This window comes from Amedibacillus sp. YH-ame6 (assembly GCF_053848845.1).
In genome coordinates, this window is record NZ_JBSPEZ010000018.1 from 1 (window position 1) to 57,671 (window position 57,671).

Here is a 57,671-nt window from a genome sequence, read left to right on the forward strand (position 1 = left end):
ACTGATTCCCTCATCACCGATTACTGATAATGCCTTTATCTATGATGATCTGCCATTTTAGTGAGAGATTTTATTTTCGCTTATGTTTCATCTTTTTTGAGACATTTTCAAAAACGGTTGACAGATACTGCGTTTTGGCTCAGTAACAAAAATAATGGATATGTACATATGATTGACTTTCTTAAAATCAAATTAAAAGGTTTAAATGATATAGAAAAAAGCCGTTTATCTTAAATAGATAAACGACTTTTGTAATTTCATGGTGGGGACGGTGGGACTTGAACCCACACGGGATTGCTCCCAACGGATTTTAAGTCCGTTGCGTCTGCCGATTTCGCCACGACCCCAAAAATGGAGGTTCCGATCGGATTTGAACCGATGATCACAGAGTTGCAGTCTATTGCCTTACCACTTGGCTACGGAACCATGATCGCTGCATGTTTTTCAGAAAGATAAAATGGTGGGGACGGTGGGACTTGAACCCACACGGGATTGCTCCCAACGGATTTTAAGTCCGTTGCGTCTGCCGATTTCGCCACGACCCCGCAATTTCGCTACTGAAAACATGTTGCTATAATATTATATAATAATTAAATGAAAATGCAAGTAAAAAATGAACTTTTTACCAAGCTCTTTCAATCCTATGGAAATCATTGATTTGAACTACTTTAGCTTATGAAACTTGTTGTCTAATGGAAGGGCAAAAGAACCTACATATACTTGATTTGTGAAAGTATAGGAGATCTCTACTTTTTTTCCTTTGAACATATCATAGTAATCATAATAATCAGTAAGCCCTAAATCACTTTCGATATAGTCTCCATACTTAAGAATTGTGGAAAGTTTTAAATGCTTCACAACATTTTCAAAATAGTTCGTTATATTATTAAGCTTTTTAAAATCAATACCTTTATAAGGGAGGTTCAAATCTTCTGCGATGCGATTTAAGTGTACATAGACATAACGATTGGCATGTAGGTTATAAAAAGATTCAACACTTTGTTGGACACAAGCAAAATCTGTTTTTAAATCGATTTTCTTTAAGGGAATTGCTTCTTGTAGTTTGCATGTAGTTGGGATTGCCACATCTCGTGAAATAAATTGGACCTTCATATGTTTTTCATCACTTACTTCAACGTACATAATATATGGAAGTTGTTTGCTCGCAATAATTAATGTATTGTTTACTTTTGCTTTTATAGGTAACATTGTATTAACTAGTAGTGCGATACAAATGCCAAGTTTTTTAAGTTTCATAATCTTTCCTACTTTCTATAAGAGCACTCTAGGCGCTCGTTCGTACTTTTAGTATAGCGTCCTAAGGCTACATCTATGCGTATGTATTCTTTTATATAAGGAAGATTCATATATAGTAAGGAAGCTTCTTGTGTGATATGATAACTACATCGAATAAGAACATACTATACATAGAGGTGAATATCATGCAAAACAAGGTATATGAATTTGATGCACAGATTTTAAAGGTAGATGGAATTGATGGAGCTTATATTGAATTTCCTTACGATGTGAAAGAAGAGTTCGGCAAGGGAAGAGTAAAGGTACACGCAACCTTTGATAACGAGCCTTATGATGGAAGTTTGGTGCGTATGAAAACAGAATGTCATATTATAGGAATACGTAAGGATATTCGTGCGAAGATTAACAAACAACCAGGTGATCAAGTACATGTGTGTATTCAAGAACGTGAATGAGCACCATGTCACTTATAATAATCCCAAAAAATAAATCATGTGTCTTTAAAAGACAATAGAGAATATGATATGATAACCCTATAAAGGAGAACATTGCCTATGGAAAAAATAATTAAAGTAGATGGAATGATGTGTGAAGGTTGTGAAAGAAGAGTCAATAATGCCTTATCTTCTTTGGAAGGCGTATCATCTTGTAAGGCAAATGCCAAAGAGAATCAAGTGGCAATCGAATTTGATGAAAGCCTTGTGACAATTGAGGATATCAAGGAATCCATTGAAGAAATTGGATACGATGTCGTAGCGTAAGAGTTCTAATGTGAACTCTTTTTCTTTGCTACGTAGGAATTCTAGTGAAAATATGGTAAAATCTAGCTGTTATATAAGGAGTACGAAAATGAAACTAGCCCATGTATTTGTGGAACACCCAATCATGCATTTAGATCACACGTTTACCTATCGTTGTGATGGTTTTGATGTGCAACGTGGGGTGCGTGTGATGGTACCTTTTAAAACCACCTTCATCATGGGATTTGTGAGTGATGTAAAAGAGGTAGATGAAAAAGAATTGGACTCCTATCCTTATGAATTAAAATATATAGAAAGTGTAGTTGATCAAGAACCATTGATCAATGAAGAACTTTTTCAATTGGGAGATTGGATGGCGAAACAATATGTTGCTCCTCGTATCAGTTGTTTCCAATGTATGTTACCAGCAAAACTAAAACCACGCTCTACTTCTGGCTCTATTAAAATGGAGGCATGGGTACGTTATATAAAAGATTGTGATAAGCTTACAAAGAAACAAGCAGATGTATTGACGCATATTCGAGAAGATAAAGAAATGTTACGTTCTACCTATTATCAAATGTATAAGACACCAGGTAAGAAACTAATTGAGCTGGGTTGTGTGGAAGTATTTGAAAAAGAAGCGCAAGCTAGTTTAGGCTCTGTAGAAATAAACACAGAACGTGTTTGTTTAAGTGAAGAGCAGCGTATTTGTATAGAAGCGATTGAACAAGAAAAACATCATCAAGTATTTTTGTTACATGGGACTACGGGGAGTGGAAAAACAGAAGTTTTCTTGCGCCTAGCACAACATGTAATGGAACAAGGAAAACAGGTATTAATTTTAGTTCCTGAAATATCGTTAACACCTCAAATGGTAGGCCGTGTAAAAAGTCGTTTTGGTGGAGATGTTGCGATTTATCACTCTGGTTTAAATGCACAAGAGAAATATGAACAATATCAATTGGTGAAACAACATCGTGTGCGTATTGTAGTAGGTACCCGTAGTGCTATCTTTATGCCATTTGATCAGCTAGGTCTTATTATTATGGATGAAGAACATGATACAAGTTATAAACAAGATTCTACCCCACGTTATCATTGTCGAGACATTGTTCTTCATCGTGGTGTTGATCATGATGCACTTGTTGTACTTGCTAGTGCCACTCCATCTTTAGAATCGTTCGCAAGAGCACATAAAAATATTTATCGTTTGTTGTCAATGCCTTCTCGCATCAATGGTAGTTTTCCTAAAGTAAAGATTGTGGAAATGCGTAAAGCCGTTGGAAATGGGGAAGATTATCTATTGTCCAATGCGCTTTTGGATGCGATTTATGAACGTTTACAAAAGAGGGAACAAATCATACTATTACTTAATAGAAGAGGGTATACACCCATTTTACGTTGTATAAGCTGTGGGTATGTACAAATGTGTCCACACTGTGATACTGCAATGTCTTATCATAAGGATGAGGGTGTTTTAAAATGCCATATTTGTGCCCATACGATGAAACTGCCAAATCAGTGTCCTACTTGTGGGGCTTCTTCTTGGAGATATTTAGGAAGTGGAACACAGAAGTTAGAAGAACTAGTACAAATTAAATTTCCACAAGCGAAAATTATTCGTATGGATACAGACACAACAGGGAAAAAGAACGCACATGAAAATTATCTTCGAGATTTTGGAGAGAAAAAAGCAGACATTTTATTAGGAACACAAATGATTGCCAAGGGTTTAGACTTTGAAAATGTGACCTTGGTTGGTATTTTGAATGGTGATGCGATGTTGAATCGTAGTGATTATCGCAGTGCGGAATTAACGTATGATTTATTGGAACAAGCGAGTGGAAGAAGTGGGCGTGGAGATAAAGATGGTGAAGTTATTATCCAAGCATACGATGGTTCTCACTATGCTATTCAATGCGCTGCACAACATGACTATCTTCGTTTCTTTCAAAATGAAATGAACTATCGACATCTTGCCAATTATCCACCCTATACCTATTTAACTTCCTTTATGTTCTCTCATAAAGAGGAAGAATTGGCTAGAAAAGCAAGTCAAAAAGCACTAGAACTCTTGCAGAAGAAACAAGATATAAAAGTTCTAGGACCATCCATCTTGCATAAGATGCGCGATGAAACAAGAATCCGTATCCTCATAAAAGGTAAGAGCGAAACCCTTCTAGCGATATACGCAAAAGATGTGTACGATGGACACCTTTCAAGTAAACAAAAAGCAAGACTAGATATTGATTTAGCACCACTGATGTTAGAATAAAAGGAGATTTCCATGAAAATAAAAGAATGTATACCTTACTTAATCGCGTTTATCGCTTTGTTTGTAGGTGTATTTTATGATTATCAAATTACAGATGCATTGCATGAAAGTGTTCCTTTTGTAGGTCTTGTGTTTGAACGTATCGTTTTAATTCCAATTGAAGGAGTAGTCATGTTTACCATGTGTTTACTCTATCGAAAATATCATAAGCTTTGGATATTGATCTTGGCTTATGCAGGGGCATGGTATGTGATACAAGATAGCTTGCATTATTGGATGAATGTAAAAACTCCTTTGATGGTGGGTATTATTTTAGTTGCTTCACTTCTCTTAGTTGTACTATGTGTTTATATATTACGTAAGGTAAGTGATGATTGGGTAAATCGACATATCAACTTTTTTGTCTTTTATACAGCGGTATTGTTGAGTGCGGTGATTCTTACTTCCTGTATCAAACATTTTTGGGGAAGAATTCGTTATCGAGATATCGAAGAGCTCTCACAGTTTTGTGTATGGTATAAGCCTTGTGGACTCATTGGTAATCGATCTTTTCCAAGTGGACATATCACCGCAATGACCACAATCCTATGTGTACTACAGTGGAAACAACATCATTTTGAAAAAGTATCCATTCTACGCTATGTGTTTGTGGGCGCTATGATTCTTATTATGGGAGTGTCACGCATGATTATGGGAGCTCATTTCTTAAGTGATTTAGCTGCAGGTTTCCTAATTACATATACGTGTTATTTGGTGATACGTAACCTATTTATAAGGAGGGGAAAACTATGAATGCAAGATTACTCGCTTTTCGTATGTTAAAGGAAATATGTTTAGAAAAGAAATATAGCAATCTTTTATTACGTAAAGAACTTGGACAAGTGGATGTAAAAGATAGAGGGTTTGTTACACAAATTGTCTATGGAACATTACAAAATTATCGTTTATGTCGTTATCAATGGACACCTTTTGTGAAGAAGATGCCAACAGAAGAGACAGCCGTTTTATTGGATATGAGTGTGTACCAATTGTTTTATATGGATAAGGTGCCTGCCTATGCCATTATCAATGAAGCTGTGAATATTACAAAGAAAGATTTGCGTGAAGGGTATGCAAACTTAGTAAATGCAATCTTACATAATGTAGAGCGTGCGAAAGAAAGAGAAGTAAGTGGAAGTAAAGAAGAAGTATTGGCAATTAAAACGTCCCATCCGGATTGGATTGTAAAGATGTGGATTGCACAATATGGCTATGATGTAGCAGAAGCTATTTGTTATGCGAATCTAGAAACAAAACCAAATGCAGTACGTGTGAATACCTATAAGACAGTGAAAGCAGATATCTTAAAGGAGAGCGATGAATTTGTAGAAGGGAAATTGAGTGAGGATGCTTTGTGGTACACAGGGAATCAATTGATTCATTCTTCCTATTATGAACAAGGACTTCTTTCGATTCAAGATGAAGCAAGTCAAATGGTCGCAAGAATTCTAGATCCTCAACCCAAAGAGAGTATTTTAGATGTTTGTAGTGCACCTGGTACAAAGTCTTGTCATATAGCAGAACTTATGAAAAATGAAGGGCGAATTGTATGCGGAGATATTCATCCACATCGTGTGGAATTGATTGGGCAAGGAGCATCTCGTTTGGGGTTGACGATCATAGAGCCAAGGACGATGGATGCTTGTACACTAAGTGAACTAGAAGGAGAGAAGTTTGATCGTGTTCTATGCGATGTTCCTTGTAGTGGGTATGGTGTTTTAGCAAGAAAAAGCGATATCAAATATCATATGGTAAGCGAAGATATGGATACTCTTATTCCGCTTCAAAAACAAATTTTGGAAACGAGTAGTTTTCATGTGAAGGATGGTGGAATTTTAGTATACTCAACGTGTACCTTAAATAAGAAAGAAAATGAAAAACAAATAGAAAACTTTTTAAAGAATCATGGGGAATTTGAATTGTTAGAACAAAAGACCATTTATCCTTTTGAATATGAAAGTGATGGGTTCTTTATCGCAAAGATGAAAAAAGTATAAGGTAGTAATGCTGGGAGGCAGTATATGATTCATGATGGATTGAAAGAAAAATATAATGTTTTGATTGCTTATGAACGGAAGTTTCGTTTGAAACATTATAATGACGGGAACTATCAACAACAATATTTTTATTTAAACGAACAAGGTGCTAGTATTTGTTCGTCTAGTACCTTTTGTCGTATGGAAAAAATGAACTTCTCGTAGAAGAAAACCTCTACGCATTTGCGGCAACAAAATTTGGGAAGAAAGTTGCATATTTACCAAGAATAGATCAATTGTTACAGGATACCATACAACGTATATATACATGTATGGAACGTTTGGAAGAAACAACTGCAGCCAATGTGATTCAAAGTGTATTGCCAAAATTAGAATCATGTAAAGATGTGTTATATTACGAAGAATATGTATGGCAATTTGAAATGATGAGAGATTATTTTTCTTCTTCAAAAACGATGGACGAATTGCAGTTTCAACGGATTTGTCATACCTTCCAGATATATCCATCAAACTATCAAGATATTTTAATGCGCTTTGCGTATCTTTATAGTAATATTCAAGAGATGAGTAAGAAGGAAATGATCTTACAATTATATGACTTTAAAAAGTCAAAGTTCCTTTGTAATCAAATTTGTTGTGTACAAATCGAATGTTTGCAAAAGGACCACTATCAAGCCTTATTACGGTGTCAATCATTAGAGGAACCTTTGTTAAAGACTAAGAATTATGGACAATTATTGACGCTTTATATTCATATGTTTTATTTGTTGGCATATATGGATAAGAAGGCTTCTATTCATTATATAGAAACTGCTTTAGGACTTGCGGTGGAACATGATTATTATAAGAATCGTTTATTTATGTTGTATATCAATGTAGGTTCTACCTATCTGTTGTTGAAGGAATATGAGAAAAGTATTGAGAATTTAAAGAAGTGTTGTGAACTTACGGATAATATGAAGATGAGAAACTATTTGTGCATATGTCATTGTTATCGTATGTTACATATGGAAATACCACAAGAATATAAAACTTGTCCGGCAGAGTTTGGGGATGCTATAGACCAAAGTGTATATGCATACTTTCAATCTGTAGATGATCGTAAAGGGGAACAAAACAAACGATTCATTCTTCACAAGGTAGTGAAGAAACTACAAAAGAGCGATGATTTATATTTTCGTATATTAAAAGATGAACTTCATTTATTGGCAATTAAAACCAATCGTTTTAAGGACTATGTAAACTTTGTAGATGAGTATGGTTTATAAAAGGGTTTAAATTGTAAAAAAAATTAGAAAAACGTCGTTTAAGTTTATGTTTTTTTAAGATTTTTTCCGAACATTAAGTTATGATTGCGTAATTGAATTGATTATGGTAATTTTATACTGTTGGAGGAAGATATGATGAAAAACCTGTTATTCTTACCTATTTTATGTTTGGCATTCACACTAGCTACAGCTACTGTGACTCCTAATGGGCCAATCGTAACACCTTATGGTGGTGGAGGACTTGTAGATTTCTAATTTAGAAACTGCCAGTTGATAGAAAAATCAAAAAAACATACAGAGGGAAGTCTTTCAGGGACTTCTTTTTGTTATATATCTGAATCTTTTCTTAATTTGTGTATAACTGTTTGTTTGGGTGGGGGTTCTGTGATAAAATAATGTACGGTGATACAATGAAAAGTTTATATGATTTTAATTACGATGAAATGGGCGAGATGGCTCTAGAACATGGTTGGAAAAAGTTTCGCGGACATCAAATATTTCAATGGCTTTACCGTAAAAGAGTAAGTGCGATTGACGATATGAGTGATTTGTCTTTAGAGACTAGAAATGTTTTAAAAGAAAACTACGAGTTAACTTCTCTAGAACTGCGAGATAAGCAAGTTTCCAGTGATGGGACAACAAAGTATTTGTTTGCCTTATCCGATGGATCTTTGATTGAGAGTGTTTTGATGCAGTTTGATTATGGGAAGAGTATATGTGTAACATCACAGGTTGGATGTAATATGGCTTGTGCTTTTTGTGCAAGTGGTTTAACAAAGAAAAAACGAGATTTAACAAGTGGAGAAATGGTCTCACAAGTTTTGTATGTGCAACGTGATTTAGATGCGCAACAAGAACGTTTAAGTCACATCGTTGTGATGGGGACAGGAGAGCCATTTGATAACTATGAACATTTGATGAATTTCTTAAGTACTGTAAATCATGATCGTGGGCTTGGTATTGGAGCGCGTCATATTACCATTTCTACTTGTGGAGTAGTACCTAAGATATATGATTTTGCGAAAGAACATACACAGTATAATTTGGCAATTTCACTTCATGCCCCAAATGATAAATTAAGAGATTCTTTAATGCCAGTGAATAAGGCATATCCTTTAGAAGAACTCATGCAGGCAATACGCTTTTATGCAAGTGAGAATAATCGAAGATTAACGTTTGAATATATTTTATTAAGAGGCGTAAATGATCATAAAGAGCACGTGAATCAGTTGGCGAAACTTTTACACGGATTAAATGCGTATGTAAATTTGATACCATATAATGCAGTGGATGAAAATGGATTCCAGGGTGTTTGTTATGAGGATGCGATGGTGTTCTATGACGCACTTATGAAACGTGGTATTCGTTGTACAATACGTAAGGAACATGGTGCAGATATTGATGCGGCATGTGGTCAGCTTAGAGTAAAACATATTAGAAAAGAAAATGTGTGAGGTGATGAACTTGAATTGTTATGGAAAAAGCCATGTAGGGCTTAAAAGAAGCGAAAATCAGGATAGCTTTTTATTGATCGAGAAAGAACATCAAACTCTAGCGATTGTTTGTGATGGAATTGGTGGAGGAAATGCTGGAGATGTTGCAAGTCGTATGGCAACCGCGCATTTGAAAGATCGATTTGAAAAAACAGAAGTCGTAGAAAGTGATATCGAAGTAAAACATTGGCTAGAAAAAGTGATACAAGAAGCGAATGATTTGATTTTCACGCAGTCTACAAAAAAAATTGAACAAAAAGGAATGGGAACGACCCTTGTAGGTGTTTTAGTATGCGAACAAGCGACCTATATCTTTAATGTTGGAGATTCTCGTACGTATGGATTATATGAAGATGATTTCCTTTGTTTAACAGAAGATCATACATATGTTGCGGGATTGTTAAAACGTGGAGAAGTGAGTGAAGAGGAAGCCATGAAGCATCCAAATCGTAACGTCTTGACCAATGCTTTGGGTATTTGGGACAATGTGCAAATTGATATCAATAAGATTCAAAACGATTACCAATCATTGTTGGTATGTAGTGATGGATTGCATGGATATGTAAGTGAAGATACGATACGTTTTATTTTGGATTCAAAAAATCATAGTACACAAGAAAAAGTAGAAGTATTGGTGCAAGATGCACTAGATGCAGGAGGCTATGATAATATTACGGTTATCATTTTAGAAAAGGATGGGGTACAGCATGGATAAAATGATTGCGGAACGCTATATGCTGGTATCTTCTCTTGGTGAGGGAGGAATGGCAGATGTATATTTAGCGATCGATACCATACTAAATAGAGAAGTGGCTGTAAAGATATTACGTGGTGAATTAAGTAAGGATCCAGTGACTCTTTTACGCTTTCAAAGAGAAGCAAATGCAGTTAGTAAGTTGAATCATCCCAATGTTGTAGATGTATATGATGTTGGAGAATATGAAGGACGTCACTATATCATTATGGAATATATACGTGGGCGTACATTGAAACAATTAATTTCTCAGCGTGGGGCATTGCATAAAGAGGAAGCTATCAACATTATGATGCAACTGACGAGTGCAGTAGAACATGCGCATGAAAATAATATTATTCATCGTGATATCAAACCACAAAACGTGTTGGTAAAAGATGATGGAACAGTTAAGATAACAGATTTTGGAATTGCGTTAGCGCATGATACAGTACAATTGACACAAAGTGATGCAGTTTTAGGAAGTGCTCATTATTTGGCACCAGAGACTACACGTGGTGAAGTACCAACCAATCAAGTAGATATTTATGCGTTAGGTGTAGTTTTGTATGAGTTGTTGACGGGTAATGTACCATTTCATGGAGAAAACCCTGTACAAATTGCGATGAAACATTTACGCGAGGAAATTCCAAGTGTAAAAGAGTTTAATCCAACACTTCCTCAATCAGTAGAAAATATTATTATTAAGGCAACTGTGAAAAACCGTAAACTACGTTATCATAGTGCACTTGATATGTTGCATGATTTACAAAATTGTTTAAAACCAGAATATGCAAATATTGAACGTTTGAAATTTCCAAAAGAGGAAGACCCAACGGTTGTGATGAATCAATCCAAAGATATACCACAGACAAAAGCACGAAAAGAAAAAGTGATCCCAATCAAGGAACAACAATTAGATGAGAAAAAGAATAAGAAACTTAATAAACTGTTAGTAGGGGGAATTGTTGCGATTTGTGCGATTGTAGTGGGAGCGTTTATATTTTTATCGATGAACCATGAAAAGAAAATAACAATGCCAACGATATCCTCTTCACAAACCCAAGAGGAAGCTCAGCAAACTCTAATCAATGCAGGGTTTAAAAAAGAAAACATAAAAATAGAAAAGAAGTTATCGGATAATATTCAAGAGGGTCATGCAATATCTGTATCTCCAGCGATTGGAGAAAAAACAGGAGAATCTTCAGAAATAACATTGACGATTTCAAGAGGTACCTATTTTGTGTTGGAAGATTATAAAAATCAAGCACTTAGTGATATACAAAGTAAACTAGAAGAAGAAATGCCAAAGCTAAAATTAGAAATCACAAAGAAACAAATGGCAGGTGTTCTATCAGGTAGAATATTATCACAGAGTGGAATCGATGTTGGAGAAAAACTAGATCCAGAAAAATCTTACACTTTAAAAGTTACCGTATCCGATTATATGCAATTTAAAATTGAAAATATCATTGGACAAAGTGTAGAGAAAGCAACAAGCTTGATCAAAGAAAAAACCGGAGTAGAGCCAGTGTTAATACAATTGGACATCCACGATTTACCAGAAGAAGAACAAGGTACGACAAAGACAGGAGTTGTTGTGGAAGTGAATCCAGCCGAAGGTACATGGTACACACAGGATGGAGAAAGCACAATCACAATCAAGTACTACTAATATGGAGAAAGCAAGAATCATTAAGATAGTATCCAATCGTTATGAAGTTTTAAATGAAAGAAAAGAGCGTATTCTATGTGTCGCTATGGGAAAGCTACGCCAAAAGAAGTCTCCTGTTGTTGGTGATTTTGTTGAGATTGAACAATTTGATGATCAGTGTGGAATTCAAAAGATTCTTCCACGTAAAAATGAATTGATTCGTCCTAGTATTGCGAATGTAGACCAAGCTATTATTGTAATGTCTGCGAAAGATCCAGATTTTTCTACGACCTTAATTGATCGTCTTATCTTCTTGATTACATATGCGGATATCAAACCCGTATTGTGTATTACAAAGTTGGACTTAATTGAACAAGATGATCCTATTTATGAAGAAATCGCTGAGTATAAACGTAGTGGATATGAAGTTTACTTAAGTGGCAAAGGGTATGCAAGCGATGCATTAGTAAATGCTTTAAAAGATAAAATAAGTGTATTAACTGGACAGAGTGGAGCAGGGAAAAGTTCCTTATTAAATCGCATTGATCCTAACTTTCATCTTCGTACGCAAGAAATCAGCAAGGCACTTGGTCGAGGAAAACATACGACAAGACATTGTGAGTTGCATGCGATTGCCGGAGGATGGGTAGGTGATACTCCAGGATTTTCATCCATGGATTTTGAACATATGGAAATCGAAGCACTTGCACAAAGCATTCCAGACTTTAGGGAATATCAAGGACAATGTCGCTTCAATAACTGTATCCATGAATCAGAACCAAATTGTAAAATACGCGAGAAAGTGGATGAGGGATCCATATCAAAAACGCGCTATGAACATTATTTAGAAATTGTTACCATGATTAAACAACGTAAAATAAAATATTAAGGAGGAAAACAGAATGAAAGAAGTAGTAATTGCGCCATCGATCCTTTCTTTAGATTATGCTAGAGTGAGTGAACAATTAAAGGAATTAAATGAAAGTAATGCAAAGTGGATGCACTTTGATGTCATGGATGGACATTTCGTGCCAAATCTAACGTTTGGACCTGATTTATTAAAAGGGTTCAAGAAGGCAGTGGATATGGTCATGGATGTACATATTATGGTAAGCGATCCTAAATTCTTTGCGGATGTATTCGCAAAGGCTGGAGCGGATATCATTACCTTTCACGTAGAGGCACTTAATGATATAGATGAATGTATTGCCTTATGTCGTCATATTCGTTCAATGGGTGTAAAAGCAGGGGTATCTGTAAAACCAAAGACAGGGGTAGAAGCGTTACTTCCTCACTTACATGAAATGGATTTGGTTTTGATTATGTCTGTAGAACCAGGGTTTGGTGGACAATCCTTTATGGAAGATACACTTGATAAAGTACGTGTATTACGTGAACACATAGAAGCTCAACATTTGGATACACGAATTGAAATCGATGGTGGAATCAACGAAGAAACTGGACGCAAAGCTATTCTAGCGGGTTGTGATGCATTGGTTGCGGGAAGCTATGTCTTCAAACAAAACATTGCGCAAGCAGTAGACTCCTTGTTATGCGTAAAATAATATTAGTTGCGGGCATGAGTGATACACTTATCTATGATGAAACTTACGATTATATCGGTGTAGATCATGGTGCCTTTGTATGCATGGAATTAGGGATTCCATTAGTGGCAGCTATCGGAGATTTTGATAGTATCAGTGAAGAAGTATACCAACAATTAGTAATGTATACAAACGTTGAAAAACTACCTGCACAAAAAAATGAAACCGATAGTGAAGAAGCGATTCATTACGCAATGAACCTCGGATATGAAGAAATTATCTTATATGGTGGATTGGGTGGTCGTATGGATCATGAACTTGCGAACTTGCATTTGATGATACATCGACGTTTACCAATCACTCTTATGGATAGAAACAACATTCTAAAAGTATTGTTGCCTGGTGAATATACAATACAAAAGGAACATAAGTATTTATCCTTTTTAGCACTAGAGGAAAGCTGTATAAGCGAAACAGGGGTAGCGTATCCTCTTTATGAGCAGAAGTTAGTACCTTCTGATATCTACTCTATTTCCAATGAGTTTGAAGGACAAGAAGCCCATATCATTTTACATTATGGACGTATGTTGATGATGCAAAGTGATGATAATACATGCACAGGATGTTAAGTTCTGTGTATTTTTTTGCGAATTTATGAAAATAATTTCGTCTTTCTTATATAGAAATCGTTAAACAGTATGAAGGGAGGAACTTGTGTGAAAAAAACAGCAACACTTGCTGAAGATGAAATAGAGCAGATGATTCAAGAGAATTATCCAAAGATATATGCATATGTCTACCGTAGAATCTTACACACTTCTTTGGCAAAAGATATTACACAGGAGACTTTCTATCATTTTTTCGCAAATGTAGAAAAATATGAAGAACGAGGAAAACTACTACCTTATTTATATCGTATTGCGGCACATCTAATCTTTGATTATACAAAATCAAGAAAGATTACAGAAGAACTGAAAGAAGAACTCCTAGTGGATCATCAAAATGATGTAAAATATGTAATTCAAAGCAATGAAGAAAAGCATATCTTACGCAAATGGATGAAAGAACTTCCCCAGCACTTACAAGAGGTGATTGTATTACGTTTTGATGAAGATTTAAAATTTAAAGACATTTCTTTGATTACAAACGTAAATGTATCAACAGTTAAATCAAGGGTGAAATTGGCCATCCACTTATTACAAGAAAAAGCTCGAAAGGAGGGCTGGAAATGAATGAAGAATGGATAACATTAGAAAACATTGAAATTCCAGAAATATCAACGCAGGACATTTTGGAAACGATACAATATTCTCAAAAAATCATAAAGCGAAATCGGTTCAAAAAAGAAACAAAATTCTATAAAACGTTCCTAGATGTATTTCGACTACAAGTTTGGAAATCCTTTGTAATAGAAAGCGTGCTAGTTGTTTGCATTTTGATAGTTGCTTGGATGCACATAAAATTTTCACTACAAAGTAATACACTCGCCTTATTGATGCTCTTTGCGACGATGCTTTCAAGTGTGATCGCTGTTGAGTTTCTTTCAAGTGATTTCTTCGGTATGCAAGAAGTAGAGCGTGCATGTGGAATAGCATTTGAACGTTTACTACTTTGGAAGATGCTATTATTAACGTTGATTTCGATTGCAGGAATACTTGTTGTTTCACTATACTTATCTTTCTATAGTGAGTATAATTTTTGGGTATTATTAAGCGGTGGTTGTGTTCCTTTCTTTTTTATCAATGCCCTTATTCTGCACTTTTTTAAACATCATCATGTGATAAATATTTTTGTTGTTTTATATGCATTTTTGCTTTCCCTTTCATTTCTTATGGAAAGCACAAATATCGCTGAATATATTGCTAGTTTTTTAGAGCGCTGGGGAGTATTTACGTTAACACTTATCATTCTCTACTGGGTTATCACTATATTTCACAAACGATATCGAAGGGATGAACTATGAAACTCGTATTATATTATGAAATAAAAAAGCTTTTGTATTCTTGGAAACGTTGTGCTTTACTAGGCATTGTTATCTTGAGTCCATTTGTTCAAGTTCTTGTTGTTGAGTGGATGGATCAAAGAAATGTAATATACAACGAAAATTCATCAATAAGCGTTCAACAACAAAAAGAGGAGATGGACACTTTACGCAAAGATATTGCTGGAAGTGTAACTCCCTCCTATATAGAAAAAAGAAAACAAGAATTGAATGCCTTACAAGAAGAAAGTGTAGATGTCAATGATATTCACTATCAAACAATTCACCATGCGTACTATGATACCTTTAATTACTACAATTTTAGGCAAGGTATTTTATATTCTAAGGATGCTCCCGATGTAGTGAAACAAGACATTCTTAATCATACACCCAAATATGGACCATATGAGGGATGGCTTGATCGAATGGAAATCTATAAAAACAGTGCTTTATGTTACTTGGTGGTTTGTGTGTTGTTGTTTGGGAATTTGTTTAATCAAGAACATGCGGTAGGTATCATGGATTTGTTGAAAAGTTCAAAGCTAGGCAAACGACAACTTGCGTGGGCGAAAATACTTTCCACATGGATCATTACGATTATCATGGGACTATTGATGTATGGAGTGCTACAGATTTCCTCACGTATCTTTTTAGATCTTTCTGGAAGTGATACAACCATTTTGATGTTTGAAAATGCTTTCCAAATCTATAATTTTTCGCAAATCAATATGCAAGCTTTTTTATTGACAATAATTGCGGGATTAGGGTGTTCTTCACTTTCTCTTTTCACCTCCACATTGTTTCATAAGCCACTACATTCCCTGATGATTGCTGGTTGTATCTTTATCATTCCACAGTATTATTCGATGGAAATACAAGGGTTCTCACTTACACAATTGTTTCCTTCTGTGTTTGTACAGTTTCAAGGACGTATACAAATCATGAGAAGCCCATGGCTTGTATTTCCAAATAACTATGCTGTTTCTAGGGCGGTAGGTCTTACTTGTGTTTGGGGTGTTCTATGCGTTATCTTGACTCTATTAACGTGGTATTTACATTGTAGGAAAAAACAGAATTTCATAAGAAAGAAGGGTATATCATGAACTTATCTATACGTGATCTTACAAAACGATATGGCTCCCTAACGGCAGTCAATCATATGAATGTGGAATTACATCCTGGCATCATTGGTCTTTTAGGGGCAAATGGTAGTGGGAAAACGACCTTATTAAGAATGTTGGTAGATGTACTACCAGCAGATGAAGGGACGATTTTATACGATGATTTAGAAATTAGCAAACATCGTGAAAAGTATCTATCTGAAGTTGGCTATTTACCTCAGGAAATAGGAATGTATCCTAGATTTAAAGTGGAAGAATTTCTACAATATATGGGGGCCATAAAAGGGTTGTCCAAAGACTATACAAAGCAAAGAATCAATGAACTATTACCTCTTGTACATTTAGACAAGGTACGTAAGAAAAGAATAAAAACATTATCGGGTGGAATGAAACAACGTCTTGGCATTGCCCAAGCTCTATTGAACGATCCTAACATACTCATACTAGATGAACCAACAGCAGGCTTAGATCCCAAAGAGCGTAATCAATTTTCTAGAATGTTATCTCAAATTGCTGTAGATAAAATCATTTTGTTATCAACACATATTGTATCCGATGTAGAAAGTATCGCACATCAAATCATGATTATGAAACAAGGAAATTTGATTGCTTATGATACTAGTGAACATCTTTTAGAAGCGATTCGTGGAAAAGTAAAAGAAATCACATTGCCGCGTAGTGAGGCAAACAAACTTTCAAATTACTGTCTTATTTGTAGTCAAAAGGAAAGCGCTGATGAAATTTGTTTGCGCCTTATTGATGAACATAATAAAGTAGAGGCAAACGTTGTGGAAGAGACACTAAATGATCTTTATTTATACTACTTTGAGGAGGAGGCAGAATGAAACTCTTTCAATTAGAGTGTAAAAAAATATTATCTTCCAGATTAAATCTAATACTATTAGTCTTATTTACAGTTCTATCTATTTTCTTTTTTCAAAGCAATTTAGAAACAAATACTTCTTATACACATGCGGATGGATCGCTAATGAGTGAAAAAGAAGTTGCACAATACATGGATGAAGAAAAACAAAAGTGGACAGGCGTTATGGATGAGGAGTGGTACAAAAAATTAGAAAAAGAGTATTTCATAGCTGATCGCCATATGGATGAACAAATCTATGATTTTAAGAAAATGGAAGAGATTTATGGAAGTGATTGGTACGAGGATTTCAAATCTAATGGAAACAACTATGTAGTGGAGGATGCATCAAAAGCTGAAAAAGAAGGAAAGAGGGTTTTATTCCATAATGATAATATCACACATACAAAAGTAGATATTAAACATGAAGTAATCTGGAGCATTTATGTGAATTATGCGAATACAATGGTGGTAAAGAAGCCTTGGAACTATAAAGATGGTATAGATGGTGTGCAGTATTCTGTTTATGATAATTCAGAAGTTCCTTCTTTTACTTATCCAATAATGGTATATTCCAAGAGTGAGCTTTTGTTTATGAAAGAGGTGATGAATAATAAAGGGACTTTTCATTATGGAAATAGTAAAGAGTGGCTGAATATCATTGAAACTATCGCAATGACTGGTTTGTTATTGTTGATTTGGATGGTTTTTATCGCAAGTGATATACTCAATAAAGAACGTAAAAAAAATATGTTGGAAGTATTATCTAGTTGTCCAAAAGGAAAAACAAACTTGTTTTTCTCAAAGGTTGCGGCAGTTATCGCATGTGGAATGATTGGAACTGTAGTTATGGTGGGAGCATTTATGGTATACGCAGGACTAGGTGGCTATATAGGGGACGCTATGGTAAATATGACGGAAGGAAAATATGCAATTTGTCTATTTACATATGGAGAGGCGTTTTGTTTATCTATACTTTATCTTATGATAGGTGTCATCATCATTGGGACAATAGGAGTTGTAGTATCTACTTATATAAAATCTAGTTATCGCAGTTTAGCAGTTCTATTCCTACTAATATTTGTGCCTAGTTTTATAAGCTCGTATCTTTTCCCTTTTGATATCTATCTTCCAATAGAGCTTATGAGGGCAGGAGATATGACAATATATAATCCAATAACAACTTTGTTTTCAACGGTTGCATATACATGGATTGTATTACCAATGGTATGGTTTCCAATATGTGGAGTGTTGCTTTATATTACATGGAAAACATATAAGAACAGAAAATATAGATGCATATCATAATCGCAAAGCGTACATGAAAGTGTACGTTTTTTTAATGAGTATCAAAAAGAATGTAGTATAATAAAAATATGATAGAGCTACTATAATTATAATAGAAAGGAAGGATACACATGTTAACGTTGGCAATACATGAACACTGCGTTGAAATTAAATCTGGAACAAAGATTATGGATATCATAAAAGATAGAGAAGATAGAGAACATATTTATGCGGGTGTATTAAATGGAAAACTGCACGATCTTAACTATCAAATAAAACAAAGTGGAACACTACGGTTTGTATATGATACTAGTGAAACAGGGCGTCTTATTTATGAAAGGACACTGAGTTTTCTATTGATTGCGGCTGTTTGTGAACTCGATAAAGATGCAATTGTACATGTAGAACATTCCTTATCTGATGGACAATATTGTGAAATTGAAAAGGATGGTTTTTTATCGCCGAAAGATGTTCGTAATATAGAACAAAAGATGAAAGAAATCATCAAACGAAAAGAAGTGATCTTTAGAAATGTTGTATCTACTCAAGATGCGGTCACATTGTTTTGTGCAAAGGGTATGAAGGATAAAGCACAGTTATTAAAAAATCGAAAAAGTAAATCTAGCAGTATTTATACGTTATGTGGATATGAAGATTATTTTTATGGAATCATGTTACCAGATACTTCTTATATACAGCATTTTTCAATTCGTTATTATGCTCCAGGACTATGGCTTTCTCCAAGTGATACATTTAAAAATCAAACGAAATTATTCCAAGTATTTCAAGAATATGAAGAATGGGGAAAACTCATTGGTGTATCCAATGTATCTTCGTTAAATCAAAATATCATAGATGGAAAAATGGATGATATGGTACTCATGAGTGAAACCATGGTGGAAAAGAAGCTAAGTGAGTTGGCAAGTAACATCGTTACCCAACACGCTCATACCAAATTTATTTTAATCGCAGGACCTAGTTCGGCAGGGAAAACATCCTTTGCGAATCGATTATCGATTCATTTAAAAATATTAGGAAAGAATCCAGTTGCCATTTCTATGGATAACTATTATCGAAATCGTGAAGATTGTCCAAAACTTGCGGATGGAAGCTATGATTTTGAAAGTTTAGAAGCTTTGGATTTAACCTTGTTCAATGAAACGATGTTAAAGTTGCTTCATAAACAACCTGTGAAATTACCAGTATTCAATTTTATGACTGGTATGAGGGAATGGCAATCTCATGAAATTGTACTTCAAGAAGAGGATATCCTCATAATAGAAGGAATCCATGGTTTAAATCCACAAACATCTGCGTATCTACCAGAAGATGCGAAATTTAAAATTTATATCAATGCACTTACGCACCTAAACTTAGATGAACATAATCGTATACCTACGAGTGATTATCGATTGATTCGAAGAATCGCAAGAGATTATCGAACACGTACTTGGAGTGCACAATCTACGATTCATTTTTGGAAAAATGTGAAACATGGAGAAGATACGTATATTTATCCATATCAAGAGGAAGCGGATGTCATCTTCAATACATCTATGATTTATGAGTTATCTATTCTAAAGAAGACAGTTGTGCCTTTACTAGCGCAGGTAAAACCAGAAGAAGTTGAATATCTAGAAGCGAATCGACTAAATAAATTCTTGGAATATTTTGTGGAAGGGGAAGAAGGTGCGATTCCACGTCATTCCATCCTTGCGGAATTTATTGGTAATAGCATTTTTGATGTTTCATAAATGAAAAGAACTACCATCTACACATTTGTGTACATCGTAGTTCTTTTGTTTAATCTTCTAATATGGGTTCTATAAAATCCTTAATCAATGTGATGCGATCTTTGGCATCTTTTACGAATAGAGAGGAACTACATACAATTAAATTCTTCTTTGTATTATAGTAAATAATATTTCCTCCATCTCCCATTGCCGCATAAGATTGATCTTCTAGGATCCACCATAAATACCCATAGGCAAGATTCATTTCTTGGTAACGGTTGTGTTCTTTTGTGCATTCCTTTATCCATGAAGAGGATACCAGCTGTTGTTGGTTCCATACACCGCCTTGTAAGAAGAGTTGGGCTATCTTTGCCATATCCTTTAGGCGAAGTGTTAACCCCCAACCACCGCTCTGTAAACCACAAGAGTCCTCAACCCATCCACTGATATTGGTAGCTTTATTAAATTCCATCTGTCCTTTCGCATTTTTTAAGATAATGCTTTTCTCAACGATGATTCCCAAAGGATCAAACAAATATTGCTTCGCAAACGCAAGAACACTTTGACCAGTTGCTTGTACAAGAATTGCACTTAGAATATCTGGACCAATCAAAGGCGTATAACGAAACTCTCCAATAGTACCATTTCCTCCCAATCTATCCAGTGCAAACTTTGCCCAATCCTTACTCATAAAGTAACGTATGTACGTAAGAGGATTGTCTTTATATGAATAAGGGGCAGACATCGATAATACATCTTTTATAGTGATGTTTTGTAAGGTGTGCTCGTGTTTCTTTACCTTATAATTAGGAAAGAACTCCAACACCAATTGATCGACACTTCGAATAAGTTGTAAATCGATCGCAATCCCAAACAAAATAGATAAAACACTTTTTGATACAGAGTACACATGAATGAAACTATTCTCATCACATCCATTAAAATACTTCTCGTACACCACGTTGTTATCTTTCATAAGGACAATACCAGCCATATTGTCATACTCCTGAGCAATTCTTTGTTCTAATTCTAGTTGTTTTTCTTTTTCCATGTTGTATACTCCTTCATCCTTTGGATAGCTTTTTTACAGGATAATAAACTTCCGTGATAAGTTCATGTTCATCATGGATAGAGGAAGGATCATTTACATAGATTTCAAACAAAGGACCGTTGTTTATGTATCCTTCTTTTTCTGCCCATTCTTGATGCTTTGCGTAAATAGAAGGAAGCTGTGTATAAGAACCATGTAGTTTTGTATAAAGACACAATCCAGGTTTAAAATCCCTTGTCCCAGTAACACATTCTCTAATAGGAACAGCGAATTCAATATCCAATCCATGTACATCAAATTCAGCACTATGAAAAAGAACCATCGGTGGAGCTATTATTGTTAGCAACTCATCGCTAATCTTTTGAAAGAGCCTATAGAAACATGTTTTATATTCATCTTCAAAGTCACTTTGATGAACACACTTTCGAATATATAATATATTCATCATAGGTACATCTAGAAGTTTAACATCAATGTCTTCATAATAAGACATCATGTTTTTTCCTTCCTTCAAGTTCGTGATATCTTGATTTAACTGTGCTAGCGATTCCGTACATGCTAACAAATGCTTTTCCATTTCCTTTTTCTTTCGCATGAGTTCTATTTGTAAATAATCATCATAAGCTTCCTCTGTCTTTAAAATATTCTTAATTTCATCAAGCGAGAAACTATACGACTTTAAACGATTGATAAATAACATGGTCTGTAATTGGTCAATGGTATAGTAACGATACCCATTATTAGGGTCAATAACTCCTGGTAATATCAAACCTATTTCTGCATAATAACGAAGCGTCTTAGTAGATACTTTACATATATTTGAAAATTCTCCTATAGATAACATGGTTTCCTCCTGTTTATTTATCCTGTGTCTTTATGTTACACCTTGCCGTAAGGGAAAAGTCAAGGTACAACAAGAAAGGAACAGTGTACTCTTATAGAGAATAACATGATTAAAAATAGAATACAAAAAAACCTATGACATAGGGCACAGGTATAAAAAAAACAGGTTTCCCTGTTCATTCACTCATTAGATAGCGTTTTTGTTTTTTAATGTTTTTAACGCGCGAGCACTGATACGGATCGTTTGAGGTTTTCCATCAACGATAACTTTAACTTTTTGCAAGTTTACATTCCAGTTACGACGAGTAGCACGCATAGAGTGAGAGCGTTTGTTACCAGATAAAGGACCTTTACCTGTAATTGCACAGACTTTTGACATACCGTTACCTCCTTCCGTACAATACACATTTATTAAAACACGATTTGCTAGATTAGTATACCATTTTGTATATAAAAAAGCAAGGCTATTTTTTATTTTTATATTTGCAAATTTTCTTTGATGAAAATGTATGAAAATCTTAAGATTTGAAAGCCCCTTAAAAATTGAAACAAAAGTGCATTTCTTATATAATGAAAGGAGAGCGATATGTTTTCATGTCGCCGTTAAGTAAGGATTGTGATGAAATGAAATATGCAAAAAAAGCTAAGGTAATAGGGCTAGGATTTATGTTAACTGCAATCACTCTGACATCTATGCAGATGGACAGTGTTTTTGCGTCTGACGAAAAAAATGATGTATCAAATGCTCAAAGCACCTTGGAGAAAGAAGGCATATTTACTGCATTAGATAAAGATGGGAACATTACCTACATAAAACAAACAAATGAAGATATTACGGATGAATTAGAATTACCTGAAAAAACGGATACAGAAACAACGTTTGACTTAAAGGTACAAATAGGGAATTCAGAACCAGAAACAATCGCAAGCTATGATACGTTTAAGGAAGCAAACACTGCAATGAATAAAAAAGCAAGATCAAGAAGTGTTGGGAAATTGGCAGTTTACACAAATGATCAAATCCGTGCAGTAACAAATGGTGTTGTGAATTTTAGAACAAAGGCGTGTAGTGTCAATACTAATTATTTAGGTGATGGAGAAGATCCTGATGGATATACAAATGGATGCTATGGAGCAGATGCTGCTTATTTAGGAACCAATGCAGATGGAACAAAGGTTAAGTTTAGATTAGCTGGAGTTACTGGATGGGTAAATAAAGATGAAGTACAAATTTATGATTATGACAATAAATCCCAAGTAAAATCGATAAGTAACTATACTGTAGAGGGTGGACGTATTTATCATAATGTCACAACGAATATGAATTATGCAGGAACTGACTCTACACAGGATATAGGTCCTAAACAATCTTATATGAGTGAAGGAGCAACCTATTACAGTTATGATGGACATTATTTTTATACATCTTATGCACGAATGATTGCGGATTATAAAGCAAATACTTACAACAATTCTATCAATCCAAAGACGCCATATTATAGCTATTATCAATTTTTATCTTTCCGCTCAAAAACGAAATTTAGTGCTACCGATTTCAATACACGTGTAGCTTCTGCAGTTGGAAGTAATAAATCTGCATTAAGTAATCAAGGTGCAAATTATATTGATGTACAAAATACATTTGGTGTAAATGCTGCATTAGCTTTTGGTATTTCTGTAAATGAGAGTGGCTGGGGAAGAAGTGACTATGCATTAAATAGAAATAATATTTTTGGTATCGCTGCTTTTGACAGTGATCCAGATAATGCAACTAAATTCCCTAGTGTTAAAGAGTGTATCTTACAGTTTTCAAGAGATATCGTATCTATAGATTATACAGACCCACTTGATGCAAGTGGTTTATATCATGGCTCTAGTCTGGGAGATAAATCGGTTGGCTTTAATGTGAAATATGCATCTGATCCATTTTGGAGTGAAAAAGCAGCATCTCATGTATACAATTTAGAAAAGAATACTCCTAATAATAAAGACTATGGAAATTATAGCATCGGTATCAAAACAAACGGAGATAATATCAACATTCGTAAGGAAGCAAGCACATCTTCTACTGCGCTTTATAAAACAGGTGCTTGGAACAACTATTCATTTATAATATTGGATACTGTAACTGGAGAAAATGTAAACGGAAATACAAAGTGGTATAAGATAGCAACAGATCCACCATTAAATGCAAGCCGTACACAAATTGTACGATGTGGACATGGACAAGGTGGAGAATACAATTATACAAATAACTATGCCTATGTAAGCGCAGAGTATGTACGTGTGTTAAATGAAGGGGATTTTAATGATGGAGATTATGAAGCGTTACCTGGAGATGTGAATGGTGATGGTACTATAACGCCTGCAGATTACGTCAAGGTTAAAAATCACATTATGGGTAAATCAACACTTACTGGAAATTCACTAAAAGCAGCCGATATGAATGGTGACGGTATAATCACGCCAGCTGATTACGTGTTAATCAAAAATACAATCATGGGAAAATAGTTAGGAGAGCTACATGAAAAAAATATATAAAAACATTATTAAATTGTGCGGTGTCATTGTAATTCTCATCTCTTCCTTGATGTATACAATAGATTTAAAAGCTGCAAGTGTTTCTGTTTATGCTAGCGCAACTACAATTTATGTAGGACAATCAGCTACAATAACGGTTAGCGTTCAAAATGGTACAGGACACTTGACAGTTAACGGAGCGGTGCAAGATTATGATTGGTTTGAAGGTAGTTCTAAAACTTATACAATCACAGGCTCTTCTGTTGGACAACTTAAGGTATCAGTAACAGGTGTTATAGCAGATAGTGATACTGCAGTTGATATGGAAGTATCTAAATCTATTACGATCGATGTGATTGCGAAACCAGTAAGCCCATCGAATCCTGGCAACAATGGGAATAGTGGTGGAGGAAACACAGGAAATAATACACCTACAACATCGACAAATCCAGATGAAAAAGATGAAACAAAAGATAGTGATAGCTCTTTAGCTTCTTTATCTGTAAGTGATGGAGAATTATCTCCAGCATTTGCTAGTGCAACGACTTCTTATGAAGTAAATCTTCCAGCAGGTACTACGAAATTAACAGTGGATGCGAAAGCAAAGAGTGCGAAAGCGAGTGTATCTGGAACTGGTGCCTTGGATGTGAAAACTGGAGAAAATAACTTAGAAGTAGTTTGTACAGCTGAAAATGGTTCTAGTACGGTTTATAAGATCAAAGTAAATGTAAGTGAAAAACCTGTTGCTACTATCAAATATGGCAAGAAAAACTTGGGTGTGCTTAATCAATCAACAGATGTGAGTAAACTATTTACGGAAACAAAGGTTACCATTGATGGAAAAGAGGTAATCGCTTGGAAGAATGAAGCCTTAAAGATGACTTTGTTGTACATGCAAGATGAAAAAACAGGAGAAAAGAATCTCTATATATACGATGAAGCAAAGAAGGAAGTTACTTCCATTTACAAACCATTTGCTTTTGCAGGTAAAAATTTAGTGATGGTGGATATTCCAAAGGAACTACAAGAACGTAAAGGGATGAAGTTATCTACTGTTAAATTAGGAGATGTAGAAGTAACTGCGTGGGTGTTTGAAGATAAAACATTTGCGAATTATGCACTGTTATATGTCATGGATGAAGCCGGAAATATGGTGTATTACCAATATGAAAAGAAAGAAAACAGCTTGCAGTTATTTTCACAGGCCGCAGCGATTACGCAGGATTCCTATCAAACATATGTAGAGAAAATGGAAGGACGCAACCAGACATATTTGATTGCTATTTGTGTACTTTCCTTGCTTAGTGTTGGGCTTCTTATTACAACGATTACTTTATTTATAAAACGTAAAAATAATGCGAAATTTAAAAAGGTAAAGATAGAAAATGAGGGTTTAAGTGCAGAAGCAAAATCGTTATTAAATAAAGACTAAAATATTTGAAGAGAAGATGAAATGTCTTCTCTTTGTTTCAAAGAAATGAAAGAGCTTTAAAAAAAAGAAAAAATTTATATAAATATCATGAAAATGTTTTTAAACACCACAAATTATGGTATGATATATGAGATGAAAAAGCTAAAATATACTAAGGGGGTATAACCTTATGGACTATAAAAAGGAAATATATGCTTCCGTGGAAATCGCAGATCATGAAATTCGTATGGTAGTTGGCGAGTTTTATGAAACGCGTTTTAATATTCTACGTGTTGAAAAAACAGAAGTGAAGGGTATTGAACACAAAGAGATTCAAGATGAACAACTGGTGGTCAATGCAATTATAAAAACTGTAAAAAAAGTAGAAGAAGCATTAGGTTTTCGCATTGATCGTGTGTTGATGTCGATTCCAAGTGTGCATGTGACTCGTCATAATAAAAAAGTCTCTATCGTACCAGAAGCAAGTTCAAAGCGTGTTCGCTTAAGCGATATCCAAAAGGGATTGAATCAAGCGATTACGTTTAAACCTGAATCGGATCTGGAATTGGTGAATGTAGGATGTATCAAATACATCACAAATGGAATTACATCACGTAAGATGCCTTTGGAAGAGATTAGTGATATTCTTATTATGAATGTAGATTTACTATTTGCGGATAAAGAAATCGTCTATTCTTATGCACGTTGTGTAGAAAAGGCTGGATTGGAAATCATGGATATATGTCTGGATTCTTATGCAGTTGCGCAAGAAGCGGCAGTGTTTGAACAGACGGTTGATAAATTTGTAATCTTAGTGAATTTATCAAGAGATGATACAACTCTTTCTTTGTTCTCCCATGGAAAATTGGTAAGTAGCGAAGTGATTCCTGAAGGATATGGAACTTGGCTACATGAATTTGAGATTGAATATCAACTTTCAAATAAAATAAGTTTTAGATTACTTCAGAACACTTGTACATTTGATACTGCGAATGCTAAAGATTCTGTTATCTACATATGGTCTAGCGGTAATGAACAAAAACAGCTTACAGAGAAACAAGTATGTGAAGTTGTAGTTCCTAAGATCGACGAATGGATCCAAAAGATGAATGAAACATGTTTGCCAATTATTGAGAGTGGTGATGTACGTTATTTAATCACTGGTGAGGGTTGTGAAATACAATCACTTGCAGAGAAGATTAGCGTAATGAATGCGCCTGCTCAAATCTATGTACCACAAACGATTGGTGCTAGGGATTGTGCATATGTAACATGTTTGGGATTATTCTATAGTTGGAAAGAACAACAGAACATTCGACATGATGAGCGTATTAGTGTAGATGCAAGTAGCGTTGAGAAAGCATTGAATGCTGTGGCGCCTAAAGTAATGAGCGATGAAGGTGGATTTACCAAGAAGTTAAAAAGCATTTTGCTGAATGATAAATAGAAGAGAGCGAGGAATAAACATGAACGATTTACATTTTGAGCAAGTAGCAAATATAAAAGTATTTGGAATTGGTGGCGGTGGTTGTAATGCCGTAAACCGCATGGTATCAGAAGGTGTTAAAGGTGTCGAATTCTTTGTTGCAAATACAGATTTACAAGTACTTAATATTTCTCCAGTAGAAAATAAAATTGTACTAGGTAGAGAAATTACAAAGGGTCTTGGTGCCGGTGCAGATCCAGAAATGGGAAAACGCGCAGCACAAGAAAGCGAAAATGAAATTCGTGAAGCAATTAAAGGAAGTGACATGGTATTCATTACGACTGGTTTAGGTGGTGGTACTGGAACTGGTGCAGCTCCATTGTTCGCAAAAATTGCGAAAGAAGAAGGTGCGTTAACAGTAGGTATCGTTACAAAACCTTTCACATTTGAAGGAAAAAAACGTATGGTTTCTGCAGAAGCAGGACTTGCGGAATTGAAACAGTATGTGGATTCTTTGATTATTGTTTCTAATAATAACTTAATTGAAGTGATTGGAAGAAGACCTTTAACAGAGGCTTTCCAAGCTGCGGATAATGTACTTCGTCAAGGAGTGCAAACAATTACAGATTTAATTGCAGTACCTGCACTTATCAACTTAGATTTTGCGGATGTGCGTGCAATTATGCAAAATCAGGGTTCTGCTTTGATTGGTATTGGTATGGCTGAAGGTGAAGATAAAGCAAGAATGGCTGCAGAAAAAGCTATCCAATCTCCACTATTAGAGGCACAAATCAATGGTGCACGTAATGCCATCGTAAATATTACAGGTGGAGAATCTATTACTTTATTTGATGCAGAAGATGCAATGGCTCTTGTAAGAGATGCTGCAGGTAATGATATTGACGCAATCTTTGGTGTTGCCATCAATGAAAAACTTGGTGATTCCATTATTGTAACTGTAATTGCGACTGGTTTCGATAGTATTGAAGAAGCTATCCCAACACCAGTAGTAACAACAAAAGCTTCAACGTTTACAGTTCCTAAGACAGTTGTCGCACCACAACCAGTTGTAGAAGAAGTTGTGGAAGAAGAGGATCGTGAAGGAATTCCTTCATTCTTTACTCGCCGTTAATTATGAAATTATATTATATTGATGATTCTATGTTTCAAAAGTCTCAGTTCGCAACACAAACGTTGTATCGTTTTGAACGCTATGTTCAAAGACATGCATGTGATGTGATACTGATTAGTGCTGCACATGAAGATGATGTCAATATTGAGCGGTTTAGAAAATCGTTAGGAAATGTAAATGTTCTTGTGAGTCCTTGTCTTTTTGATGTAGAGGGTGTTCGTGGAAATTTGTTAAATACCTTATTGGCAATTGAAGATTTTCCATCTATGCAAACATTTAGTGGTTCGTTTGTAGCATTCGATACAAACACAGGAATTGTTCAAAGAATTTACTTAGAACTTTTTATGGAACATGATTTTGATGTGGATTTTATTGTTCGTGAAATGGAACAGATGCTACATGAGAAAATTATAAAAATGAAGAAGAAAACAATGCTTAACTAGAGTAGAAACGAAAGTTTCTGCTTTTTTTTGCGTGATTTGTCCCATTTCCTCTAGTTTTGTCAAATGTAGCATAGAGAAGGTTTCTATACATAGGCTTTACTAAGCAAAGGAGGAATTGTATGCCTTATCGTAAGAATATACAAAGTGTTGTAAAGGAATATGATAGTGATTTAAATACAGGACTGAGTGAACAAGAAGCACTTCAAAGGCTTCAAAAGAATGGAAAGAATGAATTAACAAAAAAGAAGAAAGAAACAGTTTTTGCGATGTTATTTGAACAATTTCAAGATCCTATGGTAATCATCTTAATCATAGGCGCAATCATTTCTGTCTTTCTTCAAGAAATCATAGATGCGATTATCATTATTACTGTTATTGTGTTGAATGCGGTAATCGGTGTGATACAAGAATATAAAGCGGAGAAAGCAATCGATGCATTGGAAAAGTTATCAACTCCCAAAGCGTATGTTATACGAGATGGTTTCTTGAGAGAAGTTGATTCGAAAGATTTGGTAGTTGGTGATATTGTTGAACTTGAAGTAGGACGTTATATCCCAGCAGATATGCGTTTACTTTCTACTAGCAATTTAAAAGTAGAGGAAAGTACATTAACGGGTGAGAGTGAGGCAGTAGAAAAAGAAGCAGATACATTATATGAGAATGAGATTAATATCAGCGATCAAAGAAATATGGTGTTTATGTCGACGTATGTTACATATGGAAAAGCTAGAGGAATTGTAGTACGTTGTGGAATGGACAGCGAAGTGGGCAAAATTGCCAAAATGCTAGATGAAACAAATGAGGATATGACACCATTGCAGGTGAGATTAGCTCATCTTTCAAAGATATTAGGGATGTTATGTGTCGTGATATGTGTCGCTATGTTTGCTGTATCTTTGTTACAGGGAAGAGATATTTTTGATATGTTGTTGTTGTCTATATCCCTAGCAGTTGCGGCGATTCCAGAAGGATTACCGGCAGTTGTGACAATTGTACTAGCTTTGGGTGTACAAGTCATGAGTAAAAACCATGCGATTATTAGAAAGCTTCATGCAGTTGAGACACTGGGATCTGTAAGTGTGATTTGTAGTGATAAAACAGGAACTTTAACGCAGAATAAAATGCATGTTGTAAGTAGCTTTGCGGATGGGGAATTATCTTCCATAAGTAAAGAACTCTTACGAGGATTTGCGCTTTGTAATGATGCACGTGTGCAGCAAGGGGAAATACTAGGGGAGCCTACGGAAATGGCATTATTGGCTTTTGCGGAAAAAGAGGGTGTTCATAAAGATCATGAAGATTTAACATATGTGCGAGTGAATGAAATTCCATTTGATTCCAACCGTAAGCTTATGACTACGATTCATCATCATGAACGCCAATACATTGCATATACCAAAGGAGCAATTGAAAAAATACTGAACTTGTGTACCAATGTGGAGGTACATGGAGAAAGTATTCGTTTGAATGAATATGAAAGAAATCGTATCCTAGAAGCAAGTAAGAAAGTGAGTGCGGATGCACAACGTGTATTGGGACTAGCGAAGCGCTCGCTTCGTGGATCAATGGAAGGCAATGTTGAGTATAAGATGACTTTTGTTGGTTTTGTAGGATTGATTGATCCACCACGAGAAGAAGTAAAAGATGCGATTGCTCTGTGTCATGATGCCCATATTCAAGTAGTAATGATAACAGGAGATCATCCTATTACTGCATTTGCGATTGCTCGTCAACTGGGGATTGCGAAGTATGAACAGTCGGTGATTACAGGGAAAGACTTGGATGAAATGAGTGATGAAACACTCGCACAACATGTGAAGAATTATCGCGTGTTCGCAAGAGTGACTCCGGAACATAAAGTGCGCATTGTAAAAGCATTTAAGAAACATAAGTTAGTGGTGGCTATGTCAGGGGATGGGGTAAATGATGCGCCAAGTTTAAAGAATGCGGATATTGGTATTGCGATGGGGAAAAGTGGAACAGATGTATGTAAACAGGCAAGTGATATGATTCTTGCGGATGATAATTTTGCGACTATCGTAAAAGCTGTTGAACAAGGAAGAAATATATACCTTAACATACAAAAAGCAGTTTTATATTTATTAAGTTGTAACTTGGGAGAAATCATGTCTTTATTCCTTGCGATAGTTTGTATGCCACATGTGGTATCTACTCTATCTGCAATTCAGATTTTATGGGTAAATCTTGTGACGGATGCATTTCCAGCTCTAGCATTGGGTGTAGATCCCAAAGATCAATTCATTATGAAAGAAAAGCCTAGAAGTCTTAAGGAAAGCTTGTTTGGACATGGAGGAATGTCCTTTACAATATTAAATGGGTTATTTATTGGAACGATTACCTTAGTTGCATTTCGATATGGTTTGAATGAATCAAGTGCAAAAGCACAAACAATGGCATTTATGGTTTTATCTATTTCTCAATTATTTCATTCTTTGAATCTACGTTCACGAACACATTCCATATTTGAGGTGGGAATCTTGAAGAACAAATGGTTACTATTAACGATAGTGTTTGGAATTGTATTACAAATTGCGGTATGTCAACTACCTATCTTCCATATCCTATTAAAGACGGTATCTCTAGGTTGGATGGAATGGATAATTGTTATGACATTGTCTATTGGAGTAATCGTAATAAATGAGATAAGTAAATGGGTAGCAAAAGAAAAATAATATCGATTTTTATGATATAATATTGTACAAGTCGTGCAGAATAAACAGAGCGAGACGAATCCCTCTGTTTTTTCATGCGATGAAAGGAGAATGTATGAAAAAAATTATAGAAGAGCGTGCGGATGATATCCCTTTGGTATTAGACGAGCATGAATTCTCACAACCGGATAACGGTAACTTACTATTGGATGTTCAAGATAAGCCACAACCATTGCAGTGGTTATTCTTGTCTTTCCAACATGTATTTGCAATGTTTGGGGCAACTATTTTGGTTCCAACATTAACAGGATTTCCTGTTTCAGTTGCATTGTTTGCGAGCGGTATTGGTACTTTGATTTATACCTTTATCACAAAACGTAAAGTGCCTGTATATTTGGGATCTTCCTTTGCGTACATAGGAGCTGTTATCATTGCGGTTGAAGCAATGAATGGGGACGTATCTGCTGCACAAACAGGATTAATGATGGTGGGACTTATTTATGTGATTGTAGCTTGCATTGTAAAAGTGATTGGGAAAGCTTGGATTGATCGCTTGTTACCTTCAATTGTAATTGGTCCAATGATTGCGGTGATTGGATTAGGTCTTGCGGCAAATGCGGTTAAGAATGCGAGTTTTGTGGAAAACGGGGATGGACGTTCCATGTTAGTTGCGGTGGTTACCTTCTTGATTGCGGCACTTATATCTACAAAAGCAAAGGGTTTTTTCAAAATCATTCCATTTCTAGTTGCAATTTTATGTGGATATGTAATATCTCTTTGTTTAGGATTGGTAGATTTTCAAGCAGTGGTGGATGCGAAATGGTTCTCACTACCAAAATTTATACTACCATTCTCAGTGCCTGGATTCAAAACGTATAGTCTTCACTTTGGACCAGAGACATGGGCGATTTTACCAGTTGCCTTTGTAACGATTGCGGAACATATTGGAGATCATACTGTATTAGGAAAGATTTGTGGTCGTAACTTCTTGAAAGATCCAGGTTTGGATAAAACTTTAATGGGAGATGGTATTGCGACAGCAGTATCTGCATTCCTTGGTGGACCAGCAAATACGACTTATGGAGAAAATACAGGTGTTATTGGAATGACAAAAATAGCAAGTGTATATGTTACATCTGGTGCTGCTTGTATTGCCATATTATTATCCTGTGTAGGAAAAATTTCTGCGTTTATATCTACCATTCCGGTTTGTGTTCTTGGTGGTATGAGTATCTTGTTATATGGGGTTATCGCTAGTAATGGATTACGTGTATTAGTGGATAATCAAATTGATTTTGGAAAACAAAGAAATCTAGTAATTGCCAGTGCTATGTTAGTAATCGGATTAGGTGGAGCAATACTTCCGATTGGTTCTTTTATGACATTAAGTGGTACTGCATTATCTGCTTTAGTAGGAATTATATTAAATCTGATTTTACCAAAGCAATAGAAAAAAACTCGTATGTGAAATGTATCCACATACGAGTTTTTTTACTTTTTCATCACATCATCTTCATGATGAAAATAAGGGTGTTTCCAAGAAACAATACTTGTTAATTTCATATTTATAAAGTTCTTTGGAGTGATTGTGTATAGGAATGGTAGTAGCACGGCTAATAATAGGGAATCGTTTAGTTTTAAAACAGCCGTTCCTAATAAGCAAGCAAGTGGAGCAGGCCATCCCCACTGTAATGCATTTTCATAAAATTGTCGTTCCCATCCACTGTCTGGAACCCCTGAGGTTCTCCAAAGTGTTAGAAGGGTAGATAATACAGTAGCTAGCACAAAATAGCTTACAAGCGCTATGCCAAGACGTTTCCAAGTGATGACTCCTTGTTTGCGTAAGGCAATACCAACACATAAGGCAGCCATGGCGCTTACTGCATAATACACGAGAGAACTACTATCGTAAATAACGGCAGCTTGATAGAAGTTGGTTGCGAAAGCAACTAACAATCCAGCCGTTGGTTCCAAAATCATAGCTACATAAGCAGTACCAATATTATCCATCCAAAATGGCAAATGGAATACATGAGCAATCTGATAGAATCCAAGGTTCAAAATCATACCTAACACCATGATGAAGGCATAACGTTTTACATTACTACGCTTTTCCATTATGCTCTTCCTCCTTTTGTTTCTTGCGTTCTAGTTTTCTTTGTTCGCGCTCTTCAATATCACGATGTATTTCTTCTAAGAAACCACCTGTAACAATACCAGCAGGCATTGCGATGACCGCAACTCCAAACAAGGAGGAAATCATACTAATTAATTTACCGACATCGGTATGTGGGAACACATCCCCATATCCAACCGTGGTCAATGCTGTCGTTGCCCAATATAACGCATCAAAGAAATTTCCAAACGTAGATTTCGGTTCATAAACAAACATAATCAACGCAGATACGATGATGTAAAATACCGCAATCAACAAGACGGATAATAAAGTCTTTCTTTCGTTCTTAAACACATTTACAACATGTTGGAAACTTCTTGAGTAATGAATTACCTTTGTTAAACGTAACAAACGTAAAATCATGAAACTCTTTGGAAGTAAACCAATCGATGGAAGGATGGATAAGATATCCATAATGGCAAATGGTGTAATAGGATACATTATAAATGCCCATGGAGAATGCTTCTTCACACGATAATCATGTGTAATCCATCGTAAAATATAATCTAAGAATAATAAATAAACGGTAATTGTTTCAATGGTATTTAAAATGTTATTACTTGTACGAAACATCAACGGTACGACACTGACACAAGCAATGAGCATAATATACCAATCATATGCTTTACTAAGAGGGTCGTGGTCATGTGCCTTTTCTATTAGTGTATATATTCGCTCTCTCATGTCTTACACCAATTAAAATATAAAGGCAGCTAATGGCATTAAGATATTTCCTAATAGGATGTAAAGTAATAAAATATAGAACATTCTTCTTCCATAATAACTAGCAAATGCTTTATCTTGATATTTGTTACGTATTCGATTCACGTTAATAACGGTTAACGCAACTGCAAGAATGGATAGAACTCCAAAGAAGTTTACATATTCTAATAATCCTAAATCAAGAGCATCTGGTAATAAGTTCGCCCCAACCATAATATTGGATACCGTACCAAATAAAGCTGCAGGTATCATACTTAATGGATCCACATGGTGATAACTACATAAGAATAAGGTAATCAACACCCAAGTAATCGTACCAACTAAAGCAATAAAACATTTTACATACAAACCTGCACTTGTACGATTGATTTCAATTGCGGTCATATATTCACTAGAAGTGATATCTCCCTTAATTTCAGGATCTCCCGTACTCTTTGTGGTATACCCTGTAACACCCGTACCAAAACGTGTTAAATCATATCCAGTAATGCTTAGGTTTGGATTACAACTACTAAGTTTGTCATCTCCTAAGAAATGTACTTTTTCAATTGGATAATTTGACATAAGATACATGCGTAATTGGTGAGATTCTAATGGGAATCGTTTTGTCCAATATTCCTTTGTGACAGTTACATCAACACGAACTTTTTGATAATTCATATTTCCTTCATGATAATCTTTAATCACTTCTTGTTTATTAATCGTTCCCTTATAAATACGGTAATGATTAATCATATTCAAATTAGGATCTCCCTCCCATTTGAACCAGATTTCATAAGAAGCACGGAAACTTGAACCTTTGATATTAATTTCCTTCAAGTTTTCAACGTATGTGCCAACTTCTACTTCAATGGAGTCCTGTCCTCGTTCTTCTACGGCTTGTGTATATTCCACAGGGGTTTTCATATAACTATTCCAATATTCATCCTCTGAGGTCTTATCTTTATAAAGTGTTGTGACAGCACAAGCGATGTAGGTTGTGGCTATCCCAATCACCAACAACATGGTGATCAATAGTCTTTTCTTTTGACCTTTGTCAAGTTCTTTAAACTTCATAATCTTATCTCTCCCTTTTCTATTCATATCTAAAACCTGTACGGCATCATCATTATAGCGTACTTCCTTATCGAATATAAAAAATTGCGAAAATAATTTTTACAAAAGTTACATAGAATTCTTTTTAAAGCTAATTCACAATTGGTTTGACGAGCAATCATCAATGATAATAAGATTAATACTTGAATAATTTGTTGCAATGATACAAGTATAGTTAGATAACGATTTTGTAAAATTGTATAAATAGGTAGTAGTGATGAAAGTAAAAAAGTATTGAAAACGTAGATTATTTATGACAGTTAAGTGAGTCATTTTAAATCTACGTTTTTATGGAAGATACGATAGGAGCTTTAGGTCTTTCAATTTGATTGAACAGGAAATGTTTTTGATTTAGGGTAAGATTATTCATACTATCTATTTAATCTTAAAAAAACGATTCTGCTTTATCCATTTGGAATGTATCTTTGTTTCATTTTTCTTAAGCAACAATGTCATCGTTTGTTAACAATATTTTTTTGCAGACCTTCCATATTTATAAAATTATGGAAGATAAGAAAATCTTTTTTTCTTAATGATAAGATAAGAGATAGCCACAAACAATCCAAGTACTTCAGCTACTGGAACTGCGATCCAAATACCAACTTCACCTAATATATTTGGAAGAATGAGAATAGCTCCTATAATGAAAATGAATGTTCTAGAAAAAGATATGATGGCGGATGTCTTACCATCAGAAAAAGCTGTAAACAAGGCGGAAGAAAAAATCCCCAATCCCATAATAATAAAAGCTAGTGAATATATGTTGAAACCATAAAGTGTGATATCATAAACAGCACTATTAGTAGGAGTGAAAATAGTCAATGCGTTAGATACTGTTAAATGAATTAGTATATTTGCCACTATGGAGCTGATGATTAAGAATATTATGCTGTTTTTGAATATGCTTTCTAACTGGGTTTTATCATCATTCCCGAATTTATAACTAATAATAGGGGCAATACCATTAGAATATCCGAAATAAAGTGCTGTAAAAATATATTGGAAATATAGGATTATGGTAATCGATGCAACACCATCTTCACCATAAAACTGTAACAAAGTATAATTAAATAAAAATGTCGTTACAGCATTTGCCAAATTGGTTACCATTTCAGATGAACCATTTGTGCACGATTGTAAAAGTACTTTGCGATCAAATTGAGGTTTGACAAAATGCAAGGGATTTTTCTTCGAATTAATGAAGAATAAAATGCCAACTATCGCAGGGATGCAGTAACCAATTCCAGTAGCAATTGCTGCGCCTGCAACTCCCATATTTAGTGGAACCATAAAAATATAATCCAGTACAATATTTGTAATACCAGCTAAAACTGTGACGATTAAGCCAAGTGTAGGTTTTCCAGCGGTTACAAAAAAAGTTTGGAAAGCAGTCTGTAGAAAAAAAGCAGGTGCAAAAATTAATATGATTTTTGCATAAGGAATGGAGATAGGTGCTTGTGTTGCACTTGTCCCTAAAAATGAGATGATTTCATCAATGAACAAATTGCCTACTATCGCAATCCCAATTCCAATCAATAGCTCCACAACAATAAGAAAACTCAAATTATTCTGCGCTTCTTTTTGTTTTCCTTCGCCTAATTTTCTTGCAATAATTGCGCTTCCTCCCGTTGCAATCATAATTGCAATGGACATTTCAAAACAAATAGCCGGATAAAACATATTAACTGCTGATAATGCTGTTGTCCCAATGAAACGCGAAACAAACATTCCATCTATGATAATATACATCGATAGGCTAATCATCATAATAATGTTTGGTATGGCAAATGTTAGCAATGAGGTAAATGAAAACTTTCGGGCTAATGCATTATCCATTTTGTATTTCCTCCTTTAGTAATTCATAGTATTTTGTATTACTCTCTATCAGCTGGTTTCTTTTTGTATCACCTAGTTTTTCCATTGCATTCTCTTCCATTTGATGAAGCTTATGCAATATAGAGGAAGCGTAAATTTCCCCATCTTTTGTAAATGTAATATGCCTTTCTCTTTTGTTCTTTTCATTTGCTGTAATCGAAATATATCCACTTTTTTCAAAGTCTGATAAAATGCCATGTACAGTTTGTTTAGGCAATGCCCACCACTCACAAATTTGTTTTTGAGTGCAAGTTTTATAATCATTTAAGGTATATAAAATAACCAAAGCATTATAGTTTAGTTGATGTTTTTTTGCCCATATCCTGTATAAATCTAAGGTTCCACTCAAAGCAATATTAACTAGTTTAATTTGTTCACGAAGTTCCATAACACGTTCTCCTTAGTACGAATCCGTACCATTACATGATAGTACGAATTCGTACCATTGTCAATAGTGGCTTCGCTTTTTATGAAAAGTTTTAATTATTTTATATTGCTTGTTGAATATCGTTCCTATAATTTATAAGATTTGTATTCTTTGTTTCGTTGCTGATGTTTTTCAATGGAACATAAATATGGTTTGTAACTTCATAAGAGAGAGATTTACCAAACAAAATGAGATTTACGGATGAAAAATATAAAACGAAAAAGAATGAATTATGTTTCATAAAATGGTAAAATAGAACCGGTGATTATATGAGATTTAAACGAATTTATATAGAAGTAATCAATACGTGTAATTTATCTTGTTCTTTTTGTATACAAAATCAAAGAGAACCTAGAATGATGGAAGTTACACAGTTTTCAAATATTCTTTCACAAATGAAACCATATTGCGAATATATCTATCTACATGTGTTAGGAGAACCCTTGTCACATCCTCAACTGAATGAACTTCTAGATGTGGCAAATGCTATGGGAATACATGTAAATATTACAACAAATGGAACGTTACTAGCAAAACAAAAAGAAGTACTAAAAGCACATACGATACGACAAATCAATGTATCCTTACATAGCTTTCCACAACATACTAGAGCACATTATTTTGAAGATGTATTTCGCGTATGTGAAGAACTGGCTTCTTTTGGTGTTTATATCAATTATCGATTATGGAGTCTTCAAGAACAAGGATTACAAAGTGAGAGTGAAGAGATTTTAAAGGAAGTATTAAAACGCTATAACAAGGGTATGGAGGAAGTGGATATCAAACGATTACAACGTATTTCACTTCAAAGAAACATATCACTACACTTTGAGGAAGTATTTGCTTGGCCATCGTTACAACATCCTTTTGTGAATGAAACAGGAAGGTGTTTAGGAATGAAGGATATGTGTGCCATCCTAAGTAATGGAGAAGTCGTTCCTTGTTGTTTAGATAGCAAAGGGGAATGTAGCTTGGGAAACATCTATGAACAAAGCTTTGAGGATATCATCACTTCTTCCAAAGCACAAACAATCGTAGAAGGATTTTTAAAAGGGAAAATAGAAGAGGAACTTTGTAAACATTGTTCCTATCGTTTACGATTTTCAAAATAGGAGGAAGCGTATGCCTTATTTTCAAAAAGAAGAATGTCAAGTATATTATGAAACGTTTGGAGATCCTTCAAAAGAAGCCTTGTTGATGTTGCATGGAAATGGGGAGAATGGCGCAATTTTTGAAAAACAAATTGCTTATTTCTCTAAAAACTATTACGTAATCACGATGGATATGCGAGGGCATGGGAAATCTATGCTAGGAAGTATACCTCTTAATTTTGATGTGTTTTCACAAGATGTACTTGCTATGCTTGACCTTTTACATATAGAACAAGTTCATATTCTTGGATTTAGTGATGGAGGAAATACAGCCATCCAATTCGCATTATCCCATGAAAATCGTGTAAAAAGCATTATTGCCAATGGGGCAGACCTTACTACCAAAGGAATTAAGGGGCATATACAATTCTTTATTGTACTCACTTATTGGATGATATTTGCATGTTCACGTTGTTTTCATAGCTTGAAAAAAAGAGAACAAGTGATGGGGTTAATGGTGCATTATCCTCATATAACATATGAACAATTAGAAACGATTGAACTACCTGTACTTGTACTAGTGGGACATAAAGACATGGTGAAAGAAGAACATTCAAGATCCATCGCAACGCATGTAAAACATGGAGAACTCGTTATCTTGCAAGGAAGTCACTTTATTTATAAAGACTGTCCACAAGAATACAATCAAGCCATTGAAAAGTTTCTTACAAGGCAAGGGTAATAGATTGCGAGTATCTTTGTAATCCGTTATACTTATAGATAGATGGTGATGCAATGAAACTGAAAGATTTACGAATTTCAGATAAGAAAATAGAAATTCTACATACAATGAATGTCTTCCAAGCGGAAGACCTTTTGACATACTATCCTTTTCGTTATGAAGAAATGGCAATCACTCCACGAACCACGTGGGAAAAAGAACAAAAAATAACAATAGAAGCCATCATCCTTTCTAGAGCACGTGTGATTCGCTTCAAAGGAAAACAAAGTGTTACGAAATTTAAAGTATTATATGAGGAAGAAGAGTTTGATATCTCCTTGTTTAATCGACCTTGGGTGAGCACCTTTACGGTTGGAAAATCTATCACTATCATAGGAAAGTATGATGGTGGAAGTCGTATTACCGCTTTACAATACAACTTTCAACCTTTACAGGAGCAATTAGGCATCCATCCAGTGTATAACTTACGAGATGGTATAACACAAAAAGATATTCAAAAATATATAGAAAAAGCATTTGTACAATTACAAGATCAAATACAAGATTTTGTACCAGAAATATTCAAAGAGAAATATAAGTTGATGAATCGAAAAGATGCCTTATATCACATTCATCATCCACAAAATAGAAACGCTCTTAAACAAAGCTTACGACTTCTAAAATATGAAGAGTTTCTTCGTTTTCAACTTGCTATGCAAGCGATTAAGGTAAAAGAAAAAGCCGTTATGCATGGACATCAAAAGGAATTTTTAATGGAAGAAGTAATGGACTTAAAACATACGTTATCCTTTGAATTGACCAATGATCAAAATAAAGTTATTGAAGAAATATTGGATGATTTAAAAAGTGATAAAGTAATGTATCGTATGGTACAAGGAGATGTTGGGTGTGGAAAAACGCTTGTTGCGGCTTTTGGTTTATATGCGTGTGTATTAGCGCATAAACAAGCTGCCTTTATGGCACCTACAGAAATTCTAGCAAAACAACATTACCAAAATTTAAAGAAAACATTTCAAGATATAGAAATTGAAATTGAAGTGTTATACAGCAGTTTAAAGCCAGTAGACAAGAAAGAAATCTTACGTAGACTAAAAGACAATGAAATTGATATCTTAATAGGAACGCATGCATTGTTTCAAGAAGACGTTGATTTTTATGACTTAGGTATGGTGGTTGCGGATGAACAACATCGTTTTGGTGTATCCCAACGTAGACGATTGTTGGAAAAAGGGGACAAAGTTGACTTCTTATTGATGAGTGCAACACCAATTCCAAGAACGCTTGCGATTTCTTTGTATGGAGATATGGATGTATCCACCATTCAAGAATTACCAAAAGGACGCATGAAAGTAGAGACAAGATTGATCCGTTCTAAATCTATGGCGCCTATCTTAGAAGATGTACTAGAGAAGATAGATCAAGGAAATCAATGTTATGTAGTATGTCCTGCCATTGAAAAAAATGAAGATTACGATATGCGTAATGTCATGGGTATTTATGAAGGAATGTGTCAATCCTTAGGAAGACGCTATCAAATTGGACTATTACATGGTAGAATGAGTCCGCAAGAAAAAGATGATGTAATGGAACGTTTTGTAAGTGGTAAGATCGATATCTTGGTTTCTACGACTGTTATCGAAGTTGGTGTTGATGTGAAGAATGCCAATATTATGGTTATTTATGATGCTCATCGTTTTGGATTGAGTCAAATTCATCAGCTACGTGGTCGAGTAGGTCGTGGAGATAAGGCAGGGTATTGTTATCTCTTGACAAGCAGTAGTGATCCAGATAGTTTAGCACGTATGAAAATATGTGAGAAAACAAGTGATGGATTTGAAATTGCACGTGCAGATTTACAACTAAGAGGACCTGGTGATATATTAGGAACCCGACAAAGTGGAGTACCTGGTTTTATCTTAGGAGATGTGATTCAAGATAGCAATATCTTAGAAGTGGCACGAGATGATGCCACCTACATACTGAAACATATCGAAGAAGCATCTTATGAAATGATTGCGAACTACTTGAAAACTACAATTGATAGTGGAACATATTTGGATTGATGATATAATAAAAGACAATAAGGAGTGGAAACTATGCATACGATATTTGATTGGCTAAAAGAAAGAAATATCCATATTATAAATAAAGAATTAGTGAATGAGGCACTGACACATTCCTCTTATGTAAATGAACATAAAGCGTTGGATTGTGATAATGAAAGATTAGAATTTATGGGAGATGCGGTATTGCAGTTGTGGTCGACTCAAAAACTGTTTAAATTAGAACCGATTTTGAGTGAAGGACAAATGACAACGCTTCGTGCCCAACTTGTTTGTGAAGAAGCCTTAGCTGAGTACAATCGTACTCTTGGTTTAGGAAAGTACCTTCGTTTAGGCGTTGGGGAAGAAAAAACAGGTGGACGTGAACGTGATTCCATTCTTGCGGATATGTTTGAAGCATTGTTAGGCGCAATTTATTTAGATCAGGGAATGGAAGCTGTAAATATTATATTAGAGAGTGTGTTAACACCAGCAATCAATCAACCCAAAAGTGAAAGAGTGATTGATTATAAGACAAAGCTACAAGAATACATACAATCCGATTCACGTAAAACCGTGCATTATGAAACAGTCAATGTACTTGGACCTAGTAACAAACCTGAATTTGAAGTCGTCGTTAAATTAGATGAAATCAATTTGGGGAGAGGTAAGGGTTTCTCGAAAAAACGTGCAGAACAAATGGCTGCGAAAGATGCATTTGAAAAAATGGCAAAATAGATACCGGTTAGGTATCTATTTTCTGGTTCCTTAGGATATATATAAGAGGTGAGTGTAATGAAACAATATAACTTTGATGAAGTAATCGAAAGAACAGGTACAAGCAGTGTGAAATGGGAAGCAGATTTTCATACACAAGCAAAACAGATTTATCCACTATGGGTGGCAGATATGGATTTTGCATGTTGCGATGAGATTATAGATGCTCTCCATAAACGCGTGGATGAACGTATTTATGGATACAATAAAGGGTTCGATGAGGAATATAAAGAGGTCGTAAGTTCTTGGTTTAAGAAACGTTTCGATTGGATTGTGGATAAGAATGCAATCTTTCATTGTGGTGGGATTGTATCTGCAATTGCGTATGTATTGGAAATCTTAAGTGATGAACAAGATGGCATTATCATTCAAACACCTGTATATCATCCATTCCGTAAAAAAATAGAAGCAACGAAGCGCAAGGTTGTGGAAAACCCTCTTATAAATACAGCGGGATACTATACAATGGATTATGTAACTTTAGAGCAACAGATGAGTCGAAGCGATGTAAAAGGTATGATTCTTTGTTCCCCTCATAATCCTGTGGGAAGAGTTTGGAAAGAAGAAGAGTTGTTGCGTGTGGTTGAAATTGCGAAGAAATATGATAAATGGATTATATCGGATGAAATCCATTGTGACATTATACGTAGCAATCAACAACACATCCCTTTGTTGAAGTTGTGTAAGGATTACGAACAACGCATCATTGCGTGTACTGCACCTAGTAAAACCTTTAATTTAGCAGGTCTACAAAACAGTAATATCATCCTTCCTAATAAAGAATATCAAACTTTATGGAAAGAATATGTACAAGAACGCCTCTCCATTTCTACTCCTAATAGTTTTGCGCTTAGTGCATGCATTGCGGCATATGAACATGGAGAAGAATGGCTACAACAAGTGAATACGTACATCGATGAAAACATTCGTTGTGCAACAGAGTATTTAAATACGCACTTAAAAGATGCAGTCGTGACGTATCCAGAAGGAACGTATTTATTATGGGTGGATGTGAGAGCGTACTGTCAAGATGAGAAAAAACTGGAACAAGCATTACGATCACATGGAGTTATATTGAATGAGGGCTATATCTTTGGAAAAGAAGGCACATGTTTTGAAAGAATCAATGTTGCCTGTCCCAAAGATTTGTTAATGCGTTGTCTTGAAGTGTTCACAACAGTGATAAAAGAAGTATAGAAAGGATGTTTGTATGTTATATTTACAATATATTATATTAGCGATTTTTGTAGTGTTTTTTTCTGTCAGACTATCGTATTATGTGGATTGTCTAGATAAGAAAACATCTTTATCAGGTGCGTTTATTGGTGGGGTTTTATTAGCTGCCGTAACATCACTTCCTGAGTTATTTACATCTCTTACAGCGGTGTTGGCTTTACAACAACCAAGTCTTGTACAAGGGAATGTACTAGGAAGCAATATCTTTAATCTTTGTGTGATTGGAGGGCTGATGTTGTTTAGTGTACGAAGATATCAAAATGCATCCTTATCGAAATCACACACTTCTACTTTGCTGTATGGAATTGTAATGTACGCGCTTGTGTTCCTGGCAATTCTTTATCCCCAAGAAATTCGTCTTGGCTTCTTGCATGTGAATCTTATGTCTATTATTATTCTAGTAGTATATGCAATCAATGTGAAATTCATGGGCAATGATGAAAGTGTTCAAAATGAAGAAACAAATTATATTTCACTTACTTTAAAACAAATCATAGTTCGTTTTATCGCATATAGTGTTGCGCTTGTCATAGTTTCTATCTTGTTGACAACGGTAACAGATAAAATAGCAGATGAATTAAACTTAGGCGCAACAGTTGCTGGAGCTATCTTCTTGGGCGTGGCAACATCACTTCCAGAACTTAGCGCATCCGTGAATCTTGTGCGCATTGGTAATTTTAACGCCTCTTTTGGAAATATTGTAGGAAGTAATTTATTTAATTTCATCATTCTTTGTTTTGCGGATGTAATCTTCTTAAAGGGAAGTATTTATATTCATGAGACACAAGTGTTGAACTTATTAGGATTTGGTGTGTTATCTATGATTGCGACTTTAGGAGTGATTAAGTTTAAGAAGCATCGCGTACTTGTCTTATTATGTAGTGTATTGATATTAGCTTCTTATGTAACAAGTATTGTATTGTCTATTTAGGAAAGTATAAAAACCAAAGAAAGTAAAAGGATAACGCAAAAAGGTTGTCGTAGGATACATATATTGTGTTCTACGGCTTTTTTACAGTTATGAACAGGAGTAGAAAGAACAATCTTTTTATTACGAGATAGCTTTCTATTATTTGTGTTTCTTTCTTCGCAATTTAGCTTGAGTTGCTATTTCGCTTAATTCTTCCTTTGATAATTCAGGCAGGTGTTCTAGCTTATCGAGGAACAACATCATACTTTCATCTGATTTCATCTTCATGATTTCTGTATAATAGCTTACCAATACACCAGGAATAAGCGCAATCACTATGATGCCATAGAGTGCAATTACAACAATGATAATTCTGCCAATGAGTGTAGTCGCAGTAAAGTCTCCAAAGCCTATTGTGGTAACTGCGGTAAAACAAAACCATAAAGCATCTCCGTATGATTGGATGCCAGGCTCTACTAACAAAATGAAGAATGCGGCTAATAACGTAAACCCTATAAAAGAGGTGACGATTTTATCGGTGTTTGTGAATCTTAAGATTCGTATGAATACGCGAGAATTTTTCATTCGGAAGTACTCCTTTTCTGTTCTTATCTATTTATCATTATACCGTATAGAAACGATTCGAGAAAAGGAAAATGAGAAATGCATAAAGTAATTAAAATTTCATTGAAAATATGGTATCATATAGAAAGTGGAAATGAGGTATTTGATGGAATTAAAATTGATAGATTTAGTGCGTAAAATAGATGAGAACTATTCCGATTTAGGATACTTTGAAGATGGTTCTTTTACTATGAAGCCAGTATATATGAAGGGTAGTAATACATTACGATTGGATGTTCGTTTAAAGACTCCTTTACCATATGAGGTATGGGATGTTTTTTGTGTACGATTGATGAAAGCGACACGTTGTAAAGTAGATATGCATATTCAATGTGATCAACCGAGTGCGGATGTTTTAAATGTTTCCAACTATATACATCATTTCGTTAGTTTACAACCTCATTTAAAATTGTTTTCTGAGTTCCTTCCTAAAATTGAAGAGGATAAATATGTTATCTATCAAATTGGGGATGAAGCTTGTAAAGATAAGGCAATTCAAAATAAGCATTTAGTAAAAGATTTTCTTGCGAAGTGTGGATTTGATTTAGAGATTCATGTGGAAGATATGAAAATTACACAGAACGTACAAAGTGTACGTGTACGTGATGATGCGCCAAAACCTATGAAAGTCTTTGAAGAAAAAAAGGCGATGAACTTTAAACCGAAAGGGAAAAAGGGATTGGATCAATATATGGCATTCTCTATTCATGATATTAGCGAAGAATGTCACGGCGTAAAGATACAAGGGAAAATATTTGAGAGTGAAACAAGAACTCTACGTACAGGGAAAGATATTCAAACGTTATGGATTGCGGATGAAGATGATGCGATTGTCATGAAACGTTTTGAACGTGGTGCCATTACAAAAGAGGTACTGGGTGAAATCAAGGTAGGAGATATGGTCATTGCTTATGGAAAGGTAGAGTTTGATTCTTTTTTGCGTGACCTTGTATTTATGCCAGATGTTATTGAGAAAATTCATGAAGTAAAACGTGTGGATGAGGCAGAGGTAAAACGGGTAGAATTGCATGTACATACCAAGCTTTCAGAAATGGATGGCGTTTGTAATATTGAAGAGTATATCAATGCGGCAAATGATTGGGGAATGGATGCGGTCGCATGTACGGATCATTTAGTCGTACAGGCATTCCCAAAAGCACAACACAAAGTATCTGCCATTAATAAAGGTAGAGAAAAACCGTTTAAAATGATTTATGGGATTGAAATGAACATGGTAGATCCTAAGTTACAGATTGTACGCAATATCGCAGATATCGAGTTAGAAAAAGGAACGTATTGTGTATTTGACTTAGAGACTACGGGGTTATCAAGTCGATTTGATCATATCATTGAATTTGGTGGTCAAATTGTGAAGGACCGTGCTTGTGTAAAGAGTTTACAGATGTTTATTAAACCACCTGTTCCTTTGAGTGCGTTTACTACGGAATTAACGGGTATCAGTGAAGAGCATATGAAAGATGCCAAGCCGTTTGCGCAGTGTATTGATGAAATCCTTGCGTTTATTGGGGATAGCATCTTGGTTGCGCATAATGCAAGCTTTGACTACAATTTTTTGAATGATGAACTCGCTCGTATTGGAAGACCTCCATTGATGAATCCAGTTATCGATACATTGGATTTAGCAAGAAGTATGCAAGCGGATCGTAAAGGATATCGTTTAGGACAGATTGCTCGTTCTTATGGTATTCGATATGATGAAGATGTTGCCCATCGTGCGGATTATGATGCGGAAGTATTAGCTCAAACATATATGAATATGTTGAATGACTTAAAGGAAATCAAGAACCTACAAGAACTTCAGGATATGCAAAGTGATGGAAGCTTTCGAAAAGTACGTACCAAACATGTTACGATACTTGTGAAGAATATGGCTGGTTTAAAAGAACTTTTTGAATTAGTGACATTATCGCATACGGATTATTTAGCCTATAACAGTAAGTCTACTAACAACATAGTGGCGGAACCAAGAATTGTACGTAGTGAAATTGAAAAACGTAGAAGAAATGGAAACTTGTTAATTGGTTCTAGCTGTTTAAATGGCGAAGTGTTTGATATGGCACAGACGCGTAATGAAGAAACATTGTTGGAAGTGATGCAGTTCTATGATTATATCGAAATACAACCGTTGGGGAATTATAAGCATTTGATTGAACGTGATTCCATAGGAAGTATGGATCGTTTGAAAGAAATCTTACAATCAATTATGGATGCGGCTAATAAGTTAGGAAAAAGAATTGTGGCTACTGGGGATTGTCATTATGTACATCCAAATCAAAAAATGATTCGCGATATTTATATTTCATCCCAAGCAATTGGTGGAGTACGTCATCCTTTATATATCTACAATCAAGAAAAACGACGTAAAATTAAAGCGCCAAGCCAACACTTCCTTACAACAAATGAAATGTTGAAAGAGTTTGAGTGGGTTGGAAATAAAAAGGCATATGAGTATGTAGTGGAGAATACCAATGCAATCGCAGATATGATAGAGTTGGTATTACCAGTAAAAGATCGTTTGTATCCACCAGATATCGAAGGATCTGATCAAAAACTAATTGATATATGTTATGAAAATGCACATAAGAAATATGGGCCTAATTTACCTGAAATTGTGGAAGAGCGATTGAAGCGAGAATTGGATAGTATTATTGGACATGGTTTCTATGTAGTTTACTATATCTCTCATCTTCTTGTGAAGAAGAGTTTGAATGATGGATATTTGGTTGGCTCACGTGGTTCGGTAGGTTCTAGTTTTGTTGCGACAATGTCGGAAATTACTGAGGTAAATCCACTTGCACCGCACTATGTGTGTCCAAAGTGTCATTATGTAAAATTCTTTACAGATGGAAGTGTGGCGGATGGATTTGATTTGCCTGATATTCAGTGTCCAGAGTGTGGCGAAACCATTCGTGGAGATGGACATGATATTCCATTTGAAACGTTCTTAGGTTTTGAGGGGGATAAAGTTCCCGATATCGATTTGAACTTCTCAGGAGATTATCAACCAACAGCACACGCATATACCAAAGAAGTATTTGGTGATGACCACGTATATCGAGCAGGTACCATTGGTACTGTTGCGACACAGACAGCCTTCGGGTATGTAAAAGGATATGAAGAGGAAATGGGTATTGAGGGTACTATGCGTAATGCGCAAGTACTTAATCTAGCAAAAGGGTGCGAAGGTGTCAAACGTACCACAGGACAACATCCTGGTGGTATCATTGTTATTCCTTTGGATTTGGATGTGCATGATTTCACTCCTGTGCAATATCCTGCCAATAACCCTTATGCCGATTGGAAGACGACCCATTTTGAATTCCATGACATTCATGACAATGTATTAAAGTTTGATATTTTAGGACATGTCGATCCAACTGCAATGAAAATGTTGGAAAGAATCAGTGGTATTGATCCAGTAAGTATTCCAATGAATGATCCAGCAACTATGAGTATCTTCTCTAAAGTAGATGCCCTAAAAATTGATACATCAAGATCTACAGAGAAGACAGGAGCTGCGGGACTACCAGAGTTTGGTACACCGTTTGTACGTGGTATTTTGGAACTTACACAACCAACGACCTTTGATGAACTTCTAAAGATATCCGGATTGTCCCATGGTACTGATGTTTGGTTGGGAAATGCCAAGGATTTAATCGATCAACAAATCTGTACCTTGAAGAGTGTAATAGGTTGTCGAGATGACATTATGGTATATTTGTTGCATAAAGGGCTCGCGCCAAAACTATCCTTTACAATCATGGAATCTGTACGTAAAGGTAAGGGATTAAAAGATGAATGGATTCCAGAAATGAAAAAATGTGGAGTGGAAGATTGGTATATTGATTCTTGTTTGAAAATCAAGTACATGTTCCCGAAAGCCCATGCGACGGCATACGTTATGATGGCCATTCGTATCGCATGGTTTAAAGTGCATAAACCACAATACTATTACTGCATGTTCTTCTCTATTCGTTGTGATGCTTATGATATTGAAACAATGATTAAGGGGGAACAAGCAATTCGTCGTAAGATGACGGATATTGATGATCGTTTAAAAGATAACAACTTAAAACGTGATGTGACAAAGAAAGATAAAGATATTTACAATACACTTGAGTTAGCACTAGAAATGGTACTTCGTGGTTTCTTTTTTGAAAATATCGATTTGAATCGTTCTGCGTCCAATGAGTTTATTGTAGATCCAGAAAATGAATCACGCATCATACCTCCTTTTACATCCATCGATGGACTTGGAGAGAACGTTGCGGATACAGTGATTGAAGCACGTAAAAATGGACCTTTCTTATCAAAAGAAGACTTGCAAAGACGTACGTCATTAAGTGGAACACTAGTAAAGAAACTAGAATCCATGGGTGTGCTTGAAGGCTTGCAAGATGAGAACCAAATGGCATTGTTTTAAGAACAGGGAAACCTGTTCTTTTTGTATTTATAAGTATGAGGCTTTATGAAAAGAGAATGTGATGAATTTTAAACAAGTTTTTGTATCAGACTTAAAATACAGGGGTATTGAAAAATATCCTTCTTTTTTTTATGAAAAATTCTACTTATACGAAAGGGCAAGAAGATTTTCAAATCTTAATAAAAAAACATAAAAAATATATATACAAAATATAGAGAAAAGGGTATAATAGTGGTAGATAGTAGCGCAAAGTGGTAGAAAGTGGAGGAAATGGCTTATGTTCATGGGTGAATACGCTCATAATATTGATAAAAAAGGTCGTATTATTATCCCAGCCAAATTCCGTGAGGAACTTGGTGAACAGGTAATTGTCACAAGAGGTCTTGATGGCTGTCTTACGATCTATACCAATGAGCAATGGCAGACAATTTATGAACAGTTGTTAAAACTGCCTTCTACAAAAAAAGATGCTCGTATGTTTGTACGTATGATGACGAGCAAAGCTGCTGAATGTGAAATTGATGGTCAAGGGCGTATCTTGATACCTGCACCGCTCATTCGTATTGGTGAATTGGTAAAAGAATGTATGGTCATTGGTGCTGCTAATCATGTAGAAATTTGGTCCAAAGAGAAATGGGATCCAGTGGATGATGAAGCAAATGCGACGTTTGAAGAAATCGCAGAAAATCTTACGGAGTTCATGTTATGAGTAAACATTACAGCGTTCTCTTAGAAGAATGTATCGAAGGATTACATATAAAACCCGATGGTATTTATGTAGATGGAACCTTAGGAAGAGGTGGACATAGTTGTGAAATACTAAAACACATTCCACAAGGTCACCTATATGCGTTCGATCGAGATGAAACAGCAATTGCAGAATCTACACAACGTTTACATGAAATTGGTGACAATTTCACCCTGATTCATAATCAGTTTTCAAACTTGAAACAGGAATTACATAAATTAGGCATTGAACATTTTGATGGTATGTTACTAGATTTAGGAGTTTCATCTCCACAATTTGATGATGCACAACGAGGCTTTAGTTATCGTTACGATGCGTTATTGGATATGCGAATGGATCAAACACAAGCAATTAGTGCTTATGATATCGTTAATACATATGATTATCATGAATTGGTTCGTATCTTCTATCAATATGGAGAAGAAAACTTCGCTAAACAAATCGCAAGAAAAATTGAAAAACAAAGAGAAACAAAACCAATAGAAACAACCTTTGAGTTGGTAGATGTCATCAAATCTGCTTTACCATCCAAAGTGCTAAACAAAAAAGGACATCCTGCAAAGAAAGTATTTCAAGCAATACGAATTGCGGTGAATGATGAACTAAAAGAAATTGAGTTAGTCCTACAGGATGCACTAGACATGTTAAACGTAAATGGAAGACTCTGTGTGATATCCTTCCAATCCTTGGAAGATCGCATTGTAAAAGAAGCATTCCATAAAGTTGCGACACCTAAAAAAGTGGATAAACGTATTCCTATCCTTCCAAAGGATATGGAAGAAGTACCGTTTCGTTTGGTGAATCGCAAACCAATTACAGCGAATGAAGAAGAACTAGAAGAAAACAATCGTTCTCATTCCGCTAAACTTCGAATAATTGAAAGAGTAAGGTGAGTTATATGGCGAAGGCAAAATTAGTAAAAAGAAAAAGAAGATTAAGAATCGAGGCAATAGCGACATTAGTATTTACATTGTCAATTTTTATGTATCTTGGCGCTATTTTTGGACTTCAGTCATACAATATTATGTTGCAAAAAGAAGCACAAAATATTCAAGAAAAGGCAGGTACTTTAAAAGCTGCTGTCGCAAATCTTGAAACGGATGTAAATAACCTTGAAAACCGCGAACGAGTGGTAGGTATGGTTGAATCCGAAGGAATTAGCTATAATCAAGGAAATATAGTGACAATCGAAGATGAGTCTTCCAAGTAATAAAGGCGTGATTAAATGAATCCCAAAAGAAGCAATCGAACTTTATTTTTTACACTAATCATAATGGGGATTATTGGAGCAATCGTTATTTCCAATGTCCTTTTTACTATGGTTACACATACGCATCTACGTAGTGGTATCAATATAAAGGAATACAAAGATTCTTCTATTTCAAATACGAATGTCATTAAGGGAAAACGTGGAACCATTTATGATCGTTCAGGTGAAGTAATCGCACAGGATGAAGATTCTTATACAATCATTGCGTATCTAGATAAATCGCGTAAAGGGATTGGTGATAAGCCAGCCTATGTTGCGGATGTTCGTAAAACCGCAAGACTATTAGCAACGAAACTTGATATGAGTGAAGATGACATTTATCAAAAACTAAGTGACGCTAAGGAAAAAGGAAGCTATCAAACCTACTTAGGCACAAAAGGAAAGAATTTAAGTACGAATGTTAAAGAAGGCATTGAGTCTTTAGAATTACAAGGAATTTCCTTTGAAAAGTCTGTAAAAAGAAATTATCCAAATGGTATATTTGCTTCCCAACTTATTGGATTTGCACAATATAGTGATACAGATGAAATGCTAACAGGTGTACAAGGACTTGAAAGTACATTAAACGAGTATTTGACAGGGGCAGATGGATTAGAAACCTATCAAAAAGATGTGAATGGAAATATCATTCCAGGTACACCATATACAAAAGAATATGAACAAGATGGGAATAATGTAACACTTACCCTTGATCGAAACGTTCAACTTACGTTACAGAGCAGTCTAGAAAAGACGGTGAAAAAATCAGGTAAAATAGGTTGGGGAATCGCTATGGAAGTGGAAACTGGGAAAATATTAGGATATGCATCGTATCCAACTTATGATTTGAATACACGAGAAGGCTCTGCAGAGAATGGAACCAATGTTCCTGCTATGTACCTTTATGAACCAGGTTCAGTTATGAAAGGAATCACGTATGCGGCGGCTGTCGATTCTGGGGTGTATCCCTATGACACGAGTTTTTCGAGTGGAACTTTCTATTATAATGTAGATGGAGATGGTAAAATTTATCGTACCTCCGCAAACGATGGGCCGTACGCAAAAATTACAGATGCAATGGGGAGGGATCATGGTAGTTTATCATTTGATAAAGGATTTACGATTTCTAGTAATATAGGGATTTGTGAATTACTTACAAAGTATATGAATCCCGAGGTGTACAAGGAGTATGTGGAAAAGTTTGGCTTTGTAAAACAAGTTGCGATTCCTTTTGTGAACAATGAGGCTGGGGGCATGAGTTGGACTTATCCATCCGATAAATTATCTGTTGGATTTGGACAGGCAATACAAATAAATGCCCTTCAAATGGCACAAGCGTATACAGCAATTTTAAACGATGGGAAAATGGTGCGTCCATATGTTGTGGAACGTATCACAGATGCCAATTCCAATAAAATCATCAAACAATATGGCACAAAACAAGTAGGAACTCCAATTTCACAAAAAACGAGTGAATATATGCGTAGTTTGATGAAGACAGTTGTGGAAGATAGTGAAGGGACAGGACATGCATATCGTTTAGATGATGTAAGTGTCATTGCGAAAACTGGTACAGGGGAAGTTGCCACGGCAGAAAAAGGATATAATTCAGGAATTTGGACAAGTTCGGTTATGATGGCAGCGCCTTATGATGATCCGAAAGTCATGGTGTATTATTGTTTCCAAGGTTCTGATATCATTGACTTTGATCGTTCTCCTATGAAAGATGTTATGCGTGCAGCACTTGTCGCAGCTAATGTTGCTAGTAATACAAATACATCTGAAGAAAAGAAAACTTATTCCGAATGGAAAGATTATACAATGCCTTCTATTACCAACCATACTTTGGAGTATGCGAAAAATAAGCTAGTAGATATGAAGGTTGGACAGATTGTAATTGGAGACGGAACAAGTGTAGTTAAGCAGTATCCTGCTAGTAATTCTACGATTGTATCAAATCAAAATGTCTTTATCTTAACCGACGGGGCAGTTATCACAATGCCAAATATGAGTGGTTGGACAAAGAAGGATATTACTGCATTCTGGGAATTGACTGGTATTTCTGTAGAAATGGATGGTTCAGGAGTTGTGGTAAGTCAAGATATTGCAGAAGGTAAGACGATTGATAAAGATAGCATTATAAAAGTAAAAATGGAATAAATGAGCACTCGAATCCTAGGATTCGAGTGTTTTCTATTTCGTTATCATTTTTTATATGTCTTTGTCATAAGATACAACGAGGTGATATTATGATCCGTGGTAAAGTAAAGAGTCGAATACATATTATATTCTTATGTGCAATGATGATATTTGCATGCATCTTAGGTAAACTTGGGTACGAACAAATTTTTCATCATACGGACATCATGGAAAAAGCCTTAAATCTTTGGGAGAGGGATTTTACGGTGGCAGGATTACGTGGGTCGATTCTTGATAAAAATGGAACTGTACTCGCTCATGATATCCCAAGTACATCGGTGATGGTGGTGCCTGCTCAAATTACAGACGCAAGTGGTACATCGAAACAACTTGCGAAGATACTGGAGGCAGATGAAAAAAAGATTTATGAAACGATTAGTAAAAAGGTAAGTACACAAAAGATACAACCAGAAGGAAGACTTATTAGTAATGAGAAAGCAAATGCATTAGAGGCTTTGGATTTGCCAGGGGTATACTTGGTACAAGATTCCTTGCGTAATTATCCTAATAACAATTATCTTGCGCAAGTATTAGGTTTTACTGGGATTGATAATCAAGGACTTGCGGGTTTAGAGTTACAATACAATGATATTCTTACTGCACAAAGTGGTGCCTTAAACATTCCATTTGATGCGAAAGGACACAACGTTGAATTATACAATGAATCTTATGAGGCCCCTGGAAGAGGAATGGATGTCGTTTTAACCATCGATGCGTTGATACAAGATATCGTAGAGCGAGAAATGAACAATCTTGTGAAACGATACAAGCCGAAGAGTTGTTTAGCACTAGCGATGAATCCAAAAACAGGAGAGATATTGGCGATGGTATCTAAGCCAGACTATAATCCAAATAAATATCAAGAGTATTCTAGTGATATTTATAATCGAAATCTTCCTATTTGGATGAGTTATGAGCCTGGTTCTACTTTCAAGTCAGTAACCTTTGCGTCAGCTTTAGAATTAAATTTGTTTGATATGTTTAAAGATACCTACTATGACAAAGGGTATGAAATGGTAGGGGGTGCTAGAATCAAGTCTTGGAAAGCTGGAGGACATGGACAACAGACGTTCTTACAAGTGCTTGAGAACTCTAGTAATCCAGGGTTTGTGGAAATCTCTAGACGTTTAGGGTTAGATAATGAATATGAGTATGTGAAAAAATTTGGATTTGGAGAGAAGACAGGAATAGATTTACCTGGAGAATCTAAGGGAATTATGTTTAAAAAGAGTGCGATGGGAGAAGTAGAACAAGCAACCGTAGCCTTTGGACAAGGATTGAGTGTAACACCAATTCAGTTAGTTACTGCATTCTCTGCGATTGTGAATGGTGGAACTTTATATGAACCATATATTACAAAAAGTATCAATGATCCGATTACCCATGATCCGATATTAGAATATAAACCAACCATCAAACGTAAAGTAATTAGTGAAGATACAAGTAAGAAAATGCGTTATGCATTAGAGAGTGTTGTAGCCAATGGTGGTGGTAAACAAGCCTATTTAGAAGGATATAAAATCGGTGGAAAAACAGGAACTGCACAAAAGGCAGAAAATGGAGTTTATTCAAGTTCTAGTTATATTCTATCTTTCTTATCTGCGGCACCAATTGATGATCCAGAAATCGTACTTTATATTGCGGCCGATAGTCCACAAAACAATATTCAATACGGGGGAACGGTGATTGCGCCAATCGCAAAAGCTTGTTATGAGGATATCTTGCCTTATTTAGGAGTCAAGAAAGTAGATGATCAAATACCAAAGAAATTGGTATGGCCAGAAACAGAAAATATCAAAGTTGCGGATTTCGTTGGGAAGAAGAAAAAAGATGTAGTACAAGAAGGTATACGTTTTAGTTTTATTGGTGAAGGAGATACTGTGTTAGAACAAATGCCAGAAGCTGGCACAACCTTCAGTTCACAGGGAGGGGAGGTTTGGATTTATCTTGGAGACGATAACGTTAAGTAAACTATTGGAAGCACTACAAATTCCTTGTCAAGATGATAGGATTGTAAAAGGGATCAGTGACCATAGTAAAGAAATCCAAAAAGATTGGGTATTTGTGTTACGTGATCATAGTGAACATGCGAAAGAATACGCAAAGGAAGCATTAAAGAATGGTGGAGTTGTGTTATGTGATCAAGAATTGCAACAAGAACATGTATATAGAGTGGCACATATTGAATTTGTTGTAGGGGTGTTGATCAATAGGTTTTATGGAGACTTATGTACTGCGTTATGTGTTATTGGGGTAACGGGAACAAGTGGGAAAACAAGTGTTGCCTCTTATATTACACAATTATTGGAAATGGAAGAGAAAAGGGTATTGCAGATTGGGACTGGATTTATAAAATATCATCAACTGATAGAAAGAACACATAATACGACTCCTGGGTGTTTTCAACTCGCGCAATGGTTTCAAAAGGCATTGGACTTTGGATGTGATTATATAGTAATGGAAGTAAGTTCACATTCAATTGATCAAAATCGTATACGTTTTATTAACTTTGATATGATTTTATATACCAATATCACACGAGATCATTTAGATTATCATTTAACTTCAACACATTATCGCTATACAAAGTTTAAATTGCGTCAATACTTAAAGACCAATGGCGCCATCATTTATAATGCAGATATGCCATATATGCAAGAGCTTGTTCATCTAGCGAATTATAATTGTATTTGTTTTGGTATGGATCAAGCACATTTTCCTATTCGTAAAGTTATGCTTAGTGATCATGATATTGCGTTTGAGGTTCAAGGATATCCATATCGTGCGCCTTTGTTGGGAATGATCAATATTTATAATTTATGTGAAGCATTAATAGCGGTGCATCGATTAGGGACAAGTTATGAGCGTTTACAAGACTTGGTTGGTGGAATGAAGGGTGTTGCGGGAAGAATGGAACTAATAGAGGCAAATGATTTTTATATTTGGTTGGATTATGCGCATACCTATGATGCGTTAAAGAATCTTTTAGAATTTGCGAATCTTGTGAAAAAGGGAAGAATCATAACACTGATTGGATGTGGGGGAGATCGCGATCGTAGTAAACGTCCTATGATGGCGGATGTAGCCTCTACGTATAGTGATATTGCGATTTATACAAGTGATAATCCTAGAGGAGAAAGTGTATATAAAATTCTAGAAGATATGTGTCTTCATCCACATGATAATGTAAGGATTTTTGAGAATCGTTATTTTGCGATAAAACATTCTGTTAAAATTGCCCAAAAAGATGATATAATAATAATCGCTGGAAAAGGAGACGAGGATACCATCACCATTCGTGGAGTGGAATACCCCTTTTCTGATCGCTCTTGTATATACAAGTTGCTATATAAGGAGGAACTAGAGTGGAATTAAAATATCTACTTGCATTCGGATGTAGTTTGGTAGCGACCTTCATTGTCATGCCAATCCTCATTCCGTTTCTACATAAAATTAAATTCGGACAAAGTGTTCGACAAGAAGGACCAAAAAGCCATATGGCAAAAACAGGAACGCCAACCATGGGTGGGTGTGTCTTTGTAATTGTCCCAGTATTGGTATTGTTAATCTTGGATTATAAAGCATTCTTTTCAAAAGAAATGTTAATTGTAGTCTTTGCATATCTTGGGTATGCGATGATTGGGTTTATTGATGATTTCTTAATCGTTGTGAAAAAGAATAACGATGGATTAAAACCGAAAGTTAAATTTCTAATGCAATCTGTACTAGCTATTGTCTTTTATTTGTTTTATCAATCCATGGCGGCTACATTTGTAGAAATACCAGTGTTCCATATGACAATTGAACTAGGATTCTTGTACTTTGTGT

51 protein-coding genes and 3 tRNA genes (1 of these 54 running past the window's edge) are annotated in these 57,671 nt (G+C 35.3%); 41 read left to right on the top strand and 13 right to left on the bottom strand.

Going from position 1 to position 57,671, the window contains the following annotated elements:
* Positions 1-260: 260 nt before the first annotated feature.
* From ACWG0P_RS11485 to ACWG0P_RS11500, 4 genes are all read right to left on the bottom strand, one after another.
* A tRNA-Leu gene (locus ACWG0P_RS11485) sits at positions 261-347 on the bottom strand.
* 5 nt (positions 348-352) lie between these two features.
* Positions 353-426, bottom strand: a tRNA-Cys gene (locus ACWG0P_RS11490).
* 32 nt (positions 427-458) lie between these two features.
* A tRNA-Leu gene (locus ACWG0P_RS11495) sits at positions 459-545 on the bottom strand.
* Positions 546-663: 118 nt separating this feature from the next.
* Complete coding sequence (locus ACWG0P_RS11500; protein ID WP_455801835.1) at positions 664-1,257, bottom strand: hypothetical protein; 594 nt, start codon at positions 1,255-1,257, stop codon at positions 664-666.
* A gap of 185 nt (positions 1,258-1,442) precedes the next feature.
* On the opposite strand from ACWG0P_RS11500, the gene ACWG0P_RS11505 reads away from it, so the two are divergent.
* The 20 genes from ACWG0P_RS11505 (at position 1,443) to ACWG0P_RS11600 (ending at position 20,008) form a co-directional block, all read left to right on the top strand.
* On the top strand, positions 1,443-1,712 hold the full coding sequence (locus ACWG0P_RS11505; RefSeq protein ID WP_455791982.1) for a DUF1905 domain-containing protein: 270 nt from the start codon (positions 1,443-1,445) through the stop codon (positions 1,710-1,712).
* 99 nt (positions 1,713-1,811) lie between these two features.
* Entirely contained in the window at positions 1,812-2,018 is a 207-nt protein-coding gene (locus ACWG0P_RS11510) for a cation transporter (protein ID WP_455801836.1), read from the top strand.
* Positions 2,019-2,106: 88 nt separating this feature from the next.
* Complete coding sequence (gene priA, locus ACWG0P_RS11515) at positions 2,107-4,275, top strand: replication restart helicase PriA (RefSeq protein ID WP_455801837.1); 2,169 nt, start codon at positions 2,107-2,109, stop codon at positions 4,273-4,275.
* 12 nt (positions 4,276-4,287) lie between these two features.
* Positions 4,288-5,067 (top strand): phosphatase PAP2 family protein, encoded by a 780-nt coding sequence (locus ACWG0P_RS11520; RefSeq protein ID WP_455801838.1) that lies wholly within the window; start codon positions 4,288-4,290, stop codon positions 5,065-5,067.
* On the top strand, positions 5,064-6,311 hold the full coding sequence (gene rsmB / locus ACWG0P_RS11525; protein ID WP_455801839.1) for a 16S rRNA (cytosine(967)-C(5))-methyltransferase RsmB: 1,248 nt from the start codon (positions 5,064-5,066) through the stop codon (positions 6,309-6,311). Before ACWG0P_RS11520 ends, rsmB begins: the two co-directional genes overlap by 4 nt.
* Before the next feature lie 24 nt (positions 6,312-6,335).
* Positions 6,336-6,515, top strand: a complete 180-nt coding sequence (locus tag ACWG0P_RS11530; RefSeq protein WP_455801840.1) for a hypothetical protein — start codon at positions 6,336-6,338, stop codon at positions 6,513-6,515.
* Positions 6,485-7,579, top strand: a complete 1,095-nt coding sequence (locus ACWG0P_RS11535; RefSeq protein ID WP_455801841.1) for a hypothetical protein — start codon at positions 6,485-6,487, stop codon at positions 7,577-7,579. The genes ACWG0P_RS11530 and ACWG0P_RS11535 overlap by 31 nt, the downstream gene beginning before the upstream one ends.
* Before the next feature lie 132 nt (positions 7,580-7,711).
* Positions 7,712-7,834, top strand: coding sequence for a hypothetical protein (locus tag ACWG0P_RS11540; RefSeq protein ID WP_455791972.1), 123 nt, complete (start codon positions 7,712-7,714; stop codon positions 7,832-7,834).
* Positions 7,835-7,989: 155 nt separating this feature from the next.
* Positions 7,990-9,033 carry a 23S rRNA (adenine(2503)-C(2))-methyltransferase RlmN gene (gene rlmN, locus ACWG0P_RS11545; RefSeq protein WP_455791971.1) on the top strand — a complete coding sequence of 348 codons (1,044 nt, stop codon included), beginning with the start codon at positions 7,990-7,992 and terminating at the stop codon, positions 9,031-9,033.
* Between the two features lie 4 nt (positions 9,034-9,037).
* Positions 9,038-9,787 (top strand): Stp1/IreP family PP2C-type Ser/Thr phosphatase, encoded by a 750-nt coding sequence (locus tag ACWG0P_RS11550; RefSeq protein ID WP_455791985.1) that lies wholly within the window; start codon positions 9,038-9,040, stop codon positions 9,785-9,787.
* Positions 9,780-11,480, top strand: a complete 1,701-nt coding sequence (gene pknB / locus ACWG0P_RS11555) for a Stk1 family PASTA domain-containing Ser/Thr kinase (RefSeq protein ID WP_455801842.1) — start codon at positions 9,780-9,782, stop codon at positions 11,478-11,480. The genes ACWG0P_RS11550 and pknB overlap by 8 nt, the downstream gene beginning before the upstream one ends.
* A 1-nt stretch (position 11,481) precedes the next feature.
* Entirely contained in the window at positions 11,482-12,348 is an 867-nt protein-coding gene (gene rsgA / locus ACWG0P_RS11560; RefSeq protein WP_455791969.1) for a ribosome small subunit-dependent GTPase A, read from the top strand.
* Between the two features lie 13 nt (positions 12,349-12,361).
* Positions 12,362-13,024 carry a ribulose-phosphate 3-epimerase gene (rpe, locus tag ACWG0P_RS11565; RefSeq protein WP_455801843.1) on the top strand — a complete coding sequence of 221 codons (663 nt, stop codon included), beginning with the start codon at positions 12,362-12,364 and terminating at the stop codon, positions 13,022-13,024.
* Positions 13,012-13,632 (top strand): thiamine diphosphokinase, encoded by a 621-nt coding sequence (locus ACWG0P_RS11570; RefSeq protein ID WP_455801844.1) that lies wholly within the window; start codon positions 13,012-13,014, stop codon positions 13,630-13,632. The genes rpe and ACWG0P_RS11570 overlap by 13 nt, the downstream gene beginning before the upstream one ends.
* An 87-nt stretch (positions 13,633-13,719) precedes the next feature.
* Complete coding sequence (locus ACWG0P_RS11575; protein ID WP_455801845.1) at positions 13,720-14,235, top strand: RNA polymerase sigma factor; 516 nt, start codon at positions 13,720-13,722, stop codon at positions 14,233-14,235.
* A complete protein-coding gene (locus ACWG0P_RS11580; RefSeq protein ID WP_455801846.1) occupies positions 14,232-14,966 on the top strand; it encodes a hypothetical protein in 735 nt (244 codons plus the stop codon). The genes ACWG0P_RS11575 and ACWG0P_RS11580 overlap by 4 nt, the downstream gene beginning before the upstream one ends.
* Positions 14,963-16,087: a hypothetical protein gene (locus ACWG0P_RS11585; RefSeq protein WP_455801847.1), complete on the top strand. Its 1,125-nt coding sequence runs from the start codon at positions 14,963-14,965 to the stop codon at positions 16,085-16,087. Before ACWG0P_RS11580 ends, ACWG0P_RS11585 begins: the two co-directional genes overlap by 4 nt.
* A complete protein-coding gene (locus ACWG0P_RS11590) occupies positions 16,084-16,950 on the top strand; it encodes an ABC transporter ATP-binding protein (protein WP_455801848.1) in 867 nt (288 codons plus the stop codon). The genes ACWG0P_RS11585 and ACWG0P_RS11590 overlap by 4 nt, the downstream gene beginning before the upstream one ends.
* Entirely contained in the window at positions 16,947-18,275 is a 1,329-nt protein-coding gene (locus ACWG0P_RS11595) for an ABC transporter permease subunit (protein ID WP_455801849.1), read from the top strand. Before ACWG0P_RS11590 ends, ACWG0P_RS11595 begins: the two co-directional genes overlap by 4 nt.
* A gap of 110 nt (positions 18,276-18,385) precedes the next feature.
* Entirely contained in the window at positions 18,386-20,008 is a 1,623-nt protein-coding gene (locus ACWG0P_RS11600; RefSeq protein WP_455801850.1) for a nucleoside kinase, read from the top strand.
* Between the two features lie 49 nt (positions 20,009-20,057).
* Here the strand turns inward: ACWG0P_RS11600 and ACWG0P_RS11605 are convergent, their stop codons facing one another.
* From ACWG0P_RS11605 to rpmB, 3 genes are all read right to left on the bottom strand, one after another.
* Positions 20,058-21,038 carry a serine hydrolase domain-containing protein gene (locus tag ACWG0P_RS11605; protein WP_455801851.1) on the bottom strand — a complete coding sequence of 327 codons (981 nt, stop codon included), beginning with the start codon at positions 21,036-21,038 and terminating at the stop codon, positions 20,058-20,060.
* Between the two features lie 13 nt (positions 21,039-21,051).
* On the bottom strand, positions 21,052-21,882 hold the full coding sequence (locus tag ACWG0P_RS11610; protein ID WP_455801852.1) for a MerR family transcriptional regulator: 831 nt from the start codon (positions 21,880-21,882) through the stop codon (positions 21,052-21,054).
* Positions 21,883-22,068: 186 nt separating this feature from the next.
* Entirely contained in the window at positions 22,069-22,260 is a 192-nt protein-coding gene (rpmB, locus tag ACWG0P_RS11615) for a 50S ribosomal protein L28 (RefSeq protein ID WP_004799868.1), read from the bottom strand.
* 215 nt (positions 22,261-22,475) lie between these two features.
* On the opposite strand from rpmB, the gene ACWG0P_RS11620 reads away from it, so the two are divergent.
* The 7 genes from ACWG0P_RS11620 to ACWG0P_RS11650 all read left to right on the top strand — a co-directional run bounded on the left by ACWG0P_RS11620 (position 22,476) and on the right by ACWG0P_RS11650 (position 32,935).
* Entirely contained in the window at positions 22,476-24,392 is a 1,917-nt protein-coding gene (locus tag ACWG0P_RS11620) for a dockerin type I domain-containing protein (RefSeq protein WP_455801853.1), read from the top strand.
* A gap of 13 nt (positions 24,393-24,405) precedes the next feature.
* Entirely contained in the window at positions 24,406-25,833 is a 1,428-nt protein-coding gene (locus ACWG0P_RS11625) for a cadherin-like beta sandwich domain-containing protein (RefSeq protein WP_455801854.1), read from the top strand.
* Positions 25,834-26,002: 169 nt separating this feature from the next.
* Positions 26,003-27,259 (top strand): cell division protein FtsA, encoded by a 1,257-nt coding sequence (locus tag ACWG0P_RS11630; protein ID WP_455801855.1) that lies wholly within the window; start codon positions 26,003-26,005, stop codon positions 27,257-27,259.
* A gap of 19 nt (positions 27,260-27,278) precedes the next feature.
* Positions 27,279-28,370: a cell division protein FtsZ gene (ftsZ, locus tag ACWG0P_RS11635; protein WP_455791944.1), complete on the top strand. Its 1,092-nt coding sequence runs from the start codon at positions 27,279-27,281 to the stop codon at positions 28,368-28,370.
* Positions 28,371-28,372: 2 nt separating this feature from the next.
* A complete protein-coding gene (locus ACWG0P_RS11640; protein ID WP_455791943.1) occupies positions 28,373-28,813 on the top strand; it encodes a hypothetical protein in 441 nt (146 codons plus the stop codon).
* Positions 28,814-28,932: 119 nt separating this feature from the next.
* Positions 28,933-31,506, top strand: a complete 2,574-nt coding sequence (locus tag ACWG0P_RS11645) for a cation-translocating P-type ATPase (RefSeq protein ID WP_455801856.1) — start codon at positions 28,933-28,935, stop codon at positions 31,504-31,506.
* Between the two features lie 94 nt (positions 31,507-31,600).
* The gene (locus ACWG0P_RS11650) at positions 31,601-32,935 is read left to right on the top strand and encodes a uracil-xanthine permease family protein (protein WP_455801857.1); all 1,335 of its coding nucleotides are present in this window, start codon (positions 31,601-31,603) and stop codon (positions 32,933-32,935) included.
* Positions 32,936-32,976: 41 nt separating this feature from the next.
* Here the strand turns inward: ACWG0P_RS11650 and ACWG0P_RS11655 are convergent, their stop codons facing one another.
* From ACWG0P_RS11655 to ACWG0P_RS11675, 5 genes are all read right to left on the bottom strand, one after another.
* Positions 32,977-33,603 (bottom strand): hypothetical protein, encoded by a 627-nt coding sequence (locus tag ACWG0P_RS11655; protein WP_455801858.1) that lies wholly within the window; start codon positions 33,601-33,603, stop codon positions 32,977-32,979.
* Positions 33,590-34,345 carry an ion transporter gene (locus ACWG0P_RS11660; RefSeq protein ID WP_455791938.1) on the bottom strand — a complete coding sequence of 252 codons (756 nt, stop codon included), beginning with the start codon at positions 34,343-34,345 and terminating at the stop codon, positions 33,590-33,592. Before ACWG0P_RS11660 ends, ACWG0P_RS11655 begins: the two co-directional genes overlap by 14 nt.
* A 12-nt stretch (positions 34,346-34,357) precedes the next feature.
* On the bottom strand, positions 34,358-35,440 hold the full coding sequence (locus tag ACWG0P_RS11665) for a hypothetical protein (protein WP_455801859.1): 1,083 nt from the start codon (positions 35,438-35,440) through the stop codon (positions 34,358-34,360).
* A 540-nt stretch (positions 35,441-35,980) separates the two neighbouring features.
* Positions 35,981-37,315 (bottom strand): MATE family efflux transporter, encoded by a 1,335-nt coding sequence (locus tag ACWG0P_RS11670; protein WP_455801860.1) that lies wholly within the window; start codon positions 37,313-37,315, stop codon positions 35,981-35,983.
* The gene (locus ACWG0P_RS11675) at positions 37,308-37,742 is read right to left on the bottom strand and encodes a MarR family winged helix-turn-helix transcriptional regulator (protein WP_455801861.1); all 435 of its coding nucleotides are present in this window, start codon (positions 37,740-37,742) and stop codon (positions 37,308-37,310) included. Before ACWG0P_RS11675 ends, ACWG0P_RS11670 begins: the two co-directional genes overlap by 8 nt.
* 308 nt (positions 37,743-38,050) lie before the next feature.
* Between ACWG0P_RS11675 and ACWG0P_RS11680 the strand changes: the two genes are divergently transcribed.
* Genes ACWG0P_RS11680 through ACWG0P_RS11705 form a run of 6 tightly spaced genes read left to right on the top strand, consistent with a single transcriptional unit; the run spans position 38,051 to position 44,600 of the window.
* Positions 38,051-38,893, top strand: a complete 843-nt coding sequence (locus ACWG0P_RS11680) for a radical SAM/SPASM domain-containing protein (RefSeq protein WP_455801862.1) — start codon at positions 38,051-38,053, stop codon at positions 38,891-38,893.
* A gap of 10 nt (positions 38,894-38,903) precedes the next feature.
* Complete coding sequence (locus ACWG0P_RS11685) at positions 38,904-39,614, top strand: alpha/beta fold hydrolase (RefSeq protein WP_455801863.1); 711 nt, start codon at positions 38,904-38,906, stop codon at positions 39,612-39,614.
* A 53-nt stretch (positions 39,615-39,667) separates the two neighbouring features.
* Positions 39,668-41,677, top strand: coding sequence for an ATP-dependent DNA helicase RecG (gene recG / locus ACWG0P_RS11690; protein WP_455801864.1), 2,010 nt, complete (start codon positions 39,668-39,670; stop codon positions 41,675-41,677).
* A 33-nt stretch (positions 41,678-41,710) separates the two neighbouring features.
* Positions 41,711-42,394 carry a ribonuclease III gene (gene rnc, locus ACWG0P_RS11695; protein ID WP_455791931.1) on the top strand — a complete coding sequence of 228 codons (684 nt, stop codon included), beginning with the start codon at positions 41,711-41,713 and terminating at the stop codon, positions 42,392-42,394.
* Between the two features lie 57 nt (positions 42,395-42,451).
* Positions 42,452-43,630 carry a MalY/PatB family protein gene (locus ACWG0P_RS11700; RefSeq protein ID WP_455801865.1) on the top strand — a complete coding sequence of 393 codons (1,179 nt, stop codon included), beginning with the start codon at positions 42,452-42,454 and terminating at the stop codon, positions 43,628-43,630.
* 13 nt (positions 43,631-43,643) lie between these two features.
* Complete coding sequence (locus tag ACWG0P_RS11705) at positions 43,644-44,600, top strand: sodium:calcium antiporter (protein ID WP_455801866.1); 957 nt, start codon at positions 43,644-43,646, stop codon at positions 44,598-44,600.
* Between the two features lie 138 nt (positions 44,601-44,738).
* On the opposite strand, the gene ACWG0P_RS11710 is transcribed toward ACWG0P_RS11705, so the two are convergent.
* Positions 44,739-45,164: a potassium channel family protein gene (locus ACWG0P_RS11710; protein WP_455801867.1), complete on the bottom strand. Its 426-nt coding sequence runs from the start codon at positions 45,162-45,164 to the stop codon at positions 44,739-44,741.
* A 145-nt stretch (positions 45,165-45,309) separates the two neighbouring features.
* Between ACWG0P_RS11710 and ACWG0P_RS11715 the strand changes: the two genes are divergently transcribed.
* From ACWG0P_RS11715 to mraY, 8 genes are all read left to right on the top strand, one after another.
* A complete protein-coding gene (locus ACWG0P_RS11715; RefSeq protein WP_455801868.1) occupies positions 45,310-49,647 on the top strand; it encodes a PolC-type DNA polymerase III in 4,338 nt (1,445 codons plus the stop codon).
* Positions 49,648-49,924: 277 nt separating this feature from the next.
* Positions 49,925-50,356 carry a division/cell wall cluster transcriptional repressor MraZ gene (gene mraZ, locus ACWG0P_RS11720; protein WP_455791925.1) on the top strand — a complete coding sequence of 144 codons (432 nt, stop codon included), beginning with the start codon at positions 49,925-49,927 and terminating at the stop codon, positions 50,354-50,356.
* The gene (gene rsmH, locus ACWG0P_RS11725) at positions 50,353-51,288 is read left to right on the top strand and encodes a 16S rRNA (cytosine(1402)-N(4))-methyltransferase RsmH (RefSeq protein WP_455791924.1); all 936 of its coding nucleotides are present in this window, start codon (positions 50,353-50,355) and stop codon (positions 51,286-51,288) included. Before mraZ ends, rsmH begins: the two co-directional genes overlap by 4 nt.
* 5 nt (positions 51,289-51,293) lie before the next feature.
* Positions 51,294-51,605: a cell division protein FtsL gene (locus ACWG0P_RS11730; RefSeq protein WP_455791922.1), complete on the top strand. Its 312-nt coding sequence runs from the start codon at positions 51,294-51,296 to the stop codon at positions 51,603-51,605.
* Positions 51,606-51,668: 63 nt separating this feature from the next.
* Positions 51,669-53,804 carry a penicillin-binding protein gene (locus tag ACWG0P_RS11735; protein WP_455801869.1) on the top strand — a complete coding sequence of 712 codons (2,136 nt, stop codon included), beginning with the start codon at positions 51,669-51,671 and terminating at the stop codon, positions 53,802-53,804.
* A gap of 89 nt (positions 53,805-53,893) precedes the next feature.
* Positions 53,894-55,813 carry a penicillin-binding transpeptidase domain-containing protein gene (locus ACWG0P_RS11740; RefSeq protein WP_455801870.1) on the top strand — a complete coding sequence of 640 codons (1,920 nt, stop codon included), beginning with the start codon at positions 53,894-53,896 and terminating at the stop codon, positions 55,811-55,813.
* Positions 55,791-57,218: a UDP-N-acetylmuramoyl-L-alanyl-D-glutamate--2,6-diaminopimelate ligase gene (locus tag ACWG0P_RS11745; protein WP_455801871.1), complete on the top strand. Its 1,428-nt coding sequence runs from the start codon at positions 55,791-55,793 to the stop codon at positions 57,216-57,218. The genes ACWG0P_RS11740 and ACWG0P_RS11745 overlap by 23 nt, the downstream gene beginning before the upstream one ends.
* On the top strand, positions 57,209-57,671 hold the start of the coding sequence (mraY, locus tag ACWG0P_RS11750; protein ID WP_455801872.1) for a phospho-N-acetylmuramoyl-pentapeptide-transferase. The gene runs 500 nt beyond the window's last position; 463 of the gene's 963 nt are visible here — the first part of the coding sequence; the start codon lies at positions 57,209-57,211; its stop codon lies beyond the right edge, outside the window. Before ACWG0P_RS11745 ends, mraY begins: the two co-directional genes overlap by 10 nt.

What these genes read in the sequence shown, in the direction of transcription:
- rpmB (WP_004799868.1), bottom strand. Translation starts at nt 22,260, where the DNA reads ATGTCAAAAGTCTGTGCAATTACAGGTAAAGGTCCTTTATCTGGTAAC.
- ftsZ (WP_455791944.1), top strand. Translation starts at nt 27,279, where the DNA reads ATGAACGATTTACATTTTGAGCAAGTAGCAAATATAAAAGTATTTGGA.
- ACWG0P_RS11735 (WP_455801869.1), top strand. Translation starts at nt 51,669, where the DNA reads ATGGGGATTATTGGAGCAATCGTTATTTCCAATGTCCTTTTTACTATG.
- rsmB (WP_455801839.1), top strand. Translation starts at nt 5,064, where the DNA reads ATGAATGCAAGATTACTCGCTTTTCGTATGTTAAAGGAAATATGTTTA.
- ACWG0P_RS11620 (WP_455801853.1), top strand. Translation starts at nt 22,476, where the DNA reads ATGTCGCCGTTAAGTAAGGATTGTGATGAAATGAAATATGCAAAAAAA.
- ACWG0P_RS11630 (WP_455801855.1), top strand. Translation starts at nt 26,003, where the DNA reads ATGGACTATAAAAAGGAAATATATGCTTCCGTGGAAATCGCAGATCAT.
- ACWG0P_RS11650 (WP_455801857.1), top strand. Translation starts at nt 31,601, where the DNA reads ATGAAAAAAATTATAGAAGAGCGTGCGGATGATATCCCTTTGGTATTA.
- ACWG0P_RS11510 (WP_455801836.1), top strand. Translation starts at nt 1,812, where the DNA reads ATGGAAAAAATAATTAAAGTAGATGGAATGATGTGTGAAGGTTGTGAA.
- ACWG0P_RS11705 (WP_455801866.1), top strand. Translation starts at nt 43,644, where the DNA reads ATGTTATATTTACAATATATTATATTAGCGATTTTTGTAGTGTTTTTT.
- mraZ (WP_455791925.1), top strand. Translation starts at nt 49,925, where the DNA reads ATGTTCATGGGTGAATACGCTCATAATATTGATAAAAAAGGTCGTATT.
- ACWG0P_RS11530 (WP_455801840.1), top strand. Translation starts at nt 6,336, where the DNA reads ATGATTCATGATGGATTGAAAGAAAAATATAATGTTTTGATTGCTTAT.
- ACWG0P_RS11715 (WP_455801868.1), top strand. Translation starts at nt 45,310, where the DNA reads ATGGAATTAAAATTGATAGATTTAGTGCGTAAAATAGATGAGAACTAT.
- ACWG0P_RS11665 (WP_455801859.1), bottom strand. Translation starts at nt 35,440, where the DNA reads ATGAAGTTTAAAGAACTTGACAAAGGTCAAAAGAAAAGACTATTGATC.
- ACWG0P_RS11685 (WP_455801863.1), top strand. Translation starts at nt 38,904, where the DNA reads ATGCCTTATTTTCAAAAAGAAGAATGTCAAGTATATTATGAAACGTTT.
- ACWG0P_RS11675 (WP_455801861.1), bottom strand. Translation starts at nt 37,742, where the DNA reads ATGGAACTTCGTGAACAAATTAAACTAGTTAATATTGCTTTGAGTGGA.
- ACWG0P_RS11540 (WP_455791972.1), top strand. Translation starts at nt 7,712, where the DNA reads ATGATGAAAAACCTGTTATTCTTACCTATTTTATGTTTGGCATTCACA.
- ACWG0P_RS11570 (WP_455801844.1), top strand. Translation starts at nt 13,012, where the DNA reads ATGCGTAAAATAATATTAGTTGCGGGCATGAGTGATACACTTATCTAT.
- rpe (WP_455801843.1), top strand. Translation starts at nt 12,362, where the DNA reads ATGAAAGAAGTAGTAATTGCGCCATCGATCCTTTCTTTAGATTATGCT.
- ACWG0P_RS11500 (WP_455801835.1), bottom strand. Translation starts at nt 1,257, where the DNA reads ATGAAACTTAAAAAACTTGGCATTTGTATCGCACTACTAGTTAATACA.
- ACWG0P_RS11605 (WP_455801851.1), bottom strand. Translation starts at nt 21,038, where the DNA reads ATGGAAAAAGAAAAACAACTAGAATTAGAACAAAGAATTGCTCAGGAG.
- ACWG0P_RS11585 (WP_455801847.1), top strand. Translation starts at nt 14,963, where the DNA reads ATGAAACTCGTATTATATTATGAAATAAAAAAGCTTTTGTATTCTTGG.
- ACWG0P_RS11600 (WP_455801850.1), top strand. Translation starts at nt 18,386, where the DNA reads ATGTTAACGTTGGCAATACATGAACACTGCGTTGAAATTAAATCTGGA.
- ACWG0P_RS11680 (WP_455801862.1), top strand. Translation starts at nt 38,051, where the DNA reads ATGAGATTTAAACGAATTTATATAGAAGTAATCAATACGTGTAATTTA.
- ACWG0P_RS11580 (WP_455801846.1), top strand. Translation starts at nt 14,232, where the DNA reads ATGAATGAAGAATGGATAACATTAGAAAACATTGAAATTCCAGAAATA.
- recG (WP_455801864.1), top strand. Translation starts at nt 39,668, where the DNA reads ATGAAACTGAAAGATTTACGAATTTCAGATAAGAAAATAGAAATTCTA.
- priA (WP_455801837.1), top strand. Translation starts at nt 2,107, where the DNA reads ATGAAACTAGCCCATGTATTTGTGGAACACCCAATCATGCATTTAGAT.
- ACWG0P_RS11740 (WP_455801870.1), top strand. Translation starts at nt 53,894, where the DNA reads ATGATCCGTGGTAAAGTAAAGAGTCGAATACATATTATATTCTTATGT.
- rlmN (WP_455791971.1), top strand. Translation starts at nt 7,990, where the DNA reads ATGAAAAGTTTATATGATTTTAATTACGATGAAATGGGCGAGATGGCT.
- ACWG0P_RS11550 (WP_455791985.1), top strand. Translation starts at nt 9,038, where the DNA reads ATGAACTTGAATTGTTATGGAAAAAGCCATGTAGGGCTTAAAAGAAGC.
- ACWG0P_RS11595 (WP_455801849.1), top strand. Translation starts at nt 16,947, where the DNA reads ATGAAACTCTTTCAATTAGAGTGTAAAAAAATATTATCTTCCAGATTA.
- ACWG0P_RS11670 (WP_455801860.1), bottom strand. Translation starts at nt 37,315, where the DNA reads ATGGATAATGCATTAGCCCGAAAGTTTTCATTTACCTCATTGCTAACA.
- ACWG0P_RS11640 (WP_455791943.1), top strand. Translation starts at nt 28,373, where the DNA reads ATGAAATTATATTATATTGATGATTCTATGTTTCAAAAGTCTCAGTTC.
- ACWG0P_RS11660 (WP_455791938.1), bottom strand. Translation starts at nt 34,345, where the DNA reads ATGAGAGAGCGAATATATACACTAATAGAAAAGGCACATGACCACGAC.
- ACWG0P_RS11700 (WP_455801865.1), top strand. Translation starts at nt 42,452, where the DNA reads ATGAAACAATATAACTTTGATGAAGTAATCGAAAGAACAGGTACAAGC.
- ACWG0P_RS11505 (WP_455791982.1), top strand. Translation starts at nt 1,443, where the DNA reads ATGCAAAACAAGGTATATGAATTTGATGCACAGATTTTAAAGGTAGAT.
- ACWG0P_RS11710 (WP_455801867.1), bottom strand. Translation starts at nt 45,164, where the DNA reads ATGAAAAATTCTCGCGTATTCATACGAATCTTAAGATTCACAAACACC.
- ACWG0P_RS11730 (WP_455791922.1), top strand. Translation starts at nt 51,294, where the DNA reads ATGGCGAAGGCAAAATTAGTAAAAAGAAAAAGAAGATTAAGAATCGAG.
- pknB (WP_455801842.1), top strand. Translation starts at nt 9,780, where the DNA reads ATGGATAAAATGATTGCGGAACGCTATATGCTGGTATCTTCTCTTGGT.
- rsgA (WP_455791969.1), top strand. Translation starts at nt 11,482, where the DNA reads ATGGAGAAAGCAAGAATCATTAAGATAGTATCCAATCGTTATGAAGTT.
- rnc (WP_455791931.1), top strand. Translation starts at nt 41,711, where the DNA reads ATGCATACGATATTTGATTGGCTAAAAGAAAGAAATATCCATATTATA.
- ACWG0P_RS11625 (WP_455801854.1), top strand. Translation starts at nt 24,406, where the DNA reads ATGAAAAAAATATATAAAAACATTATTAAATTGTGCGGTGTCATTGTA.
- rsmH (WP_455791924.1), top strand. Translation starts at nt 50,353, where the DNA reads ATGAGTAAACATTACAGCGTTCTCTTAGAAGAATGTATCGAAGGATTA.
- ACWG0P_RS11610 (WP_455801852.1), bottom strand. Translation starts at nt 21,882, where the DNA reads ATGTTATCTATAGGAGAATTTTCAAATATATGTAAAGTATCTACTAAG.
- ACWG0P_RS11590 (WP_455801848.1), top strand. Translation starts at nt 16,084, where the DNA reads ATGAACTTATCTATACGTGATCTTACAAAACGATATGGCTCCCTAACG.
- ACWG0P_RS11655 (WP_455801858.1), bottom strand. Translation starts at nt 33,603, where the DNA reads ATGGAAAAGCGTAGTAATGTAAAACGTTATGCCTTCATCATGGTGTTA.
- ACWG0P_RS11520 (WP_455801838.1), top strand. Translation starts at nt 4,288, where the DNA reads ATGAAAATAAAAGAATGTATACCTTACTTAATCGCGTTTATCGCTTTG.
- ACWG0P_RS11645 (WP_455801856.1), top strand. Translation starts at nt 28,933, where the DNA reads ATGCCTTATCGTAAGAATATACAAAGTGTTGTAAAGGAATATGATAGT.